Origin of the sequence: Vibrio sp. Vb1018 (assembly GCF_033338775.1) — a bacterium.
Lineage (GTDB): Bacteria > Pseudomonadota > Gammaproteobacteria > Enterobacterales > Vibrionaceae > Vibrio > Vibrio alginolyticus.
Genome location: NZ_JAWOTI010000006.1, coordinates 1 through 57,671, shown reverse-complemented (window position 1 = coordinate 57,671; position 57,671 = coordinate 1). Strand labels below are relative to the sequence as shown.

The 57,671-nt window shown below is 44.5% G+C and carries 51 protein-coding genes and 1 tRNA gene (1 of these 52 running past the window's edge); 17 read left to right on the top strand and 35 right to left on the bottom strand.

Annotated elements, in window-relative coordinates:
* The 3 genes from R7Z10_RS08615 to R7Z10_RS08605 all read right to left on the bottom strand — a co-directional run.
* A protein-coding gene (locus R7Z10_RS08615) for an efflux RND transporter permease subunit (RefSeq protein WP_005378264.1) crosses the window boundary here: on the bottom strand, positions 1-1,447 show its 5' portion. Its footprint begins 1,715 nt before the window's first position; 1,447 of the gene's 3,162 nt are visible here — the first part of the coding sequence; its start codon is at positions 1,445-1,447; its stop codon lies off the left edge, out of view.
* A gap of 2 nt (positions 1,448-1,449) precedes the next feature.
* The gene (locus R7Z10_RS08610) at positions 1,450-2,589 is read right to left on the bottom strand and encodes an efflux RND transporter periplasmic adaptor subunit (protein WP_318104629.1); all 1,140 of its coding nucleotides are present in this window, start codon (positions 2,587-2,589) and stop codon (positions 1,450-1,452) included.
* A gap of 466 nt (positions 2,590-3,055) precedes the next feature.
* The gene (locus R7Z10_RS08605) at positions 3,056-4,693 is read right to left on the bottom strand and encodes a methyl-accepting chemotaxis protein (RefSeq protein ID WP_262641014.1); all 1,638 of its coding nucleotides are present in this window, start codon (positions 4,691-4,693) and stop codon (positions 3,056-3,058) included.
* 774 nt (positions 4,694-5,467) lie between these two features.
* On the opposite strand from R7Z10_RS08605, the gene R7Z10_RS08600 reads away from it, so the two are divergent.
* Positions 5,468-6,457, top strand: a complete 990-nt coding sequence (locus tag R7Z10_RS08600) for a Solitary outer membrane autotransporter beta-barrel domain (protein WP_054729603.1) — start codon at positions 5,468-5,470, stop codon at positions 6,455-6,457.
* Between the two features lie 5 nt (positions 6,458-6,462).
* On the opposite strand, the gene R7Z10_RS08595 is transcribed toward R7Z10_RS08600, so the two are convergent.
* Positions 6,463-6,711, bottom strand: coding sequence for a hypothetical protein (locus R7Z10_RS08595; protein ID WP_005378271.1), 249 nt, complete (start codon positions 6,709-6,711; stop codon positions 6,463-6,465).
* An 816-nt stretch (positions 6,712-7,527) separates the two neighbouring features.
* On the opposite strand from R7Z10_RS08595, the gene R7Z10_RS08590 reads away from it, so the two are divergent.
* The 3 genes from R7Z10_RS08590 (at position 7,528) to R7Z10_RS08580 (ending at position 10,332) form a co-directional block, all read left to right on the top strand.
* The gene (locus tag R7Z10_RS08590) at positions 7,528-8,859 is read left to right on the top strand and encodes a cytochrome ubiquinol oxidase subunit I (RefSeq protein ID WP_318104627.1); all 1,332 of its coding nucleotides are present in this window, start codon (positions 7,528-7,530) and stop codon (positions 8,857-8,859) included.
* A 2-nt stretch (positions 8,860-8,861) separates the two neighbouring features.
* Positions 8,862-9,854, top strand: a complete 993-nt coding sequence (locus R7Z10_RS08585) for a cytochrome d ubiquinol oxidase subunit II (RefSeq protein ID WP_017820054.1) — start codon at positions 8,862-8,864, stop codon at positions 9,852-9,854.
* Positions 9,855-10,203: 349 nt separating this feature from the next.
* A complete protein-coding gene (locus R7Z10_RS08580) occupies positions 10,204-10,332 on the top strand; it encodes a hypothetical protein (RefSeq protein ID WP_005378275.1) in 129 nt (42 codons plus the stop codon).
* Positions 10,333-10,827: 495 nt separating this feature from the next.
* Here the strand turns inward: R7Z10_RS08580 and R7Z10_RS08575 are convergent, their stop codons facing one another.
* Entirely contained in the window at positions 10,828-11,724 is an 897-nt protein-coding gene (locus R7Z10_RS08575) for a hypothetical protein (protein ID WP_213899672.1), read from the bottom strand.
* A gap of 294 nt (positions 11,725-12,018) precedes the next feature.
* On the opposite strand from R7Z10_RS08575, the gene R7Z10_RS08570 reads away from it, so the two are divergent.
* Together R7Z10_RS08570 and R7Z10_RS08565 are read left to right on the top strand one after the other, a co-directional pair.
* Entirely contained in the window at positions 12,019-12,573 is a 555-nt protein-coding gene (locus R7Z10_RS08570) for a recombinase family protein (RefSeq protein WP_031781197.1), read from the top strand.
* 190 nt (positions 12,574-12,763) lie between these two features.
* The gene (locus R7Z10_RS08565; RefSeq protein WP_240703677.1) at positions 12,764-13,702 is read left to right on the top strand and encodes a hypothetical protein; all 939 of its coding nucleotides are present in this window, start codon (positions 12,764-12,766) and stop codon (positions 13,700-13,702) included.
* A gap of 127 nt (positions 13,703-13,829) precedes the next feature.
* Here the strand turns inward: R7Z10_RS08565 and R7Z10_RS08560 are convergent, their stop codons facing one another.
* From R7Z10_RS08560 to R7Z10_RS08545, 4 genes are all read right to left on the bottom strand, one after another.
* Positions 13,830-15,533: a site-specific integrase gene (locus R7Z10_RS08560; protein ID WP_318104626.1), complete on the bottom strand. Its 1,704-nt coding sequence runs from the start codon at positions 15,531-15,533 to the stop codon at positions 13,830-13,832.
* A gap of 93 nt (positions 15,534-15,626) precedes the next feature.
* Positions 15,627-15,714, bottom strand: a tRNA-Ser gene (locus R7Z10_RS08555).
* A 144-nt stretch (positions 15,715-15,858) separates the two neighbouring features.
* A complete protein-coding gene (locus R7Z10_RS08550; RefSeq protein ID WP_005378276.1) occupies positions 15,859-16,308 on the bottom strand; it encodes an L-alanine exporter AlaE in 450 nt (149 codons plus the stop codon).
* Positions 16,309-16,810: 502 nt separating this feature from the next.
* Entirely contained in the window at positions 16,811-19,231 is a 2,421-nt protein-coding gene (locus tag R7Z10_RS08545) for a hybrid sensor histidine kinase/response regulator (RefSeq protein ID WP_054576387.1), read from the bottom strand.
* 51 nt (positions 19,232-19,282) lie between these two features.
* On the opposite strand from R7Z10_RS08545, the gene R7Z10_RS08540 reads away from it, so the two are divergent.
* Positions 19,283-19,894 carry a YecA family protein gene (locus R7Z10_RS08540; RefSeq protein WP_005378278.1) on the top strand — a complete coding sequence of 204 codons (612 nt, stop codon included), beginning with the start codon at positions 19,283-19,285 and terminating at the stop codon, positions 19,892-19,894.
* Positions 19,895-19,967: 73 nt separating this feature from the next.
* Here R7Z10_RS08540 and R7Z10_RS08535 read toward each other — a convergent pair whose 3' ends face one another.
* The 21 genes from R7Z10_RS08535 to aspS all read right to left on the bottom strand — a co-directional run bounded on the left by R7Z10_RS08535 (position 19,968) and on the right by aspS (position 38,976).
* Positions 19,968-21,134 (bottom strand): glutathionylspermidine synthase family protein, encoded by a 1,167-nt coding sequence (locus R7Z10_RS08535; RefSeq protein ID WP_005378279.1) that lies wholly within the window; start codon positions 21,132-21,134, stop codon positions 19,968-19,970.
* An 8-nt stretch (positions 21,135-21,142) separates the two neighbouring features.
* A complete protein-coding gene (locus tag R7Z10_RS08530; RefSeq protein ID WP_318104624.1) occupies positions 21,143-21,712 on the bottom strand; it encodes a DUF1190 domain-containing protein in 570 nt (189 codons plus the stop codon).
* An 8-nt stretch (positions 21,713-21,720) separates the two neighbouring features.
* Positions 21,721-22,137, bottom strand: coding sequence for a DUF350 domain-containing protein (locus R7Z10_RS08525; RefSeq protein ID WP_005378281.1), 417 nt, complete (start codon positions 22,135-22,137; stop codon positions 21,721-21,723).
* Positions 22,137-23,180 carry a potassium channel family protein gene (locus tag R7Z10_RS08520; RefSeq protein WP_238852469.1) on the bottom strand — a complete coding sequence of 348 codons (1,044 nt, stop codon included), beginning with the start codon at positions 23,178-23,180 and terminating at the stop codon, positions 22,137-22,139. Before R7Z10_RS08520 ends, R7Z10_RS08525 begins: the two co-directional genes overlap by 1 nt.
* Before the next feature lie 118 nt (positions 23,181-23,298).
* Entirely contained in the window at positions 23,299-24,360 is a 1,062-nt protein-coding gene (gene nadA, locus R7Z10_RS08515; protein WP_158173767.1) for a quinolinate synthase NadA, read from the bottom strand.
* 251 nt (positions 24,361-24,611) lie between these two features.
* Positions 24,612-25,364: a tol-pal system protein YbgF gene (gene ybgF / locus R7Z10_RS08510; RefSeq protein WP_005378285.1), complete on the bottom strand. Its 753-nt coding sequence runs from the start codon at positions 25,362-25,364 to the stop codon at positions 24,612-24,614.
* A 15-nt stretch (positions 25,365-25,379) separates the two neighbouring features.
* Positions 25,380-25,904 (bottom strand): peptidoglycan-associated lipoprotein Pal, encoded by a 525-nt coding sequence (pal, locus tag R7Z10_RS08505; protein ID WP_005378293.1) that lies wholly within the window; start codon positions 25,902-25,904, stop codon positions 25,380-25,382.
* A gap of 30 nt (positions 25,905-25,934) precedes the next feature.
* The gene (tolB, locus tag R7Z10_RS08500; RefSeq protein ID WP_005387925.1) at positions 25,935-27,287 is read right to left on the bottom strand and encodes a Tol-Pal system beta propeller repeat protein TolB; all 1,353 of its coding nucleotides are present in this window, start codon (positions 27,285-27,287) and stop codon (positions 25,935-25,937) included.
* Positions 27,288-27,299: 12 nt separating this feature from the next.
* On the bottom strand, positions 27,300-28,367 hold the full coding sequence (gene tolA / locus R7Z10_RS08495) for a cell envelope integrity protein TolA (RefSeq protein ID WP_042522108.1): 1,068 nt from the start codon (positions 28,365-28,367) through the stop codon (positions 27,300-27,302).
* Positions 28,368-28,380: 13 nt separating this feature from the next.
* A complete protein-coding gene (locus R7Z10_RS08490; RefSeq protein ID WP_005378298.1) occupies positions 28,381-28,824 on the bottom strand; it encodes an ExbD/TolR family protein in 444 nt (147 codons plus the stop codon).
* A gap of 3 nt (positions 28,825-28,827) precedes the next feature.
* Entirely contained in the window at positions 28,828-29,526 is a 699-nt protein-coding gene (gene tolQ, locus R7Z10_RS08485) for a protein TolQ (RefSeq protein WP_005378301.1), read from the bottom strand.
* Positions 29,516-29,935 carry a tol-pal system-associated acyl-CoA thioesterase gene (gene ybgC, locus R7Z10_RS08480; RefSeq protein ID WP_318104621.1) on the bottom strand — a complete coding sequence of 140 codons (420 nt, stop codon included), beginning with the start codon at positions 29,933-29,935 and terminating at the stop codon, positions 29,516-29,518. The genes tolQ and ybgC overlap by 11 nt, the downstream gene beginning before the upstream one ends.
* Positions 29,936-30,107: 172 nt before the next feature.
* Positions 30,108-30,410 carry a cyd operon protein YbgE gene (gene ybgE / locus R7Z10_RS08475; protein WP_005378304.1) on the bottom strand — a complete coding sequence of 101 codons (303 nt, stop codon included), beginning with the start codon at positions 30,408-30,410 and terminating at the stop codon, positions 30,108-30,110.
* Entirely contained in the window at positions 30,403-30,510 is a 108-nt protein-coding gene (gene cydX / locus R7Z10_RS08470) for a cytochrome bd-I oxidase subunit CydX (RefSeq protein WP_000270284.1), read from the bottom strand. The genes ybgE and cydX overlap by 8 nt, the downstream gene beginning before the upstream one ends.
* A gap of 12 nt (positions 30,511-30,522) precedes the next feature.
* Positions 30,523-31,659: a cytochrome d ubiquinol oxidase subunit II gene (gene cydB / locus R7Z10_RS08465; RefSeq protein ID WP_006742909.1), complete on the bottom strand. Its 1,137-nt coding sequence runs from the start codon at positions 31,657-31,659 to the stop codon at positions 30,523-30,525.
* A gap of 17 nt (positions 31,660-31,676) precedes the next feature.
* Complete coding sequence (cydA, locus tag R7Z10_RS08460) at positions 31,677-33,263, bottom strand: cytochrome ubiquinol oxidase subunit I (RefSeq protein ID WP_005378311.1); 1,587 nt, start codon at positions 33,261-33,263, stop codon at positions 31,677-31,679.
* 461 nt (positions 33,264-33,724) lie between these two features.
* Entirely contained in the window at positions 33,725-34,729 is a 1,005-nt protein-coding gene (gene ruvB / locus R7Z10_RS08455; RefSeq protein ID WP_005378312.1) for a Holliday junction branch migration DNA helicase RuvB, read from the bottom strand.
* Positions 34,730-35,015: 286 nt separating this feature from the next.
* Positions 35,016-35,627, bottom strand: coding sequence for a Holliday junction branch migration protein RuvA (gene ruvA, locus R7Z10_RS08450; RefSeq protein WP_318104619.1), 612 nt, complete (start codon positions 35,625-35,627; stop codon positions 35,016-35,018).
* Between the two features lie 67 nt (positions 35,628-35,694).
* The gene (gene ruvC, locus R7Z10_RS08445) at positions 35,695-36,216 is read right to left on the bottom strand and encodes a crossover junction endodeoxyribonuclease RuvC (protein ID WP_005387909.1); all 522 of its coding nucleotides are present in this window, start codon (positions 36,214-36,216) and stop codon (positions 35,695-35,697) included.
* Between the two features lie 92 nt (positions 36,217-36,308).
* Positions 36,309-37,055 (bottom strand): YebC/PmpR family DNA-binding transcriptional regulator, encoded by a 747-nt coding sequence (locus R7Z10_RS08440; protein ID WP_005378402.1) that lies wholly within the window; start codon positions 37,053-37,055, stop codon positions 36,309-36,311.
* Positions 37,056-37,197: 142 nt separating this feature from the next.
* The gene (aspS, locus tag R7Z10_RS08435; protein ID WP_005378401.1) at positions 37,198-38,976 is read right to left on the bottom strand and encodes an aspartate--tRNA ligase; all 1,779 of its coding nucleotides are present in this window, start codon (positions 38,974-38,976) and stop codon (positions 37,198-37,200) included.
* Between the two features lie 273 nt (positions 38,977-39,249).
* On the opposite strand from aspS, the gene R7Z10_RS08430 reads away from it, so the two are divergent.
* From R7Z10_RS08430 to R7Z10_RS08400, 7 genes are all read left to right on the top strand, one after another.
* Positions 39,250-40,116 (top strand): DUF72 domain-containing protein, encoded by an 867-nt coding sequence (locus tag R7Z10_RS08430; protein WP_318104616.1) that lies wholly within the window; start codon positions 39,250-39,252, stop codon positions 40,114-40,116.
* Positions 40,117-40,209: 93 nt separating this feature from the next.
* A complete protein-coding gene (cmoA, locus tag R7Z10_RS08425) occupies positions 40,210-40,947 on the top strand; it encodes a carboxy-S-adenosyl-L-methionine synthase CmoA (RefSeq protein WP_017635063.1) in 738 nt (245 codons plus the stop codon).
* 81 nt (positions 40,948-41,028) lie between these two features.
* Positions 41,029-42,000, top strand: a complete 972-nt coding sequence (gene cmoB / locus R7Z10_RS08420) for a tRNA 5-methoxyuridine(34)/uridine 5-oxyacetic acid(34) synthase CmoB (RefSeq protein ID WP_005387902.1) — start codon at positions 41,029-41,031, stop codon at positions 41,998-42,000.
* Positions 42,001-42,276: 276 nt separating this feature from the next.
* The gene (locus R7Z10_RS08415) at positions 42,277-43,023 is read left to right on the top strand and encodes an ATP-dependent zinc protease (protein ID WP_005378391.1); all 747 of its coding nucleotides are present in this window, start codon (positions 42,277-42,279) and stop codon (positions 43,021-43,023) included.
* A gap of 11 nt (positions 43,024-43,034) precedes the next feature.
* Positions 43,035-44,540 (top strand): inactive transglutaminase family protein, encoded by a 1,506-nt coding sequence (locus R7Z10_RS08410; RefSeq protein WP_005378389.1) that lies wholly within the window; start codon positions 43,035-43,037, stop codon positions 44,538-44,540.
* A 3-nt stretch (positions 44,541-44,543) separates the two neighbouring features.
* The gene (locus R7Z10_RS08405; RefSeq protein WP_005378387.1) at positions 44,544-45,512 is read left to right on the top strand and encodes an alpha-L-glutamate ligase-like protein; all 969 of its coding nucleotides are present in this window, start codon (positions 44,544-44,546) and stop codon (positions 45,510-45,512) included.
* A 227-nt stretch (positions 45,513-45,739) separates the two neighbouring features.
* Positions 45,740-45,892: a hypothetical protein gene (locus R7Z10_RS08400; RefSeq protein ID WP_005378381.1), complete on the top strand. Its 153-nt coding sequence runs from the start codon at positions 45,740-45,742 to the stop codon at positions 45,890-45,892.
* 143 nt (positions 45,893-46,035) lie between these two features.
* Here the strand turns inward: R7Z10_RS08400 and mukB are convergent, their stop codons facing one another.
* Genes mukB through cmoM form a run of 4 tightly spaced genes read right to left on the bottom strand, consistent with a single transcriptional unit; the run spans position 46,036 to position 53,339 of the window.
* Positions 46,036-50,499: a chromosome partition protein MukB gene (gene mukB, locus R7Z10_RS08395; RefSeq protein WP_064376628.1), complete on the bottom strand. Its 4,464-nt coding sequence runs from the start codon at positions 50,497-50,499 to the stop codon at positions 46,036-46,038.
* A 2-nt stretch (positions 50,500-50,501) separates the two neighbouring features.
* Positions 50,502-51,227: a chromosome partition protein MukE gene (gene mukE / locus R7Z10_RS08390; protein ID WP_064376612.1), complete on the bottom strand. Its 726-nt coding sequence runs from the start codon at positions 51,225-51,227 to the stop codon at positions 50,502-50,504.
* Complete coding sequence (gene mukF / locus R7Z10_RS08385) at positions 51,208-52,545, bottom strand: chromosome partition protein MukF (RefSeq protein WP_017634722.1); 1,338 nt, start codon at positions 52,543-52,545, stop codon at positions 51,208-51,210. The genes mukE and mukF overlap by 20 nt, the downstream gene beginning before the upstream one ends.
* Positions 52,546-52,547: 2 nt before the next feature.
* Positions 52,548-53,339 (bottom strand): tRNA uridine 5-oxyacetic acid(34) methyltransferase CmoM, encoded by a 792-nt coding sequence (gene cmoM, locus R7Z10_RS08380; RefSeq protein WP_025998624.1) that lies wholly within the window; start codon positions 53,337-53,339, stop codon positions 52,548-52,550.
* 114 nt (positions 53,340-53,453) lie between these two features.
* Between cmoM and elyC the strand changes: the two genes are divergently transcribed.
* Positions 53,454-54,239 carry an envelope biogenesis factor ElyC gene (gene elyC / locus R7Z10_RS08375; protein WP_005387893.1) on the top strand — a complete coding sequence of 262 codons (786 nt, stop codon included), beginning with the start codon at positions 53,454-53,456 and terminating at the stop codon, positions 54,237-54,239.
* Positions 54,240-54,311: 72 nt separating this feature from the next.
* Here elyC and torR read toward each other — a convergent pair whose 3' ends face one another.
* Complete coding sequence (gene torR / locus R7Z10_RS08370) at positions 54,312-55,022, bottom strand: two-component system response regulator TorR (protein ID WP_005378370.1); 711 nt, start codon at positions 55,020-55,022, stop codon at positions 54,312-54,314.
* 266 nt (positions 55,023-55,288) lie between these two features.
* Between torR and torD the strand changes: the two genes are divergently transcribed.
* Together torD and purR are read left to right on the top strand one after the other, a co-directional pair.
* Entirely contained in the window at positions 55,289-55,936 is a 648-nt protein-coding gene (gene torD / locus R7Z10_RS08365) for a molecular chaperone TorD (protein ID WP_005378369.1), read from the top strand.
* A 468-nt stretch (positions 55,937-56,404) separates the two neighbouring features.
* On the top strand, positions 56,405-57,409 hold the full coding sequence (gene purR / locus R7Z10_RS08360) for an HTH-type transcriptional repressor PurR (protein WP_005378368.1): 1,005 nt from the start codon (positions 56,405-56,407) through the stop codon (positions 57,407-57,409).
* Positions 57,410-57,671 lie beyond the last annotated feature (262 nt).

Genomic DNA, 57,671 nt, shown 5'->3' with positions numbered 1-57,671 from the left:
AAACGGAAAGCGTCATAGCCGCCACAATAGTTATCGAGAACTGACGGTAAATAACCCCGGTAGAACCAGACATAAACGCCATAGGGACGAATACCGCTGAAAGCGTCAACCCCACACCAATCAGGGCACCAGTGATCTGCCCCATCGATTTTTTGGTCGCTTCTTTGGGCTCTAAACCATCTTCATGCATCACACGCTCGACGTTTTCCACCACAACGATGGCATCATCCACCAGCAAACCGATAGCCAGAACCATCGCGAACATGGTTAACGTGTTTACGCTAAATCCAGTCGCGTACAAAATAGCGAAGGTTCCGAGCAATACGACAGGCACTGCGATCGTTGGAATGATCGTCGCACGGAAGTTCTGCAAGAACAGGTACATGATTAAGAACACAAGAAGAATGGCTTCTAATAGCGTTTTAACCACTTCTTGAATCGAGGCTTTGACGAATGGCGTTGTTTCAAATGGGTAAGCAATCTGCAACCCTTCTGGGAACGTTGCACTCAGTTGTTCTAAGCGCTCTTTTACCGCATTGGCTGTCTCAAGCGCGTTTGCGCCAGTCCCTAATGAAATACCTAACCCCGATGCTGGGAAGCCATTATATTGACCTCGAATATCATAACTTTCTGCACCACGTTCAACGCGAGCTACATCTTTCAAATAAACATTCGAACCACTAGCGTCAGACTTAAGAATAATGTCTTGGAACTCTTCTACACTGCTCAAACGACTTGCAGAAGAAATCGTAGCATTCAACAACTGACCCTCCTGCGCAGGTGCCGCACCAAGTTGACCTGAAGAAACTTGCGCGTTCTGTTCACTGATTGCATTTGCTACGTCGATCGCGGTCAAGTTGAACTGCGTAAGCTTAAAAGGATCCAGCCAAACTCGCATCGCATACTGCGCACCAAACGCCTGCACTTGTCCTACGCCAGTTACACGACTTATCGGGTCTTGAATATTCGTTACAACAAAGTCGCCGATATCGTTTTCTGTAAAGTCTGGATCTTCAGAATAAACTGCGACAACCATGAGAAATGCCGTATTGGATTTATTTACGACAATACCTTGGTTTTGTACCTCCATCGGTAATGAAGTCAATGCCAATTGCAGTTTGTTCTGCACCTGTACTTGCGCGATATCAGGGTCAGCTTCGCTATCAAACGTCAGGGTAATTGTCGCATTACCAAATGCATCACTGCTCGATGATAGGTAGCGAAGGTAATCTAATCCTGTCATGTTTTGCTCGATAACCTGCGTTACCGAGTCTTCAACGGTTTTTGCAGATGCACCTGGATAGCGAGCACTGATGGTGATCGTCGTCGGTGAAATCGTTGGGTATTGCGAGACGGGTAAATTGAATAATGACATTACCCCCGCCAACATCGTTAGAATCGCGAGAACCCAAGCAAATACCGGACGATCGATAAAAAATCGTGCCATGATTACTCCTGTTCACCGTTTTGGATAGTTACCGAACTACCTGGCCCTACCTTTTGTAAACCGGCGGTAATGACTTTATCACCCGCGTTCAAACCATCAATAATGCGCCATTGGCTATTGATCGCTTCGGCAGTCTTCACTGGTTTCGCTTCCACTTTGTTCTCGCCATTAACCGTCATCACTGTCGCTTTACCTGTCGCATCACGAGATACCGTATTTTGTGGTATTAGAATCGCATCAGGGTCGACACCAGTAATGACCGTCGCACGAACAAACATTCCAGGTAGCAACAAACCGTCAGGGTTTGGGAATTCGGCACGAAGCGTCACGCTGCCCGTACTTTCGTTCACATTGACCTCAGTAAATTTCATTGTGCCTTTGTGTTCGTAAGTGCTGCCATCTTCAAGCATCAATGTAACTTGCGCAGAGTCATCTTCTTGCATATGGCCTTGGGAGAGTGATGCTTTCAAACGCAGCAGTTGCGCGGATGATTGCACAATATCAACATTGATAGGGTCAAGCTGCTGAATGGTCGCTAATTTGGCAGCTTGGTTAGCCGTAACCAACGCACCCGCTGTCACACTCGATTTACCGATCACCCCGCTAATCGGAGCTTTGACTTGCGTATAATCTAAGTTGATTTTTGCTGTGTTGATCTTGGCTTTTGCGACTAGGACCTGCGCTTTCGCTTCTTTGTATGCCGCTTCTGCTTCATCCAAGTCTTGTTGGCTGATGGATTTTTTGGTGATCAAGGTTCTGTAACGCTTCACCGTGGCATAGGTCGACTCTGCCGCAGCTTGCGCACGGATTAATTCCGCTTCAGCGCTCAGCAAATCCGCCTGAAATGACGAATCATCAATTTGATATAGCGACTGTCCTTGTTCAACAAATCCACCTTCAACAAACTTTCGTTCCGAAATAATGCCAGTAACTTGCGGACGAACTTCTGCTTCTTTGAATGCTCGGCTACGACCCGGCAGCTCTACTGTCAATGCTTGGCGCGTTGGCTGCACTGTTAACACTTCTACTTCGGTTGCGGGCGCAGGACCACCACCTTGGCTCGATCCTTCTTCGCTAGGTTGACATCCAACCACAAAAAGGCTCGACGCAATCAGCAGAGATAGCGTGGTTTTACGTCTCATGAATTTTTCTCTCTTATCTACCGACAAGCCTTCAAGATTCCTTATTAAAAGCTTCTAGAATGACTTAATAATGACTAACGGATGTATATCCAGAACAAATTAATTAGGATGATAAATACCCAGTGTTGTACATACAACAAAATTTACAGTTCTATACGCTTACGAAAAACGTTTATGGTAAAGGTGTTATGAAGTTCTCAAATTTGAAGATTTTGGGTTGGAAATCACATTTTCCTGTGTGCAATTGCAATGGTTAAAAAGCAGCAAAAGTGATGATAAAAGCATCATCACGCTGTACAGAGTTTGTTACCGCTGTCTAGGGTTATTTGCCCACTCTGGTATACGAACTAAAGTGAGAAAGGAATGTAAATATAGTCGAAATTTCACAAGTCAGGTTCGCCACTTATCTAAAAAATAACCCGCTAAGAAGCGGGTTATTTCGTCAGTGAGATTGCTGTTCTCAAGCTTATACTTTGAACTGACTGACCTGATGATCTAAACGTTGAGTTTGCTCTGACAACATGGCTAAAGAAGCTTGCGCTTGGTTTACGATTTCCACAATTGAAGTGCTACTGTCTGCAATGCCTTGTACGTTGCTATTTACTTCGTCACTTACTGTACTTTGCTGGCTCGCAGCCGTTGCAATGTGTGTATTCATCTCGTTCATACGTGAAATCGCGTTCAAGATTTCAGAAAGGGATTCACTCGCTCGGCCAGCGGACTTGATCGTTTCATCACTGCTATTTTGGCTACCGCGCATCACTTCTACAGCTTGTCCTGCACCAGATTGTAGCTTTTCAATCATGGTTTGGATTTCTCCCGTACTCTGTTGCGTACGACTGGCTAAAGAACGAACCTCGTCCGCTACCACAGCAAAGCCTCGCCCTTGCTCTCCAGCGCGAGCCGCTTCAATGGCTGCGTTAAGCGCTAATAAGTTTGTTTGCTCGGCAATACCACGAATTACATCCAGTACGGACGCAATGTTACTCACATCATGATCCAATGTGTTAATGACGTGGCTTGCGCTTTCGATTTCACTTGCGAGGCTACGAATTGAGCTAACCGTTTGATCCAAAATAACATTGGTATTGGTAAGTTCATCATTCGCTGTTTGGCTCGCAACCGCAGCTTCGTTAGCGCTATCGCTTACATTTCTGCTGGTGACTTGCATTTCATGCACTGCCGCCGCTACCGCCTCGCTATCTTTTTGCTGAGAAACGGTCGAGTTCGCGATGGTCGTGGTCAACGAGCTAAGATTTGCCATTTCGTTACGTAAGGTATTTGAGCTTTCAATTACCTGAGCGACTGTCATTTGAATTTTGGACACAAACTGGTTAAATGCGTCTGCTAAATTGCCAATTTCGTCTTGTGTTTTTACATCGATTCGCTGACTTAGATCACCTTCACCGGACGCAATTTCTGTCATCGCATTTTTAATATCATTGATAGGCTTCACAACCGTTTGCAACAACAAAAAAGCCATCGCGATAGCGGCAAAAATAACAATCACAATGCCAGCCTCAAGAATGAGTTCTGCTCTTGTTGCAGCCGCTGATATTTCGTCCTTCAATTGGTTTTGCTTTTCTTCTATTGCATCTTTTACAACGTTAAGCTGCGCTCTAACCTCGATAAATTGGTCTTCAAAGGTATGTTTGTGCTCATTATAGTAACCACGCCATTGAGATTGAGGTAAACGTAGCATCGCTTCATAACTTACTAACCATTTTTCACCCAAAGAGACAAGCGTTCGAACTTCATTACCATGTGTAGAAGGCATCACACCGGCTTGTGATAGCTCAATCATTTGTTCCATACGTGGCAGTGCTTTGTAGGCGTTGTCTTTGTATTCACCGATGTGATGATCAATATCGTTTTGAGTATCAGAAAGTGCAACACCTTGGATTGCAGATGTTGCTTGGTAAAGATCGCGATAAGCATCCTCAATCGTTAATAAGTTCGGCACGATCTGTTCGTTGAGTGTCTCACTCAATTCAGATTGCTTCCAACTTGTCATAACGTTTAATACAGAGCTCACAATAAACAATCCAATAATCAATGACAGCGGAATCACTATCTTCTGCTTGATCGTTAAGTTCTGGAACATGAATAGACTCTCTTTATTTATGGTATACAAACTGCCGGAAATTATATCAAACAAATAGAGTATACTATTAGGTAAAAGAGGCTATTCAACATGAAATCTAATGACTTTTTGACAAGGGTTCTAATTTCAACAATTAGTTGATTTTATACAAAATTTAACAAAGAGATCTTTTCAAAAGATGCAAATTAAAATGCTCTTTCAAAACGAAAAATATGTAACAGAAAGTGAATTAAAAGGGACCACATTTTGAAGAATAGATCGACTCAATGATTTACTGAGAACACATACAAAACACAGTTCTTGGATTGAGCACCACCGCGGAATATGCAAAGGTCCGAACATTTCTTCTAAAGCTCAAAAAAACCATTGTTTATCTCACGTATTTAGGGTTACTCCGTGAGGATATTAGTCGTGATGTTGGCAGACAGGATGCTTACAAGTTTTCGAAGTTAACCAGTAGCACAGTGAACGATTCAGATTTTCTTGAGCGCCAAGGCAATAAAAAAGTTTGCTATTTTCCTCTCAATAGACGCATTAAAGAAAATAATGCAACCTAGTCACAAAGTCTTGCTACATCTTCAGAAAAGAATGATGTTGCTAAACAAATCTGGTGCAGCATACACATTGAAGCTAAACTCGTTTAAGGAACTTTTTCATATCAATATGAGAAAACATAGATTTCTCAAAGTTACACCGACCATTCAACGATTAAACTAATGTTAGCGTACCGGTACGTCCAAAAACTCCATGCATGAACCATTTGAAAGAGCCAAAATGTTCCAACCCAACTTCGCCTCAGTGGAGTGGCGAGTCGTTTCGCTCGCTCTCCTACTCTCTCTTCCTAACACAGCTCAAGCGGATCCACTAGATAAGGAAATTAGCAACCTTCTCCAACAACGTTTTTCTATCGCGGTTTTGCTGTCCGACACTGACGCAATTGCGTTTGGTATTGGCGACTTTGATCCGAATGCATTATTTGATACCGCCAACCCAGAGTTCGGGACTGATGAATCGATCAATGAACGGAGAAGCAAATCCGTATATGTTCTCCCTTACACGACTAACTTTAATATAGAGGGCAGCGAGGACTTACATGAGCTGTCGTTTAAGGCATTTACGATACAAACAGAGAATGATCTCAAACTATTCGGCACAAGTAAGGATCTTCTCAAGGAAAGGACATACGGTGCATCGATTGGTTATGGGTATCTATACAAAGCAAGTGAAAACGTCACCCTTAGCACCAGAACGACGACTCACCTTATGCGTTATGAAAACTCATTCTCTACCGATAATAAACTTTCCTCCATCATTGGAAGAATCCTAGACGGCCGTGCCGTTAACGTTTCAGCATGGGCGGCAATAGTTCAACCATCCATTAAAGCCAAATACACGTCTCCCACAAGTTGGGGGAAATGGCATGCCAGTTCGACATTGAATTCATTCATTGGGCACAGCTGGGGAAGCGCAAATAACGGCAATATAGGCAACCCTAAAGGTTGGTACCTATCTAATGAAATCACCGGTTACTACAATATTTATCACGGTGAGCAGGCTTTATTTACCGGGATTAAAAGAGTCGACCTTTCGCATGATTTAAGCGATGAACTGGGAAGTCCGCATTACTACGAAGCTTCTATAGGATGGCTATTTTATGCACCAAAGCCCTTTGATTGGTTGGACAATTTCGGCATAGGCGTTAACTTCAACTACGGCTCGACTCTCAGAGGCGGCAGCATTCAGCTTTACTACAACAAACAATAAAGCCGTCAATACAGGAACCAGTTGGTAGCATATATAACAAGAAGAACTAGAAGACACAAAAGGAATGGCAGAGTTAGCGTCTTCGCAAACTTTTTCATGAGACTTGGGTTATCAAACACCACACCTTCCGCTTCTCTTACCCTTCGCTCTTCGTCAAAATGCCATTTAATGGCTAAGTAGGCTCCTATCCCTAATACAATAAGCTTAAAAGCTCCAGCAAAGTAAGGAAAGAAATTAGCCCAACTGTCATTCATTATCCATCTCCATCAAATTCAATATCAGCTTTGCGGTGGCAGAATCCAAAATTCATGTAGAATGCCCCCCTCAAAGTCAGACTCTCTGGCTAGCGCCAGTCTACTGCTCGAGATAGCTGTCCACAACTCTCTTTACCATATCGGCATCTATTAATTATTTAATAAATAATAAGAAAGACACTAGCACACTTGCTGAAAAGTAAGTGTCAGTTTGGATTGAAACTCATCAGGAATCGAAAATGGTCCGCAGTCGACTTGTTGATCTAGTGAAAGCCGAATTACCTAGCGCCAAATCGTTCGCTAGTATAAAAATGTAGCCTATCGCACTTCTGGTCGAGTGCTAACGAACTTATGATGCATATGTCATTAGCAGTGCAATTTTAAGTTTATCAATTAGCTAAAGTTTCCCACCTTAACTGCCAGTAAGTTTGCTGTGTTTGAGATGATCTCGACATGACTAGTGTATAAATAGTATGGAGGTTCAAAGTGAAGGCAAGGCAATTTTCCTTACTAAAAATATTGTTTTTGTAATTTTATTTCAGGATTATCGAAACCATCATAAGGATAATTCGAACTAATCTTAATCCATGCTCCTTCAGTTACATTTGCTTTCTTTTACTCACTTCTCGCGACTATTAGTGGCATTTTGAGACAATTTCCTACACTCCTTTCTTTCCCTTAGTTGATATAAATCATGGTTAGAAGAAAACAGAATCACCTGTATTTCTCGATACATGAATCCAAACTGCCCGACTTTTCGTAACTAAATTACAAATAGACACGATTTTTAGTATGGCACGTTTTTGAGGAACCAAGATGTTAGATACCCTCATGCTGTCGCGGATCCAGTTCGCGGCCAATATCAGCTTTCACATTCTCTTCCCGACCATCACCATCGCGTTGGCATGGATGTTGGTGTTTTTCAAGTGGCGATATAACCGCACCCAAGCCCCCGTATGGCTCGATGTTTATTACTTCTGGGTCAAGATATTCGCTCTTACTTTCGCCTTAGGTGTGGTATCCGGCATTACGATGAGTTTCCAGTTTGGTACCAACTGGCCAGGCTTTATGGAACGAGTCGGTAACGTAGCAGGACCATTGCTCGGATACGAAGTGATGACCGCCTTCTTTATGGAAGCCACCTTCCTTGGCGTGATGCTTTTTGGACGAGGACGAGTGCCGGAATGGGTTCATACTCTCGCCACCGTTCTGGTTGCTGTTGGGACAAGTATGTCCGCGTTTTGGATTCTAGTGCTTAACAGCTGGATGCACACACCAAGTGGCTATGAAGTGATTGACGGAATTGTACATGTAACCAGTTGGAAGGAAGTTATTTTCAATCCTTCTTTACCTTACCGTCTTCTGCACACGCTATTAGCATCGGCGCTGACTGCCAGCTTCTTGATTGCGGGTATCTCAGCTTATCAAATAATGAAAAAGCCAGATCACCGCTCAGCCAAACTTGGCCTAAAAGTCGCGCTGTTCGCGGCGGCTGGATTCATCCCAATTCAAATCTTTGTCGGTGACCTTCACGGGTTAAACACGCTTGAACATCAACCTGCAAAAATCGCAGCGATGGAAGGCGTGTGGGAGACCGAGCAAGGCGCGCCTCTTCTTCTGTTTGCGATGCCAAATGAAGAAACTCGCAGCAATGATTTTGAAGTGGGCATCCCAAAGCTGGCGAGTTTGATTCTTACGCATGACTTAGATGGGGAAATCCAAGGACTTAACGAGTTTGCACCTGACCACCCGCCAGTGAAGCCCTTGTTCTTTGGTTTCCGCGTGATGGTTGGTGTTGGTGTCCTTATGTTGCTTGTTAGCTGGTATGGCGCGGTGAAGCTAGCACTTAAAAAAGCGCTACCTAAACCTTACCTGTACACGGTATTAGCCATGACGTTCTCTGGTTGGATAGCCACACTGGCGGGTTGGTATGTTACTGAGATTGGTCGACAACCTTGGTTGGTCAGCGGTGTATTGCGAACATCCGAAGCCGTCACCACGGTTGCGAGCAGTAGCGTGATGACTTCGCTCATTATGTACTTAGCCATTTATGCTGCATTGCTGGTTGCGTACATCCATACCCTATTCTATTTGGCGCGCAAAGACGTTGCAGCCCATGAAGTCCCACTGACACAACAAGAGGCCTAATCATGCTCGACTATCTACCAGAAATTTATCTTCTGCTGCTTGGCTTCTCGGTCTTTATGTATGCCGTGCTCGACGGCTACGATCTTGGCGTCGGTATCCTTTTACCGAGTGATAATGAAGCGCAACGTGACCGAATGATAGCGTCTATCGGCCCTTTCTGGGATGCGAATGAAACGTGGTTGGTGTTAGCCGTCGGTATTCTGCTGATTGCCTTTCCTACTGCTCATAGCTTGATTTTGACGGAACTTTATATGCCGACCGCGATTATGCTTATCGCACTGATCATGCGTGGCGTGGCGTTCGACTTCCGAGCCAAAGCGAACTCGGATCATAAACCTCACTGGGATTGGTGCTTCAGAATTGGCTCGTTAGTCACCGCGCTAACCCAAGGCTACATGGTGGGTCGTTACATCATGGGGTTTGAGCAATCAACCGAAGCATTTGGCTTTGCTTGGTTAAGCGCACTTTGTGTAGCGGCGGCGTACGTTTACATCGGTGGCGCATGGTTAGTACTAAAAACGGAAGGTGATTTGCAAATACGCTCGGCCCGTTGGTCTCGCCGTGCTGGTTGGTTAGCAGCCTTAGGAATCTTGGTGGTTAGCGTTGTAAACCCAATTGTAAATCAACAAGTTGCCTTGCGTTGGTTCAGCTTCCCAGAAATCTTGTTGCTTGCCCCAGTTCCGTTAATTGTATTGGCAACCATCTTCCTAGTTGATCGCTATTTGCGTCAGGTTCCAATGGTGAATGATCTGGGTGTGCGCTGGCCTTTCTTTGGTGTCACTGTCATTTTCGCGTTGAGCTTTCTCGGGCTTGCGTATAGCTTCTTCCCAGAAGTTGTGCCGGGATTAATGACCGCACAACAAGCTGCCTCCTCGCCTGCGACGTTAATAATCGTGGGCTACGGTGTGATGATTGTTATGCCGGTGATATTGCTTTACACCTTTGTGGTATACCGGATCTTCAAAGGCAAAGCGACAGAACTTAGCTACAAGTAGGAAAGGGAATTCCTCAACAAAGCGCCGCTGCTCATGCGGCGTTTTTTTGCAGTACTCAACGACTAAAGTATCTACCCAAGGCGACTGAGTGGGAACGCTGAGAGAATGTAGCGGCAGCCAGTAGTTTGTTCCTAACTAGAACGAGATAACCGTTTCTCAACTATAGCGATACAGGCACAAAAACAGAAAGAATATTTGATGTTACAAAAGGTAGACCGCCACTTTAAAACGCTTTGAGTATTTTTTGCGCTCAATGAGGTGCAAGTATACTTATGCTTTTTATGACTTGTGAACACTCAATTGCATGTTATGTTGCTGTTGAAATCGTACATGAAATAAGGACAAGAACATGAAGATAAGATGCAAAACGACGCAAAGCATTGAAAAATTTAACCCTGATGACCTCAATCTAAACACAGATCTCTTTGGTATGATTGCTGTTGTATTCGTGTTCATGGCTGTCTTGCTTAGCATCTAGTAGCACTACGTTCATTCTTGTGGCCGTATTCATACCTCATGTGATATGGGTGCTAAATTCTAGATTAAAGCGGATGTGCTAACCCGCACCAATCAGATTATGGCTGCCTCTGTATAGCATCTTCAATTTTGGCGTTGTATAGAGGTGAGATGTGAATAGTTGGCTTGTAGATAGAATGGCGCTTGCACCTTGAGCACTCTTGTGTACTTTCAATGACGCATTACTTTAGTGTAGATACGAAAAAAGGCCTGATAAATCAGACCTTTTAGAATGTGGCGGTGAGTGAGAGATTCGAACTCTCGATTGCTAGCTACCAAGTTTAAAACAATTAAAATCAACAAGTTAACAATACACCACTTTAAGAATTTGTACCAGTTTTTTGTACCATCCCTTATCAAGTTGAAGGGGCACACTTGGTAACTCGACCCCTTATAATACAGGCTATATTCTACTACTCATCCAACCATGGATTTCCATTACATCGCCTATTAATGGCTAGTTAAATAGATTTCTCCATCTTGCAGGCCTATACCAAACAGTTCTGTAGTCTATCTGGTCTACATCGGGATAATAGATGGAGTAGCTATCTCCTCGATACAATCGGTTATGTGGGTAGATTAACACTGTACTCTTCATGTCATTATCAAAGAGCAAAACACTCAGATAATCAATGAAGGAAAGAGCTGAGCGAAGGTTGTCAATTTCACTTTGTACTTCTGCTTCATACTTGTCTTGAAGCTCATCTAGGTTTTGAGATGAGATAGCGCTAATATCTAAATCATAGTCTTGTAGTTCTGATGAACTTGAACTTACACTTACCTTGACATTTATCGAGTACGCCACTCTATATGTAACTGTTGCATGACCCTCAACCTCAACACTTTCAACCACTTCAGTTTCATACAAAATGAATGGCTCATCTATTCCTAATGTTACAGAAGGGTTGATGACTGGGATATTGTATGTCACATAATCTGCTGCACCAGCGCTACTGAACTTCCTCGAAAAGGCACCATCTACAATCGCTCCAACAGCTTTAAATTCAAGGTATTCTAGATTTTCTCTATCTAGTATTTTGTTGTACCGAAAGGTTATATAAGTATTTTCTAATTTGTCATCACCTGCGTTTTCTATACCTATAGTATATGGAGCAATCACTAAACCACTCTCTACCTCATCTTTCTTGACCCCAAATACAATTTGTTGACGCCTGTTAGGTAACAACTCAGCTTGACCTAGAAATACATGAATGTCTGCTTTCTTCAAAGAGCCCGATTCAACAGCAATAGACCTGCTCTGGCTTAACGCTGCCAAACTGAGAACTGTTGATATCACTATCCCTAAAGCAGATATGACTATTCCTGCAACTGCTAGTTTTCCACTAAATTTCACAATATTTCCTTTAATACTCAATTTGATCCACATTATTTATTAAAACACTAATTTTTATAGAAATTAATACTGTATAGAGTTTTAAGAAAGAGAATTTCAATAACTGCATATTGTTAAACTCTCAGGCACAACGAAACTGTCAGCCTAACTAGTTATGGTTAGCTAACCGTGTAGTTGTTAGGTATACCCAAACGACTACGGTCAAACCTTGATCAAACAGTACCCAATAGGGTTGAATTTGCATTGTGACCACAATAAAATTTCTAACATCTTAGAGTTAAACGGGTACACCTAATGGCACACATAGCTTATCTGCGTGTTTCGACCACAGACCAAAATACAGACCGTCAACTTACAGATTCTGGTATCACCTTTGATAAGAGCTTTACAGATAAATGCAGTGGTGGCTCAACTAAACGACCAGCATTAGAAGCTCTTAAAGACTACGTTCGAGAAGGAGATACAATCCACGTTCATAGCATCGACCGCCTAGCTCGTAATTTGGTTGATTTGAAGCAACTAATAAACGACTGGACTAGCCAAGGTGTTAGCGTGAGATTCCACAAGGAAAACCTAAGCTTTAATGCTGGTGGAAGTGATCATATGTCTGAGCTCATGCTGAACATGCTAGGAGCTGTAGCTCAATTCGAGTTAGCAATGATTCAGGAAAGACGTCAGGAAGGCATTGAGAAAGCTAAAGCAGCAGGGAAATATAAAGGTAGACCAACTAACACAACTAACCACCAGCGTATCGCTGAGCTACGTTCACAAGGTTTTTCCTTGAGAAAGATTGCCTCCGAAATAGGAGTCTCCTTATCCACAGTCCAAAGAGCCTTAGCAAAGACTTAGTACACCGTAATTACCAAAAAAATGAAGTTTTATAAATCCCGTTTTGTGTGTGCGTAACGGTACGCCGCAATCGTATTCGATATGTATTACTCCGAACCCTCCCCCTCCTAGGGTTCCAATCAAACCAAAAAGAGAAACATTAATAATTAATCATATACCTACAGGTACATAACACACTATGAACCAATTCATGGCAGATAGCAGATTTGCGTATTTAGACCCTCGAACTCTCATACTCGATCCCGCGATGCAAGCCCGTGACGTTGAACTCATAAAAGACAAACGAGAACGTTCAGCGCAAGAGATTAAGCAAGAGAGCCAAAGTAAGGAGATTCTTGAAGACCTTCGTAATGGACAGCCTATAAGGCAACCTATCACTGTTTTTGTGATTGATGACAAGTATTACGTAGTGGATGGTTTTCACCGCACTGGAGCTTGTCTGAAGTACCTTGAAGAAAAACCCGATGCTGAATTGATGATTAACTCGTTGATCATAGAAAACCGTACCTACGCTGAGGCATTCTCAGCAGCGCAAGATGTCAACCAAGCACATGGGGTTGGAGTTACTAAAGATGAAGCAACGCAAGCTAAGTTTCGCAAGCTAATTGTTAACCGAGAGTTTGACCTAAGCGTCTCTCAAATAGAGGAGCTTGTTGGGTGTAGCCGTGGTCAGGCTGGACACATCGCTAACGGCTTAAAAGCTTGCAAAGAAGCATTAGGGAATGACATCGAGATGAACGACTTAGAGAGCTTTGTTGAAAACCTCAAGTTTGGCTTGGAGTCACGTTATTACCTACCCCAAAGCTGTTGGGACTCTAAGGGTTTCCCGAAGATTAGACGACTCTCAGATGCTTTTAAGGGTAAGGAGTATGTGCCTGACAAAGATGATGAACAGTGGGAGCAAAAGCAAATTAAAGACGTCTCAAAGAGCATCAGCCGCCTCGTTGAGTTCTTTGGAGAGGACATCTTCAGGGAAGGCTTAAGGAAGTTCACTAGGGGCTCTCAACTAGGTATCTCGATATCTCAACGGAGTAAGTGGCTGGAAAAAGCTGGGACTATCGAAGGAAGTATTCAAGATAAAAATAGTGGAAATAAAGCCCCTAACGTAACAGAAAACTACGAGTTATAGAAATGACATTGTGAGCTCGTAAGCCTTATACCACAAGGCCTACGGGCTAATTCAAACCAAAGTGTACACGTGTGTACAGTGGGGAGACTTTAGGTGTACACAACAGTGTAAAGACATTAACGAAAAACTACCAAAGACGTGGGACAGCCAGCCTAGGCAAACAGTCTATTGCTTTCTTCTTAGCCTTCATATCAACCGTACCGTATGCTGCTCCGATATTAGCCGGAGCGTGACCAGTGATAGCATCACTAACAGAATCAACTACTCCTAGACCACGCAAAGCTGTTCTCAAAGAGTGCCTAAACGAGTGTGATGGCTGCTTGGTTATGCCTAACCTCTTGACCTGTTTACTCCACCACTTACCAATAGCACCAGACCTTTTACCGTGTTTGTTTGGCTTGTGCTCAGGGAATAGAAACTCTCCACAGGACGCCACATAATCCAAAAAACCTAAATCAATGAGATGATCATGAATCGGCACTTGTCGAACTGACTTAACGTTTTTTACGTTCTGCTCTTCACCCTCACGAACATAAATAAAGTGAATACCTTCGTCTGATCGTTGTATATCTGAACTTCTAAGTTGAACCATTTCTTCAATCCGAGAACCCGTATATCTGCATAGAAGAGGCACCCAATAACAAGCCATGCCATAAGGCTTACTAGCAGTAACATCAGTGAATATATCTAGCTTAAATAGCTGATTGATCTCGCTAGGCGTAAACCCTTTAGCTTCAGCTACCGCAGACTTATTCTGTACTTTAGGAAGTGTTACGCCTTTGTATGGGTTGACGTTTATCAAACCAAGCTCAACAGCATAGCCAAATACAGGAGAAGTCTTTCTGAGAATAGTCTTAACGGTTGAAGGAGCGATTGTTTCAAGCCCTTTTGTTTTAACAAGCTCAAGCTGCTCAGGTACTGATTTGTTTCTAATCTCTTTGGCTTTAGACTTAGGCAATTGTAACAGGGTATCTTTGTATTTTGAGATATGACCTCTCGTTACATCAGCAACGTCTAGATCCCCTATTATCTCTATAAGACGCTCTATCTGAGACTCAACCTCTGCCAAGGATTGAGAAGCTTTGCCATTAATAGATGCAGACTCAAGGTAACGCTTCAATAGGCTCGAAATGGAGTCCTGAGATGGTTTCAAAACCCTAGACGGTATCTTATCAGGCTTAGACACTGAAAGGGGCTCACTAGCGATTGGAGTGGTCACTGGCTCATACCCAAAGTCTCGCTTGTGACGAGCAAAACAGAGAGACTCAACTCGACGGGCGTAATCGTAAAAAGCGTAAACCAAACGTCTATATGAAGCGCTTGTCTCACATACAACTAAACCTTCTATGTTTAGCTGTTCTTCAATGAAATCTTTCAAGCCTTCCAAAAGCTCTTGATATTCCTCTTCAGTAGCTTTTGACGCATCTAGACCACTAAACTCAAATGTGTCAGATAAGCCGAATACGTGGAGACGCTTATCGCCCTCAACGCCATACCATTCATATCGAAGATAGCAATCATAGTTACCATTACCATCAACCTCATCTTTGACACGCAGATACCAACGCTCGGCAATGATCGCGCAATCACGGACATTAAGCTCAATATCAGATGAATTAGATAGCTTTAAATTAGCGAAGTCGATTTGCTTGAGCGCATCATCAAGATGCTGAGGAAATCGCTGCTTTGCTTCAGAAAGGTTTTTCGTTTGAAGAGATTTCTTGAAGACTGTCTTACCGATTATAGGAACCAGCTTTTTTGGGACAGCCATTCTAAAGTAGTAAACACCAGTCTGAGGATGCTTATAAGGACTTGCCATGATGTTCGACATTGTACCTACTCTTTGTACCAGTAGGCAGCTTACATTAAAACACCAAACCCCTGTATTATAAGAAGTTCTTACACTACAAGGGCTTATAGAATGTGGCGGTGAGTGAGAGATTCGAACTCTCGATACGTTGCCGTATACACACTTTCCAGGCGTGCTCCTTCAGCCACTCGGACAACTCACCGAATCAAATTTTGGTTAGCATCATTGGCTAACGAGGCGCTAATTTAATGATTATGTGCCTGATGGTCAAGGCTAAACATAAAAAAAAGCGCCCTTTTCGAATCGATTGCTCACTAAGTAACTAAATTGAGCAAAACTGGGGCATTTACATGCTTTGAGAATAACCGGGAACACGGAACCAACGGCGGCACATATCCAAGAAGTACCCATACAACACACCCATGCCACAAGAAATAACAGCGTTACTTGCCACTGCGGTCACAATTTGATCTGTAGACGCGCCAACCGCGAATAAGATACCCGCATAAACTGGAGATTGAAATAGTACATAAGCGACCAGATCAGAGATGTTTTTCATAAAGGAAGACGGTGACACCTTACTACCTTGATGCAGCACCCAATCACGAAAAACCCCATACGGCCAAGCAATAGCGATATTCACTGGAATCGATAGCGTACGCGATGCTAGAGATTGCTCAAATGTCATCCCTGAAATCAAAATCTCGACAATCATCCCTGTGATAAAGCAAAAAACAACCATAGCAAAGGTATCCGCTGCGGCGTGACGAATACAAAATGGTCCACGAGACTTCATTTACAAAACCCTTAAAATCAAACACTGCAATTAATAAAAATAATAAAACTATTAACCACTAAAAAGACATCAAGCCAGCTAATGATGCAATTAGAACACACAAAAACTAGCTTATGGTTCTGTATTTAAAATTAAGTTGTAAATTTATAACCAACTTTTAAAGTAAAAGTAGTTTTTTTCACCAATGGCGAGTAAAAACGCCTAAAATTACGTAAAAATGGTACAAAAACACGGATTTCACTTACATAAAAAGGGGTTACGATAATTATTTTGGCGTAAAGTTAGAACAAAACTCGGACTGTAAACAGTCACTCCTATAGCTTATGCTACCAAGCTGCGAAAATTCAGAGTATTACCGATATAATCACAGTAGAAGGTCTTGCTGCTTTACTCGTAAAAGTAAAACTGCAAGCCTGTTCATTGCAGGTTAGAAGAGTTTGTCACGAAGCTGGATGACGTATGAATAGTAAGAACAATTCACAGTTGCGCCATATTGATTCAGTTATGGTGAGGCCAGCAAAATCGTTAATGTATCGATATCATCTTGGTCTGGGGATTGCTGACGCTTTAAGTTACTTCTTATCCGTTCGGCGACTGAAGAAACGTCGTCACTGAGTTCAAGGGGAGCCTCCGCAATGATCGCTGAAATAGCCTCAAGTGCTTCATTAAGATGTCCATTATCTAGAGCGACATAGAAGTTGAGTAACCACTTTTCAGCATTAAAGCTATCTGCTGCATTTCCATCAAAGTCCGATTGGTACTGATATAACTGTGTCGCATGAAGATACAGTGCATCATTTAATTCAGACTCCACTATTGGTTTCGCTATTATGTGGTCTGCTCCTACATTAATCATACGCTCTTGTGTTTCTTTGAACACATCCGCTGTACAGCCAAAAATCAGTACCGACTTAGCAGGTGAACTCATTGCTCGAATGGCTGATATGGCCCCAACGCCATCTAGAACAGGCATATGATTATCCATCAGTATCAAATCAAATGGTTTGCTCGCAACCTCATCGACTGCAAGCTGACCATTTTCGACACTTGTGCACTCAAAGCCCTTGGCTCGGAGGAAAGTTTCCATAATGATCGCATTTGTTCGGTTGTCTTCAACAATGAGTGCTTTCAACCCTTTACAGTTCAATTTATGTGTATTGATTGACTCTACTTTACCCGGCTTGCAAGGTGTAAGGGCAATTTCGACAGTAAAAGTCGTTCCAGCGTCCTCCTGACTCTCTACAACCACTTGCCCACCCATATGTTCCGCGATTTCTTTGACTATTGCTAAACCAAGCCCTGTACCACCAAACCGTCTAGTCGTTGATGACTCCGCTTGCTCAAAAGGACGAAAAATGCGTTTTTGTGCCTCTTTTGAAATACCAATTCCTGTATCTTTTACCTTTAGTATCAGCTTGGTGCCTGCCTTACTCGATTTCTCGGCTAGCTCTACCTCTACGATGCCACGATCGGTGAACTTAACAGCGTTATTGAGTAGATTGAACAGTACTTGACGCAAACGGGCTTTGTCATTGTTGTACCAACGACCCGTTGGTAAATGCGAGACGACTCTAAAGCGAAGACCTTTTTCTGCACATAGAGTTTGATAAACACTCTTGATACTGCCGATAATCGACTCAATTGGGAAAGGCTTATTTTCAAACTCAACATGCCCTTGTTCAATTTTTGAGTAATCTAAAATCTCATTGAGTAATGTCATCATGTGATCACCTGAATCATAAAGTGTTCTCAGGTGCTTACGCTGCTCATCGGTAAGTGGTGTTTTTAACAGTATCTGGGCAGTTCCTAGTACACCGTTCATTGGTGTGCGAATCTCGTGGGACAATGTGGCTAAGAATGCCGTTTTAGCGTTTGTCGAAGCCTGAGCTTTTATTCTCTCCTGCTCTAAATAGATCGTCTTTTCATTGAACTTCTCGATAAGCTGTCCGATTTCGTCATCGCTATCGTAGTCAATATCTATGATCCCACCAGTTTTCGAGTCATCAATCTTAGCGGCAATGCGAACAATTGGTTCAACAATATAGCGATTCAGTAAGTAGTAACCGACCAAGACACACAAGAGCAAAAATGGAATGATCCTCCCCTCAACGCTCATCACTTGTTCAAACACTTGATCGGCGACTTTAGCTTTTGCGTTGACAACTTCCATGCGCCAATCGAACTCTCCGAAATCAAGCTCGCTGACATAAATTTCGTCCGTCAGTTGAAAGTTGTGTTCAATAATCACGTTTGAGTCAGCATCGCGAACCACTACCCCCAAAGAATGCTGGTTCGTGTGCTCTCGAATAAACTGAAAAAGTGCATCAAGTGATAGGTCTACCGTTACAACTCCAGCGAATCGACCGTTTTGGTAGTACGGAGAAGACGCGGTAATCATCTGGACCTGAGTAAAGGTATCGATGTAAACCGTAGACCAACTAACAGAACCTACCGGAGCATCGGCGGCAGCGACATACCAGGCTTCATTATCATAACCGCCAGATTCGGGGTTATTGTAGGAGTGAATTTGGTCAATACCACTATCACTGTTTTTATTGAAGAATAGACTTTTATATCTCCATTGTTCTGCTTTTAGTTCGGGTTTAGGCCATACGCCACCACTAACAAGCATCTTGTCACTCAATTGAAGTATATGTGGAATTATTGTGTTGAGAGATTGAATATTTTCAGTCCCTTGGGCTAGCCCTACTAAGCTACTCAATACACCTGTAGAACTGAGGAGGGGCTCTTTGATCTCAAGAGCCAGGAGTTGGGTACGTAACTCTAGGTTTTGCTCTAGCTTTTGTCTAACTGGTGGCTCAACAACCAAATAGGCGACAGAGCCGATAGTGGCGATAAAGAAGCACAGGTAAAGTGTTAGGGCGAGAATGCTTTTTTTTCTAAGTGATGAGCGAATTTCCATAGATGTGTGAATCATTCCCTAATATCGATTTATCACTAATTGATTGGTAAGATGAGCGCAATCAACCAGCCCATTAACAAATGGTATTCTATTTTGAAACTACAAGACATCCTTTCTCTCCCAGAACTTGACGGTAAACTACTAAACCTCGCAAAAACTCAAGGCTTTGTAACAGCGATGGCTGCAGCGCCAAACGTATTAATGCCTCAAGAGTGGTTGCCATTCTTATGGGGTGGAGAAGAAACAGCGCCATTTACTGACGGTGAGCAACTAGAGCAATACATTGACGAGATTGTACAAATGTGGAACCAAACTCGTCCCGCTCTCCTAGAAGGCACTTGGCAGTGGCCTGCAGGGTGCGCGCTAGATGAGCAAGACATTGTAACAAGTCAGGCTCGCGATTTCTGTGAAGGTGTATTACAAGGCTGGCAACTTGCGCGTGATGACTGGGAAACGTTGATGCCTGAGGATAGCGAAGATAATGCCCTACTCGGTGGTGTTTTACTTTCTCTTACTATGCTTTACGACCCAGAAACAACCATTGAAACATTGGCCGAACAAGGTATGGAAGGCTTAGAGCAGTTTGAGGAAATCTTCAATGCAATGCCAGTGATGTTATGTGGTCTTACCCAGCGCGGTGTTGCATTAGCTGAAGAACAATAGACGCAACGCTGTCGACCATCAAGATTGAACGGCTGAATAGACAAAAAGCTCTCCAAATGGAGAGCTTTTTTGATCATGTTAAAATTACATGTGGAATATACCGCGCCATATCTTGAGTCACTAAGCTACTGTCTTCCCTAATCGAAATACCGGCAGCTCTATCATTGACCAACCAACTGCCAATTAACGTATGGTTTTGCCCAAACTTAGGTAGTGGATGGTATTGCTGGACGATATTGAATTTAGATTCATAAGGCCCTGACGTTTTAACAAAACGTTTTCCATCGATGACGATCTCGATGTTCGCGCCCTCTCGAGAAAATAGTGGCTTGATGACATAATCTCTCATAGTGTTCGCTTTTGAATCGTTAGCAAAATAAGCGGGCAAAAGGTTCGGGTGATTAGGAAAGCGCTCCCACAATAACGGTAAAAGTGCTTTATTGGATAGAATCGACTTCCACATCGGTTCTAACCAGTTTACGTTCGCAGTCGCTAAGTACTTCGCATATTCCTCTTCAAACATAAACTCCCAAGGGTAAAGCTTAAACATCCAACGAATCGCTCTGTCGTCAGCATCCACAAACAGACCATCTTCCGTCACTCCAATATCTTCGACATGCACGAATGCCGTTGCTAACCCTGCCTCTCGCGCGCAATCCTCTAAATACTGGACAGTCCCTTTATCTTCTTCAGTGTACTTGCAGCAGCTAAAGTGAAGTGTTTGTCCTGGTTGGTATTTTGCTATTTCGGCAAAGCGCTCGATCAAAAAGTCTTGAAGAATATTGAATTGATCCGCGCTCTGGTGAACTCGACCTTTATTTACAACATCTTCTAGCCACACCCACTGCCAAAAGCCAGTTTCAAACAAGCTGGTTGGCGTATCCGCATTGTTTTCCAGTAATTTTGCTGGCGAGGTCCCGTTGTACGCGAAATCCAGCCGCGAATAAAGCGAAGGTTCGCTTCGTCTCCATGAAGAAGCGACCTGCTCCCACATAGATTCAGGGATCGCACATTGCGTCAGCAACCGCTCACTCCGAACGACTTCATCCACAATAGCCAGGCACATCTGATGCAGCTCTTCAGTGGGCGCTTCTATATCGCGCTCAATTTGCTCCAGCGTGAATTGATAGTAAGCACTCTCATCCCAATACGGTTGGTCATACATGGTATGGAAACCAAAACCAAACTGGCGTGCTAATTCACGCCAGTTTTCGCGCTCTTGTATTTCTCGTCGAAACATAGTTCTTTTTAACCGCCTCGACTGACCGACACCGCTTTACCAAACCCGCCTCGAGACATCGCCCTGCCAATGGTGCCGCCACCACGTTTATTAAGGCTATTCGTCGCAACTTTGGTCGGCTGATTTCGGTAGGAGCCAAAGAATTGTCCTGCTCCATTATAGAATTTGGATTTATAACGGTACATCGGCTCTGAGTAATAGCTCTTGTTATAACCTTTCAACCCGCTTAATGAGCGACTGTAAAAAAAACCGCCAAAGTTAGGTACATAAGCTCGGGAACTGGAACTGTAGTAACAATCATCCTCGTAGAAATCATTCTCGCATTCGAACTCGCTGCGGTAGCGAGGGGCATTTTGTTCGGCACGAGCTAAAGCTTCTTGGTATGCAATGTCACACTGTTCACTAAACTCAGGCGAGTTAGATTTACACTCATCAGCATCAGAAAAAATGTACCCTTCTATTTTTGACTCGTACGTAGCAAAGAAGAAAATACCACCAAAGGCAGCAAAGGGAAGAATTTTCCCAAGCTTTAAGCTTTTGTCCATGGAAGAACGTTTAACGTTAGAACTCCGCTTCATCGTTCCTCCTAGTAAGTCATGCAAGCGGCATTCAATACGCCGACCGAAACAGAAACTGCGGCTAATACAATACCGGCTGGCAGTTCATCTTTTTCGATACGCTCTGCCACTTTCGGAAGTAAAATAAAGCGTACAATTGCAAATGCGATAATTTGAGCAAGCATTGCAACAACGCCCCACACCATAAAATCGACGATATTGACCGAGTTTTTTGCCGCCCCCGAAATCGCGAGACAGTAACCAAGGAAGGCCCCACTTAGCGCAATCGCTGCTGCTGTATTTTGTTTTTCTTTGATCAGATGCCACTCATCGTATGGCGTCAACTTGACGTAGATGAACTTAAACGCCAATACAAAAATAATAGAAACAGAGAAATAGAGTAAAAAGTTTGGGAAGCCTGCTAACAGGCCAGCAATCATGTGCATTATTGTTCCTTGTTCATTTCTTTCCAGGCAAAATCTTCAATACGTTCATCTGCAATGTAAAACAGCTTGGTACTCGCGGGTACTTCAGCATCTAAATCTGGGTTGAGTTGAATACCATCGCCAATATCAAAAGCAATCAGCGTGGCATGATGGCGTCTTTTGAGAAAAACGAAGAGATTCTCAATAGTGGTGGCAGACTGCTCCTCAGGATAAATAACTGAGTATTGAGTCATACCTCGTGTTGAAGCCAAAAGCTCCTGATGAAGCGCACTTGAGCCCGGGTCAACCGCCGCTTTTGCCAACATTTCTGCGCCAACAGCAGGTATGCATTCCGCTTTCGGGCAATGCTGACTTAGAAGTCGGCCTAGCGCTTCATCTTTAAAGTAAGCGACCAAATGAGCGGAAGGGTTTACAGATGCGCAGTACAGAGCGGCTGACAAGGTAATGTCGTCCGAGAGATTATCCACAATAATGCAAGCGGCTTCGGCAATATTGGCGTTTTTCATCTCTTGCGAATCGGTATAACTGGTCACTTTGATAAAACTGATTTCGCCAGGTAACGGGTTCTCTATTTCTGAACGGCTGCATAAAACAATCGGGCGCTTTCCCTCTTCTTCATGTTGTAACATGCGAATAAGGTGCATCGTTCTCGATCCATTCCAGCCCAACAATACAATATGGTTTTCCACTCTTACTCTCCGTTTTCCTAAAATACCCGCTCGCCAATAGTCCATCGCTGCTCCAGCGACACGCCCCAATAATGCGGCGAATAAGCTCAAACCGCCGGGGATTACAAATAGTACGACAACCCATTTACCCAAATCTGTTACAGGAGAATGGTCGCCATAACCCACCGTACTCGCCGTAACCATGAGGTAATAGATAAAGTTAGCGAAACTGTCTGTTAATGCGGTTTCACCAGCGAGAACCAGCAGCCACCATGAAAGGCTCACATATAAGCCACTAAAGATGAGAAGGCTTCGGTTGCTCAATTTAAGAAGGTGGGAACTAAGCCACTTTTTAACTACTAACCACACCGCCATAAATTTATGACCTCGATATTCATTGATTGCATCAATAGTAACTCATTGATAGTAAGACACAAAAAAACCAGCCATATTCGGCTGGTTTTTGAGATTTACTTTCAGTTACGCCTACTTTTTAAGCATTACCTTTCACTTGCATATTTAGCTGCTCAGCAAAACCTAGCATGCGGTTAAGCGGTATAAGGGATTTAACACGCAGTTCTTCGTCAACAAAAATCTCGTGCTCTTCACCACCTTCACTAAGCGCTTTCTCAATTGCTTTCAAACCGTTCATTGCCATCCAAGGACAGTGTGCACAGCTGCGACATGTTGCGCCTGCACCTGCGGTTGGCGCTTCGATAAGTTCTTTCTCTGGCACAAGTTGCTGCATTTTAAAGAAAATGCCTTTGTCTGTCGCAACGATCATTTGTTTGTGAGGAAGCTCTTTCGCTGCTTTGATCAGCTGACTCGTTGATCCAACGGCATCGGCAAGTTCTACGACGCTTGCTGGTGACTCAGGGTGAACCAAAATAGCCGCATCTGGATACACGCTCTTCATTTTTCGTAGCGCATCAGCAGAGAACTCATCATGAACCACACACTCACCCTGCCAAAGCAGCATATCTGCGCCAGTTTTGTTAGCGATGTACGATCCTAGGTGACGGTCTGGTCCCCAAATAATTGGCTTATCTTCAGCGTCTAAGTGTTCCACGATTTCAAGCGCAATACTCGATGTAACGACCCAGTCGGCACGGGCTTTAACCGCTGCTGAGGTGTTTGCGTAAACTACAACCGTATGATCAGGGTGAGCATCACAAAACTCGCTGAACTTATCCGCAGGACAGCCAAGGTCGAGCGAACATTCCGCTTCCAACGTTGGCATTAGAATGCGCTTTTCTGGTGTCAGAATTTTTGCCGACTCGCCCATAAAGCGAACACCACCAATAATCAATGTACTTGCAGGGTGACGATTACCAAACTTCGCCATTTCCAACGAGTCACCAACAAACCCGCCAGTGTCTTCAGCTAGGGCTTGAATCTCAGGGTCGGTATAATAGTGTGCGATAAGTACCGCATCTTTTTCTTTGAGTAACTTTTTAATACGCTCAATGTAAGATGCTTTTTCTTCTTCGCTTAATGGAACTGGTTTCGGTGGGAATGGGTAAACAGTGTCGATTTTATCTAATATATGGCTCATTGCTCTTGCTCTACGCAACTTCCTTTAATCCGAGTATTGTAACCTCGTTAATTTTCAAAAACCAACTTGTCGCGGGGATTTCTAGCGGTCTAGCCGTATATCTTTGTTACAGGTAGCATTTCCGAGTAGCGAAATTCGGTGCAACACAAGGTCAGAGGCTCTGCATCATTGCTATCGACTTAGCCGTTCTGCACCAACAAAAAATGGAAAAGAAAAAGGAAGCCGAGGCTTCCTTTTCAAAACATAACGTCTTACAGCTTAGAGCTGGCAAGTTTTGCAGATGCACTACCTGGGTATTCATCAACCACTTGTTGGTAGTACTTTTTCGCTTGAGCTGCATTGTTATTACGCTCAGCGATTTCGCCTAACTTAAGCAACGCATCGGCTCGCTTGTTGGAGTCTTTATAAGACACAACAGCGGCAAAACTTTTCACTGCATCCTCATCCTGCTTTTTAGCGAAGTACAACTGACCTAACCAGTAGTGAGAATTCGCTGAATATGTAGAATCAGGATAATCTTTCTGGAACTGCTGGAACGCTGCAATTGCGCCAGTGTAATCACGCTTTTTGAGAATGAGGTCAACTGCATTCTGATATGCCGTTTGCTCATCAACATTTGGAGTGTACTGGCCACCTGTTTTCACAGGTTGTGCTTCTTGTGCAGGTGTGGATTTTATCTCTCCACGAACACGATCCAGCTCGACAAACAACTCACGTTGACGTTGCAACATTTGTTTCATTTCGTAGCTATTTCGCTCTAATTGACCACGCAATTCACTGATCTCTTGTGACATTTGGTCAATTTGCTGTTGCATTTGGAGCTGAACGCGATTGCGATTTTGTAGCAAACGTTCTAGACGTTCTACTTCCGTTTCAGATGAACGGCTCTTAGAGACAGATGATGTGCTGTTGAGATCGGATACTGGAGCTGGTGCAGCGAACGCAAAGTTCGCTGCACTTGCCAGTAACGTAAGCGCAACAGCGCGCTTAGTGTTACTGAACATGAGGATTACCTCGAATTAGTATACTAGAACCGCGCGACGGTTCTTAGCGTAAACTTCATCTGATTGACCTAGAAGAAGTGGCTTCTCTTCACCGTAGCTAACGATTGAGATTTGGTCAGCTTGAACACCTAGTGCTTGTAGGTAGTTCGCTACTGCTTGTGCACGACGCTCACCTAGAGCAATGTTGTACTCAGGTGTACCGCGCTCATCAGCGTGACCTTCGATAGTTACGTTAAGTGCTGGGTTCTTGCTTAGGTAAGAAGCGTGAGCCGCTAGCATCTCTTCGTAATCTGCTGCAATTGTTGAGTTGTCAAAAGCAAAGTAGATTGTTTGAGTTTCACGTAGCGCTTGCTCTTTTAGCTCTTGCTCTGTCAACTGACCGCTTTGATCAATTGGCGTAGCTACTGTTGTTTCCACTGCGCCATTGTTGTTTGTTGCTGCACCAGTGTTAGAAGCAGCGTCGTCGCTTGAACTACACGCTGTAACAGCCATTACAGGAAGCGCGATTAGTAGCCCTTTTAGAACCTTGTTCAGTTGCATCTTATTTTCCTTTATTAATCAAACTTATTACTACAAAAACGGTGACCATGCAGGCGCTCGAACACGCCCATTTGTTGCCGGTAATCTAGCTTTGAATCGACCATCAATTGACACCATCGATAGTACGTTTTTCTTGTTGTAAATCGAGCTATACACAACCATGCCACCGTTTGGGGCAATACTAGGAGACTCATCAAGCAAGGTCTTAGTTAAGACTTGAAGAGCACCAGTTTCCAAATCTTGTTTCGCCAAATTAAATCCTGCGTTGCTGCGGTTCACCATAACTAGGAATCGCCCATCAGGAGTAATCTGACCACCCAAATTTTGGCTGCCTTGCCAAGTCAAACGGTCAATAGAACCGCTGCCCAAATTTACTTGATAAATCTGTGGTTTACCACCCCTATCCGATGTGAAAATCAACGATTTTCCATCCGGATGCCAGAACGGTTCCGTATTATTTGATCTGCCACGCGTAATTTGCGTCAGCTTACGAGTGTTAAGGTCAAACGTATAAACATGAAGCGAGCCTGTTTTAGAAAGAACAATCGCTAACTTATTGCCATCTGGCGAAAATCTTGGCGCACCATTGTGACGTGGGTATGAAGTAATTTTCTCACGTTCACCGGTGTAGATGTTCATGATGAAGATTTCTGCTTGGCCATTTTGGAAGCTAACATACGCAAGCTTTTTACCATCTGGTGACCACGCTGGTGACATTAATGGTTGCTTAGAACGTAAAACCAGACGCTCATTATAGCCATCGTAATCAGCGACTCGAAGTTGGTAAGGGAAACGGTCTTTATCGTTCACTACCACATATGCGATACGAGTCATGAAAGCGCCACGGTCGCCAGTTAACTGTTCATACACCAAATCAGAGATACGGTGAGCGTACTCACGCATACGAGGCCCTTGAACAGTGGCTACTTTATTGAACAGCACATGATCTTTTGACAGAACCAATTCACCGTCACTACCAAGCGCCTTACTCTTCCCACCTGTTAACTGACCACGCACAATATCAACAAGTTGATAGTTGATAACGTAGTCACCTTGGTCGTTTTGCTTGATTGAACCAGTCAATAGCGCATCCACACCTAAATTGGTCCAAGCATCAAAATTAACTTCTGATTCACTGAACGGTGTTTGTGGCATTTTGCTCGTTGGAACTGGGCTGAATTTACCACTACGTTGTAAATCCGAGGCGATAACAGCAGAAACATCCGTTGGAAGCGCTTGTGTGCCCTCCCACTTAAACGGAACAACAGCAATTGGTCGTGCTGAATCAATACCATCGGTAATGACCAACTCTAATGCGGCATTCGCCACATTTGTCATACTGCTAAACAGTACAAACATTCCTAGTAAAAGGCGTCTAATCACGTCTTATTCCTTTTAGTCCAAAGCAACAGTTATGTTGATGTCTTTTAGTCTTTCATTGACCGCTGATTCTGAAGATTTAGGGAACGTCCCTACCTGAGCTATTGCTCGCTTCGCCGCAGCACATACTCGAGTATCGCCACTCAAAACGGTAACACCAGAGACCATCATATCAGTTCCTGTCGGAATCAATTTGATGTTTACCCTACACTCCTTTCCCAGCAAGTAGTCATCCTTAATCAGCTTTTGCTGAATATTTTGAGTATAGATGGATGACATACGAGAAAGTTCGTCGTCAATAAATTGATTGCGCGCAGCACTGTTTTTACTGACCTCATCCTCGAGACCCGCAAAAATATCATCTAACGCGGCTTCTTGAGCTTTACGCTCACGCTCGGCACGCTCAGCTGCTTCTCTCGCTTTACGCTCTCGCTCCGCTGCCTCTTTTGCCGCTTTCTCTTTTGCAATGCGCTCTTGTTCAGCTTTTTCAGCAGCTTCACGCTCACGACGTGCTTTTTCTTCCGCTTCTTTTGCTGCTTTTTCACGAGCCAAACGTTCTTGCTCAGCTTTTGCTATAGCCGCTTCTTTTGCTAAACGCTCCTGCTCAGCTTTACGCACGGCTTCTTCTTTTTCCTTGCGCTCTTTTTCTAGCTTAGCAGCTCGCTCTTTTTCTTTGCGAACACGTTCTTCTTCCTGCTTGCGCTCTTGCTCTTTTTTCTTACGTGCAGCTTCTGCTTCTCGCGCCGCTTGAGCATCTTTCGCTTGCTGCTCTTTCAACTTGCGAATTTGCTCTTCTTCAGCTTTGCGGTTTTTTTCTAGCTGCTCTGCTTCGCGTCTCAGTTTATCAAGACGCTCTTGTTCTTTTTTCGCTGCCTTTTCGCGTTGCTGGCGAATTTCTTTCGCTTGTTGCTGCACAAGTTTTGGATCGATGACAACAGCTTGAACCATTTGCCCTGTAGGCTCTGGTTTAGACATGTTGAAGTCCGTCCCCCAAAGCAGGGCTGCAACTAGAATTGCATGCAAACCAACCGATATTGCTATCGGTTTGGCGTATTGGTTGGGTTTCTTCTTGTGATCTTTCATAGATAATTGATGTCTATTCCCTGATATCGGTCATTAGACCTACCTTAGGGATACCAGCTCGACTTAGTTCATCTAGCAATAGAACAACATCGGCATATGGTGTTGCCGCGTCGCCACCTACCGCAACTGGTGAATCCGGCTTAACCTCTCGCTCCGCTTTCACTCGCACAATAACATCTTGCAACGACAAACCTCGCTGAACTTCTTCATCATTTACGCTTAGGCCTAAATTACCCTCGCTATCAATTTCGATGATAATAAAGCTACTGTCAGTCTCGCCAGCAAGGTCTTGCATAGATTCTGCGGTCGATGTTTTCGGAAGATCAACGTCGACGCCTTGAGTCACAAATGGAGCGGTCGCCATAAAAATGATCAACAGTACGAGCATTACGTCGATATACGGAACAACGTTGATCTCCGCTGTCATTTTTCGCTTTTTAGGTTGATAACCCGCCATGCTTTATTCCTTATCCGCGCTGTCTCGGCCAGCCATCGCTTGACGATGAAGGATGCTGTGGAATTCTTCAGAAAATGTTGCGTAAGTGTGCTCTAGTTTACTCACTTTATTACTTAGGCGGTTGTACGCCATTACTGCCGGAATAGCCGCAAATAGCCCCATCGCTGTCGCGATAAGTGCCTCGGCGATACCCGGTGCAACCATAGACAACGTAGCTTGCTTTACTTCACCCAGCGCAATAAAGGCGTGCATGATGCCCCAAACGGTACCAAATAGGCCGATATAAGGGCTTATAGAACCGACTGTTGCCAAAAACGGTAAGCTTGTTTCTAGCTCATCTACTTCACGAGAAACAGCAACGCGCATTGCGCGGCCAGTGCCTTCCATGATGTAAGCTGGTGAATTTGCGTTGCTCTTACGTAGGCGAGCAAACTCTGTAAAACCTGCGTAGAAGATTTCTTCTGTGCCTTCAATTTCGTCTTTACGCGCTTTTACTTTTTGGTAAAGCTGAGAAAGATCAGTACCCGACCAAAATTTGTCTTCAAACTGCTCTGCATTTTTTGAAGCTTGAGAAAGCACTTTGCTGCGCTTGATGATCATTGCCCATGACACAATTGACATGCCAAGCAACGTCAGCATCACAAGCTTTACCAACAGACTGGCCTGAAGAAAGAGATCTAAAATGGAAATATCAGCAGTCACTATTTGTTAGCTCCGAATTTATAAAGGTTGGAATAGCTATTGGTTTCATTTTCTTATTATCGATACATGCTACCTTAACCGAGGCCTTGCACAATATCTTGCCTTGATCATTGACCAACTCTTGACAGAATTGCAGAGAAGCACGTTTTATTTCTGACACTCGGGTTACGACTGTCAGATGCTCGTCCAGCCTAGCCCCTTGGTTGAAATCGATATCTATGTGTCGGACAACAAAGCCGATATTTTGTTCCAGTAACACATGTTGAGAAATGCCTTTAGCACGTAACATCTCTGTCCGTGCGCGCTCAAAGAATTTTAGATAATTAGAATGATATACAACACCGCCCGCATCAGTGTCTTCATAGTACACGGTGATCGGCCAGTGAAAGAGATTTGATGTGCCTTGCAAGGGAGTACCAATATATTCAATTCTTTAAAGTAATTACTATAACTGAAGCGACAGCAATTGGTACCGAGCTAAGGAAATATTTTTGAAATTTGTAGAAAAAATAAAAGCTAGGCGAGATACCTAGCTTTTATTCGATGATTTAGTAACCGACTTTATTACAGCATATTTCAGCCTAAATGAAATAAAGTGCCGTTAGATAAATTAAGATAGCTAACGAGAAATAAGGACTAAACAAAACTTGCCAGTACCAGTTTCTTGGCTTGAAGCCCACCCCATACACCATACTTGAACATACAGACCAAATCAGTGCTGGTGCGATGATTGAGTTAAAACCACCAATTGCTTGATGGTAAGCTTCAGGGTCCCACATCACCAATCCTACGTGCATAAAGCCAAGGATGAGAGATAAGACTCGTAGCAGAGTCTTATCCATTGGTGCGTGAAGTTTCGCTACCTTATCAGCGAGGTTACTCACTGTCTTTATCCATCATTTCTGAGTGCTCTAGCCAAAGAGCGTTGATGATACCGAATGCACAAGCAAGTAGTACACCTAGAATCCATGCGAAATACCACATAGTAAATGCTCCTTAGTAAAGTGAGTTTTTGTTGTCTTCAATGTACTGGTCATCAAGGCGACCAAACATCTTGTAGTAAGTCCAAGATGTGTAACCAAGGATGATTGGCACCATAACAAACGCAACGCCTGTCATTAGGTTCAGAGTCAGCTCAGATGACGTTGCATCCCACATTGTTAAGCTGTGGCTTGGCATTAAGTCTGAAGGCATGATGAATGGGAACATCGCAAAACCTGCAGTAAAGATAACACCAGCAACACCCAAGCTTGAAGTAATGAACGAAATCGCACATTTTTCAAGACGAGATGCCAATACAGCGAGAAGCGGCATTGCAACACCTAATACAGGAGCAGCCCATAGTAGTGGGTAGTTTTCAAAGTTCTTCATCCACGCACCAGCTTCACGGATAACCTCTTTGTTTAGAGGGTTAGAAGCAGCGTTAGTGTCGATACCGCCAACAATGACGTAGCCATCGATATTTTGGATCCAGAAACCAGCCGCTACAAACGCAGCAACCGTCAGTAAACCAGCCAACTGAGCAACGTTGCGCGCACGCACATGCACTTCGCCTGTTGTTTTCATTTGTAGCCAAGTAGAACCTTGCATCAAAATCATGAACAAGCTTACTAGACCACACAACAGTGCAAATGGGTTTAGTAGACCAAAGAATGAGCCATGGTATGTTGGCATCAAGAACTCACTCAATTGGAATGGTACACCTTGTAGAAGGTTGCCAAACGCTACACCAAAGATGATTGGCGGAACAAAACCACTGATTGAGATACAGATATCCCAGGTATTGCGCCATTTTGGATCTTCGATTTTAGAGCGGTAGTCTAGGCCCAGAGGACGAAGCCATAGCGCTGCTAATGTCAAAATCATCGCTAAGTAGAAGCCTGAAAATGACGTTGCGTAAACCAAAGGCCAAGCTGCGAACAGTGCACCACCAGCAGTGATAAGCCAAACTTGGTTACCATCCCAGTGAGGAGCAATTGAGTTAATCATGACACGGCGTTGCGTGTCGTTTTTACCGATGATAGGTACAAGCGCGCCTACACCCATATCGAAGCCGTCTGTTACTGCAAAACCAACTAGTAGAACACCGATTAGTACCCACCAGATGAGTCGCAAGATTTCGTAATCAAACATCTTGTTATCTCCTTACCTTACGCTTCTACTTGGCGACTAACTTTGTCTTCAACAGAGTCAGCATTTTGCTCGAAGTGGTAGCGACCCGTTTTCAGGCTACTTGGGCCTTTACGAGCGAATTTCAACATTAGGTAAACTTCTGCAATCAGGAATACCGTGTATAGCGCCAGAATTGCGAAGAGTGAAGTCCAGATTTCACCTGCAGTTAGTGCAGAAGCTGCAACATGCACTGGTAAAATTTCACCTACAGCCCAAGGTTGACGGCCGTACTCAGCGACGAACCAACCCGCTTCAATTGCAATCCAAGGTAGTGGAATGCTAAATAGTGCAGCTTTTAGAATCCATTGTTTCTGTTCAATCTTCTGACGACACGTTTGGATAAACGCCGCACCAAAGACAAACAACATGATGAAGCCACAAGCAACCATGATACGGAATGACCAGAATAGCGGCCATACTGTTGGGATTGAGTCGTCCGCAGCAGCTTGGATTTGCTCTTCTGTTGCATCAACAACATTGTCTGTGTAGCGTTTTAGAAGTAGACCGTAACCTAGGTCACCTTTCACTTCATCAAACGCAGTCATGTTTTCTTCTGACTTGTCGCCCGCACGAAGCTTCTCTAGAAGTTCATAAGCGTACATGCCGTCACGAATACGATCGACGTGTTCATCACGTAAATCACGAAGACCTGTTACTTGCTCATCAAAAGAGCGTGTCGCGATAATACCCATTACGTAAGGGATCTTAATTGCGTAATCGGTATGCATCGTTTCCTGATTAGGAACACCAAATAACGTAAATGCGGCAGGTGCAGGTTCAGTGTGCCACTCTGCTTCAATTGCAGCGAGTTTCACTTTTTGAACTTCACCAAGCTCGTAGCCAGATTCGTCACCAAGAACGATGGTAGATAAGATAGCTGCAATACCGAAAGAAGCAGCAATAGCAAACGAACGACGAGCAAACGCAATGTCACGACCTTTTAATAGGTAGTATGAACTGATGCCTAGAATAAACATTGCGCCACAAGTGTAACCAGAAGCAACCGTATGCACGAACTTAACCTGAGCAACTGGGTTTAGTACAACCTCAGAGAAGCTCACCATTTCCATTCGCATGGTTTCGAAGTTGAAATCTGCGCCTACTGGGTTTTGCATCCAGCCGTTTGCGATAAGAATCCAAAGAGCAGAGAAGTTAGAGCCTAGTGCCACAAGCCAGGTAACCGCTAAGTGTTGGCGTTTAGATAGACGATCCCACCCGAAGAAGAATAGACCAACAAAAGTTGACTCCAGGAAGAATGCGACAAGTGCTTCGATCGCTAGCGGTGCACCGAAGATATCACCTACATAGTGGGAGTAGTAAGACCAGTTCGTACCAAACTGGAACTCCATGGTAAGGCCTGTCGCCACACCAAGTGCAAAGTTAATACCGAATAGCTTACCCCAGAACTTGGTCATGTCCTTATAGATTTGCTTGTTCGTCATTACGTACATCGATTCCATAATGGCCAGAAGGAAGGCCATACCAAGGGTCAATGGTACGAATAGGAAGTGATACATCGCTGTCAGTGCAAACTGCAACCGCGATAGATCAACTACGTCAATCATGGTAACTCCTATGTGTCGGCTGAATGACACTCTCTACATATTGCAATCCATATTCAGGTGTTATTTACACTTGAAAAATGTTGAATTATCACAACTCATTGTTGCAAAAATGTGCTTCATTGGTTAGTTAATTGTTAAGCATCAGCTAATATAGCTGGGGCTAATATTACTTGTAAAAACAGATTGTTTCAAAAGGTTTATAGCCGTAACGCGCTTTGATATACATCAATGTTTATGCGCGGAATTTGCACAAAAATCCATCACATTGATCTAGATCAACCAGTATTGGATACGGATGTTAAGAGAGAGTAATCAGGAGAGAAATTAACCAGTTGCAAGCAAACATCGAGTTAACAATCAATGCTTTTTACTTACTAAACCAGTATGAGAAAAAATTCAAAAAATGTGAGTTTGGTCAACTTTAATGAAGCGCTGGGCAACAACGGCCCAGCGAGGGAATCTTATTTTTCAATTCCGAAATGCAAATACGCACGATCTGTCGCGATTCTTCCACGCGGAGTGCGTTGTAAATAACCTTGCTGAATAAGATAAGGTTCAAGAACGTCTTCAATAGTGTCCTTTTCTTCACCTATCGCCGCTGCCATGTTGTCGAGCCCGACCGGACCACCACCAAATTTTTCCATAATCGCGAGTAGTAGCTTACGGTCCATGTAATCGAAGCCTTCGGCGTCCACATCAAGCATATTCAACGCCTTATCGGCAACATCGGCACAAATGTGACCATTGCCTTTTACTTCCGCATAATCACGAACACGACGTAGCAAACGGTTAGCAATACGTGGTGTGCCACGCGCACGTCTTGCCACTTCCAATGCACCTTCAGGTTCCATTGATAAACCTAAACAATCCGCGCTTCGCTGCACGATATCTTGGAGGTCTTTTATCTTATAAAACTCAAGGCGCTGAGTAATACCAAAGCGGTCGCGCAATGGTGACGTTAAAGAGCCCGCTCGGGTCGTCGCACCAATTAACGTAAATGGTGGTAAATCGATCTTAATAGAACGAGCGGCCGGACCTTCACCGATCATAATATCCAGTTGATAATCTTCCATCGCCGGATACAGCACCTCTTCAACCATCGGGCTCAAGCGGTGAATCTCATCGATGAACAACACATCGTTTTCTTCGAGGTTGGTTAACAGCGCGGCCAAATCGCCTGCTTTCTCAAGTACAGGGCCTGAAGTAGTGCGAATGTTCACTTCCATTTCATTGGCAACGATGTTCGCAAGTGTGGTTTTACCCAAACCTGGGGGACCAAAAATCAAAAGGTGATCAAGTGCTTCGCTACGTAACTGAGCAGCTTTAATGAAGATCTCCATTTGGTCACGGACATGGTCCTGACCTTGGTAATCCGCTAATTTTTTTGGCCGAATAGCACGATCAATGACATCTTCATCACGAAAGGCAGGGTTTTCTGGCGCGATTAAACGATCGGCTTCAATCATCTTTTTACCTTGAAAAATGGTTACCTGAGAGAATAATGCCGCTCGTTTAACAGCAAGTGGCATATTTCTATATCTCGTCATCCTGTACAGCGACGAAGGAGCGTGATACAGGATCTTCTATCCGAGCGATTTATGGTCAAATTGTTTCATTAACCGCTCAGCGTGCTGCTATTAGATTCCCAGTCTCGCCAGGCTCGCTGGAATGACACAAAAAACATCGTTAAGCGATTGGCATTAACCTTAGAGAATGAGTTATCTTGAACAAATGTTCACTGTGCAACCAGCGTTACACCATTGATTTTAGAGCTTCACGGATCATTTGCTCACTGCTCATGTCCGGTTTAGCGATCTGAGATACCACTTTCGACGCTTGAGTCGGCTTGTAACCTAGAGCTAGAAGCGCACTGATTGCTTCTTCTTCCGCGTTGTTGGATGTCGCACTAGAATCCGCAGGAGCAGCATCCGTAAATGGTGTAAATAGATCGCCAGCGCCCCACCCTTTCAAGCGGTCTTTCATTTCAACAACCAATCTCTCTGCGGTTTTCTTGCCAACGCCTGGAAGCTTAACCAGCGTAGAAACGTCTTCATGTTCCACACAAGTAACAAATTGCGTTGCTGTCATACCAGAGAGAATACCAAGACCGAGTTTAGGACCAACGCCATTGGCTTTGATCACTTCACGGAAAAGTGCTCGTTCTTTTACCGTGTTGAAACCGTATAGCAATTGCGCATCTTCACGGACAACAAAGTGAGTATAAATAATGGCTTCTTCGCCAACATTTGGCAGTTCGTAAAAACAGCTCATTGGCATCTGGACTTCATAGCCAATGCCATTAACTTCAATTAATACTTCAGGTGGTTGTTTTTCAATCAGTGTGCCACGAAGACGTCCAATCACTATAAATACTCTTTGGAAATGAATTTGCGACAGGATAATAAAGAACTGGATAGACATCCAGTTAATTTTAACGGTAGCGCCCTTTTCTGGCACTGGTTGCTTTGCCCGCTAACGCAACGAGAGTCTTGTTAGTATTGGCATGACAAATCGCCACACCTAAAGCATCGGCTGCATCCGCTTGAGGCTTGGCGGGCAATTTAAGCATCTGCTGAACCATATGCTGAACTTGCGCTTTGTCCGCGCCACCAGTGCCGACGACAGCTTGCTTAATAAGACGAGCCGCGTATTCAAATACCGGCAACTCCGCATTCACCGCAGCAACAATTGCACTGCCACGAGCTTGGCCAAGTTTTAGCGCTGAATCCGCGTTTTTGGCCATAAACACTTGCTCGATCGCGAAAACGTCCGGTTGAAACTGGGTAATGATTTCCGTGACGCCTGCATAAATCTGTTTAAGCCGACCCGGAAGTTCTTTTTCTGAAGTACGAATGCAGCCACTACCAAGGTATTGCAAGTGGCGTCCATTTTGACGAATGACCCCATAGCCGGTAATGCGCGAACCTGGGTCAATGCCCAAAATAATTGACATGAATGTTCCTAAAAATGAGGCCTAATTCGGCCTCAGTCTTTTTATTATTACTTGCTAACTTCGGAGCAAATACCGCTCCCGACACCTTGAGTTTAATCTAGCGTAGCAGCAACGTCGTCAGAGATATCACCATTGTGATAAACCTCTTGAACGTCGTCCAGATCTTCCAAAGCGTCAATCAAACGAAGTAGTTTTGGCGCAGTGTCCGCGTCCAAATCTGCTTTCGTAGATGGGATCAGAGACACCTCAGCGTTCTCTGCCTCAAACCCTGCGGCATCAAGAGCATCTTTTACGAGTCCAAAATCGCCTGGGGCCGTGTAGACATCAATCGAGCCATCTTCTGCCGTTTCAATGTCATCAGCACCACTTTCTAATGCTACTTCCATTACCGCATCCTCATCTAAACCTGGGCCATATGAAATCACGCCTTTCTTGTCGAAAAGATAGTTGACGCTACCATCCGTCCCCAGATTACCGCCTGACTTTGAGAATGCATGGCGTACGCCAGATACCGTACGATTTCGGTTATCCGTCATACATTCGACCATGACCGCCGTACCACCTGGACCATAACCTTCATAGATCACGGTTTCCATGTTGTCGTCGCCTTCACCACCAGCACCTCGGCTGACAGCGCGATTGACAGTGTCACGTGTCATGTTGTTAGACAGTGCTTTATCAATTGCGGCTCGCAAACGTGGGTTATTTTCTGGCTCACCGCCCCCCTCTTTTGCCGCAACAACGATTTCACGGATTAATTTAGTAAAGATTTTGCCGCGCTTCGCATCTTGCGCTGCTTTACGGTGACGAATATTCGCCCATTTACTATGACCAGCCATAATTCACCTTTTAATGTATTTTGACGCTTAATAACAAAACATGTTCTAAAAGCGTTGCTTGGGAAATTGCTTTGGAAGTTTCTTGGGTTTATTTAAACAAAAACTCCCGCAGTTGCGGGAGTTTTCTTCAAATGTTGTGCGCTTATTCTGCGTCTTTTTCTTTCGCTGCAGTTACTGCGATGGCTAGCTCTTCTAGCGCTGCTGGGTTCGCAATACTTGGTGCGTCTGTTAGTAGACACGCAGCTGCTGTTGTTTTAGGGAACGCGATAACATCACGGATGTTCTCTGTACCACATAGCAGCATTACTAGACGGTCTAGACCAAATGCAAGACCAGCATGTGGAGGCGTACCGAATTTCAGCGCATCAAGCAGGAAGCCGAACTTAAGCTGTTGCTCTTCAGGTGTGATACCTAGAATATCAAATACGGCTTCTTGCATATCTGCGTTGTGGATACGAACAGAGCCGCCGCCCACTTCGTAGCCATTTAGAACCATATCGTAAGCGTTAGAATTTGCCGCAGCAGGGTTTGCTTTTAGCTCTTCTGCAGTCACACCTAGAGGCGATGTGAATGGGTGGTGCATCGCGTGTAGGTTGCCTTCGTCATCTTCTTCGAACATTGGGAAGTCAACAACCCATAGTGGAGCCCATGCAGACTCATCCGTTAGCTCTAGGTCTTTACCTAGTTTCAAACGTAGCGCACCCATTGCTTCTGCAACGATGCCCGCTTTATCAGCGCCAAATAGGATAATGTCACCAGATTCCGCTTGAGTACGATCTAGAATGCCGTTGATCACGTCTTCATTTAGGAACTTAGCGACTGGAGATTGGATACCTTCCATGCCCGCTGCACGGTCGTTAACCTTCATCCAAGCTAGACCTTTCGCACCGTAGATGCCAACGAATTCACCGTAGCCATCAATTTGCTTACGAGTCAAAGATGCACCACCTGGAACGCGAATAACGGCAACGCGGCCTTTTTCGTCGTTTGCTGGACCTGAGAATACTTTGAACTCAACATCTTTCACTAGGTCAGCAACGTCTACTAGTTCCAGTGGGTTACGTAGGTCTGGCTTGTCCGAACCGAAACGACGAATCGCTTCGCTGAACGGCATTACTGGGAATTCACCTAGGTCAACATTTAGTAGCTCTTGCCACATTTCACGAACCATTTTCTCAGTCGTTGCACGAACTTGGTCAGCCGTCATGAATGACGTTTCGATATCGATCTGAGTGAATTCTGGTTGACGGTCAGCACGCAAGTCTTCATCACGGAAACACTTAACGATTTGGTAGTAACGGTCAAAACCAGACATCATTAGAAGTTGTTTGAATAGCTGTGGAGACTGAGGAAGCGCGTAGAAGCTGCCTTTGTGAACACGGCTAGGTACTAGGTAGTCACGAGCGCCTTCTGGAGTCGCTTTTGTTAGGACTGGTGTTTCGATGTCTAGGAAGCCGTTGTCATCTAGGAAACGACGAACAAAGCTAGACGCTTTAGCACGTAGCTTGATGCGGTCGCTCATTTCAGGACGACGTAGATCTAGGTAACGGTACTTCAGGCGCTGCTCTTCAGAGTTCTTTTGGTTGAAGTCTAGAGGCAGAACATCAGAACGGTTGATGATTTCAAGACCTTTCGCAAGGATCTCAACTTCACCTGTTGCCATGTCTTTGTTTGCTTGGCTCTCTGGGCGAACGCGCACTTCACCCGTTAGTTTGATACAGAATTCATTACGAAGTGTGTTCGCCACTTCATACGCATCCGCCATATCTGGATCAACAACTACCTGAACGATACCTTCGCGATCTCGCATATCAATAAAAATAAGACCGCCTAAATCACGACGACGGTTAACCCAGCCGCAAAGTTCTACAGTTTGTCCTGCAAGGGACTTGTTCAGGTGACCACAGTAATGGGTACGCATAATGAAATTCCCAATCTCTCAAATGTTGTTAACTACGCTCTGTCAGCCTCATTGCTAAGCAGAGTAAAGATTCAGTTATACGCTGAATGTCCACGAAAATCGACTACTCAACATACAATTACGTGTGTTTTATCATTCACTGGTGCTTTTTAGTACAACAAATGTTCAAAAGCGCACCAAAGCGAAAAAATTGGGGAGGATTATAGCGTGAAATTACCTATTTCAGCAAAACTCTCGTAAAGTATTCACACGAGTAGCAAGCAGTAAAGAATAATGGATAACTTACCTCTTCGACTTGGATTGACGATGTGGTCGCACAATCAATGGCAACAAAGTTTTTACGGCAGCGGGACAAAGCCCGCTGAACGTTTAGAAAGGTATGCGCAAGTGTTTCATACCGTGGAAGGCAACACAACATTTTATGCCACACCGACGCTCAATACAGTGCAAAACTGGAGAGCCGCAACCCACGATGATTTTCGCTTTACTTTCAAACTTCCTAAAGCCATCACTCATGAGCAAATGCTAAGAGGTTGCAGCGAACAACTGAGAGACTTCATGAAAGTCATGGAGCCTTTGCATGACCGTGTAGGCCAATGGACAATTCAATTACCAGCCGCATTTGGTCCTGAGCACCTTGATCGACTGAAAAAGTTCTGTGCGAGCTTTCCACCTAACTTCCCTCTCGGTGTTGAGGTTCGCCATATGGCATTTTTCTCCAAAGGCGAAGAAGAGCGAGCACTTAACCAATGGTTAGTAGAGAATAATATTGACCGCATTATTATGGATAGCCGCCCAGTCTTTGCCGCTAAGCCCGACAATGAGGCGATTATTGATGCACAAATGAAAAAACCACGAGTCCCTGTTCACGCCATTGCTACCGCTGCACACCCTTTGATTCGCTTTATTGGTCATCCAGAAGAACAGCAAAATTACGAGTTTTTTAAACCATGGCTCAACAAGTTGCCACAATGGATTGCCGAAGGTAAACAGCCATATGTCATGATCCATACCGCAGACAATATAATTGCGCCAGAGTTGGCTGCAAACCTGTATAAAGACATACAAAAACGTATCACGCTCCCTGAGTTAGCGCCTTTCCCAGCTGACGATGGCAACTCGCAGTTACAGATGTTCTAACGCAACACATGACAGAGGCGCGAAATTCCCATAAAATACGCGCCTTTTTTGGTGCCTGACATTTTCAGGCGGCTTGTATGCAGAGACTTAGTTATGAACCCTAAGAGCAATCCAGATACTATTTTTTCGGCTCCAATCGATAAAATTGGGGATTTCACGTTCGATGAACGCGTAGCGGAAGTATTTCCTGACATGATTCAACGATCGGTACCGGGTTACAGCAATATCATTTCTGCAATCGGTATGCTGGCAGAGCGTTTTGTAAAACCTCACTCAAACATCTATGACCTTGGCTGTTCTTTGGGTGCTGCAACATTGTCTATGCGTCGCCATATCAAACAAGAAGGTTGCCAAATCATCGCAGTGGACAACTCTCCTGCGATGGTTGAGCGTTGTAAACTTCACGTCAACGCTTACCGCAGTGACACTCCTGTGGATGTAGTAGAAGCAGACATTCGCAATATCGAAATTGAAAACGCGTCAGTGGTGGTGTTGAACTTCACTTTGCAATTCCTCTCTCCAGAAGATCGTTACTCCTTGCTCGAGAAAATTTACGCAGGCCTGCGTCCAGGCGGCATTTTGATTCTATCGGAGAAGTTCGTCTTCGAAGATGAAGTTTCGAACGAACTGTTAATTGACCTTCACCACGACTTTAAACGTGCGAATGGTTATAGCGAACTAGAAATCAGCCAAAAGCGTAGCGCGATAGAAAACGTAATGCGCCCAGATTCAAAGAAAGAACATAAAGAGCGTTTCGCTAAAATTGGCTTTTCTAGCTACGACGTTTGGTTCCAATGCTTTAACTTCGGCTCCATGTTCGCGATTAAATAGACCATGCATACCAAGCCTGAACCATACCGATTTCGGCTTTCGTTAATAATTTATACCCATCAACTCAGCGATTGACTAACTATGTTTAACTTTGCAAATTTCTACCAATTGATTGCCCAAGACACTCGTCTTCAACCTTGGCTTAATGTGCTTCCGCAACAGCTAACGGATTGGCAAAATGCAGAGCACGGTGACTTTGGTCGCTGGTTGAAAGCCCTGAACAAAATCCCAGCGGGTAGACCGGACAACATCGACATTGTTGATTCTGTCACGATTTCAAACAATGAGCCGATGCCTCAAGGGGAACTTAAAAAGCTAGAAAGCTTACTTCGTACATTCCATCCTTGGCGGAAAGGCCCATACCACGTACACGGCATCCATATTGATACTGAGTGGCGCAGTGATTGGAAATGGGACCGCGTGCTTCCGCATATTTCACCATTAAAGAATCGCAGCGTACTCGATGTAGGTTGTGGTAACGGCTACCACATGTGGCGCATGCTAGGCGAAGGTGCACGCTTAACTGTCGGTATCGATCCATCTCACCTGTTTCTAATTCAGTTCGAAGCAATTCGTAAACTAATGGGCGATGACCAACGTGCACACCTACTGCCATTGGGCATTGAACAACTACCTAAGTTAGAAGCGTTCGATACGGTATTCAGCATGGGCGTGCTTTACCATCGCCGCTCGCCTCTCGATCATTTAGTGCAACTAAAAGATCAATTGGTATCTGGAGGTGAACTCGTATTGGAAACACTCGTGATTGAAGGTGATGAGAATGCAGTACTGGTCCCGACTTCTCGTTACGCGCAAATGCGTAATGTCTATTTCTTCCCTTCAGCAAAAGCCCTAAAAGTGTGGCTAGAATTGGTCGGTTTTGAAGATGTTCGTATCGTTGATGAAAACATCACATCCGTAGATGAACAACGTACCACAGATTGGATGACGCATAACTCTCTACCTGACTACTTAGATCCGAACGACCCAAGCAAAACTGTAGAAGGCTATCCTGCCCCTCGCCGCGCGGTTCTTGTCGCTCGCAAATCATAATTCGCTGAGATTCCTGACATTGTCTTAACTCATTTTACGAGTTAAGACATTACCCTCTTTCCTCGTAATGAGCGAGTTTGTTTTTTGAATCCATTTTTCACGTCAAAATATAAGCACGCTCTAAATAAGGATGCGCTTTTATGCCCTTGATTTTTGGCTTTTCATCACTATTCCTCAAACAATAAGTAATAGAGAAACATTCTTACTTGTGAGGCTTTATCGATATAAGCTAAACTCCTAAAAAATAAACAACTTAATCCAATCCCAAGGTTTTCAATGTTATTACGATTGACCCCGATTGTTGCCATCGCCTTACTATCTGGATGCTCACTAACCAAAGGCGAACAGTACCACCAAGAAACGTTAGCGGCGATTCAAAATTCAGAAGCGAATGTCAATAATCGCATTACCAACCTAGAGCTACAGCTCAGCAACCAATCGGACTATATCGACAGCCTTGAAGAACAAGTCGATAAACTACAGGTTGAACTTCTTACATTTCGCGATGAAGCAATGGCAGAAGTAAAAAAACCGAAAGAGCCGATTATTGTCCAATCTCCCGCTCCTGTGGAACCAACCCCAACTCACGATATTGTCCTTGGCTCTATCGAAAAGGTCACTGTAGAGTCGATTAAGCAAACTTTTGATGCACGTATCGACACTGGTGCCGCGACGTCGTCTTTAAATGCCGTTGATATTGAAGAGTTCGAAAGAAATGGTAAAAAATGGGTCCGATTCCACTTAGCAGACACCAGTAAATCCGAAGAAGAGAAAAGTACTTGGATCGAAGCTCCTGTCATTCGCTACGTCAAAATCCGCCAGGTTACCAGTGAAGAGTTAGAACGCCGCGCTGTGGTAGAACTTTGGGTGCGCGTTGGAAAAATTCATGAAAAAGCGCAATTTACGTTGGCAGATCGCTCACATATGAACCATCCTATTTTACTGGGTAGAGAATTTATGCGCGACATAGCACTTGTCGATGTAAGTCGTACCTATATCCAAACGGACGAAGATAAAAAATAATAAGGTAGATTATGACGTCAAAAATACCGTTTTACCTTTCTATCATCTTATTGGTGATTGCGGGCATTGCTCTGAGTGTTTTCAGGCATGAAAACTACGGCGTGCCTTGGACGCCAGGCGAAACTCGTCAGGTATGGGATGTAGAAGCTCGTATTGAGTTCAATGCTAACGGCAACGAAGTAAAAGCGTCACTTGCAGCACCTCATACACAAAGTGGTTACACACTTATCGGTGAATCTGCTTCCTCATCAGGTTATGGCGTTTCCTACATCAATGACGATTCAGGCCGTCGTGCAGAATGGTCAATTCGCCAAGCTCAAGGGCCACAAACCATATACTACAAAGCCCAGTTCTTAGTAGACCCTCAGGCTAAAGTCACTCCTTTACCGCCAACGGAAGACATTACGCCACCAACGCTATCAGCACCACAAGCAGCAGCGGCAAATGCCCTTATCGAACGTGCGATGAGTCGCTCTGCCGATAATGTGACGTTTACTCGTGAGCTTATCAAAGCGCTTAATGACCCAGATAGCCAAAACTCGTCGCTACTACTGAACGATTTCAGCCGTACTGATGCACTGCATAATATTTTGCTTACCGCAGGTATACAAAGCAAAACCGTCGGTGTTATCGAACTAGAAGATGGTCGTCGACGCCAAACAATTCAACCAATGGTTCAGGTTTGGTCAGGTAAAGATTGGGTACTGTTTTCACCAAAATCCGAACAAAAAGCAGTGAAACCCAACTTGTTAGTGTGGGATGAATCAAACGTATCCTTACTTGACCTTGTTGGTGGTAAAAATAGCCAAGTGCATTTCTCGATGATTAAGCAAGAAATGACACCACAACAAGCTACAAACAACAAAATAGAAGCAGATGGATTACTGAATATTTCAATTCATAGCTTACCTTTGGAAGAGCAAGCGATGTTCAAAACCATCATGCTCATCCCTATCGGTGCTCTGATCGTTGTGTTCTTGCGTGTGATTATCGGCCTGAAAACATCCGGTACCTTCATGCCTGTGTTGATTGCCGTTGCTTTTGTTCAAACTCAACTATTAACGGGTATTGTCGGTTTCTTGCTAATTGTAGGTACAGGCCTGATTATTCGAAGCTATTTGTCTAGGTTGAACTTATTGCTGGTAGCAAGGATATCTGCGGTCATTATTACCGTTATTATGATCATCTCGGTGTTCACCGTTGTTGCGTTTAAAATGGGCTTAACAGAAGGCCTAACAATTACCTTCTTCCCTATGATCATCTTGTCTTGGACGATTGAACGTATGTCAATCCTATGGGAAGAAGAAGGTGCGAAGGAAGTTGCTCTGCAAGGTGGTGGTTCATTGCTGACAGCGGTATTAGTTTACCTTGCAATGACGAACTCATACATTCAACACTTAACCTTTAACTTCATTGGTCTACAGTTGATTGTTCTGGCCGGTATTCTATTACTAGGTACTTACACAGGTTACCGCCTCACTGAGCTACGACGCTTCAAACCACTAGCGGAGGACTAAACGATGTTCGAAAGTTTTACTTCGCCGTCTAAGCTTCGCCATAAAGGCATTATGGGGATGAACAAGCGTAACCACAGCTATATTGGCCGTTACAATGATCGTTCTAAATACCCACTTGTCGATGACAAGCTAAAGACCAAAATTATTGCACAGGCAGCAGGAGCAACAGTTCCTGCCCTGATCGGTGTCATTCATAACCAAGCTGAAGTTAAGACTATCCACAAAATGGTTGAGAACTGGCCTGGTTTTGTAATCAAACCTGCACAAGGTAGTGGCGGTAAAGGCATTCTGGTTGTTACGTCTCACAAAAACGGGGTATATACCAAACCCTCCGGCTCTACAATTGGTAGGGATGAGGTCGAGCGTCACATTAGTAATGCGCTTGCTGGCCTTTTCTCTCTTGGTGGTAAAAATGACGTTGCTGTGGTTGAAAACTTAATCAAGTTTGATGACTGTTTTGATGGCTTCAGTTATGAAGGCGTACCAGATGTTCGGATCATCGTATTTAAAGGTTATCCAGTTATGGCGATGATGCGCTGTTCTACAGCGGCTTCCGACGGCAAAGCAAACCTTCACCAAGGTGCCGTAGGAGTAGGCATTGACATCGCGACAGGTAAAGCCGTCAGAGCGGTGCAGTTCGATCATCCAGTTACTCATCACCCTGATACAGGTAAAGACCTTTCGACCCTTCAAGTACCGCATTGGGAGCGCTTGCTGGAGCTTGCGTCAAGTGCCTGGGAAATGACAGGTTTGGGATACATGGGTACGGATATGGTGCTGGATAAAGATGAAGGACCTATGGTTTTAGAGCTTAACGCTCGCCCTGGTCTGGCAATCCAAATCGCTAATGGTGCAGGCTTGCTTCCTCGTTTGAAACACATAGAGAGCCTTGGTACACCTGCTGAGTATCCAAAACCGATTGAACGCGTCGCTTACGCGGCAGAGCAGTTCGGTGTGAAGCCGTTGTTCTAACCCTCCGACATAATGTTCGTTATTACTCGCCAGTAATTGTCATGATTACTGGCGTTTTTGTTCCCGCATCCAAAAACCTTGCACTTGCTCTCCTTATTAAACACATCCTTCTCATATATAAGTTGAATCAATGATCGAGCTAACAAAATCAACATAGATCGTTTCTTTTCTACTTTGCCTTTTGAGTATGATGAGAGCTCCCCTTACTCAACTTGAGAGGTTGGGAAATGCTAATAAAAGAAACAAATAATGATGAACCAGAGCTTGAAGAACAAGAGAGCTTAGACCAACACCTACAACGCTTGTCTGAGCTTTCTGTCCAAGCACTTGAAGAGCTTGCTGAAATGATCGAAGTCAGGGACGATATTCCAGAGGAATAAACGTCGCTTCCTCATTAAGTTCCGCTAATAAGCCGAGACTGCCGTCCTACAGTCTCGGCTTATCTTATGTAGTTCGAAGCCTGCCTCGCAAACAGATACAAAAACGCCCGCGTTCATTGCGGGCGTTTTGTTAGATTCGAAGTTTACGATTCAAACTCTTCAATCATCTCTTGTGCTTCAGTCTTAGGCTTATCCGTTTGACCAAAACCACGCAGACCAACCACGTGTACGTGTTCGTGATCTTTAAACACCTTACGCACCAGTTTGTAGGTCGTACCTTTCTCTGGGCTGATGTTTTCAGGCGCCGCGATAAGAAGCTGCATATCCAGACGGTCACATAATTCGAACAATGTCGCGATCGATTTCGCATCCAGACGCGCTGCTTCATCCAAGAAAAGCAAACGACAAGGCACAATGTCTTTGCTGCGTAGACGACGAGACTCTTCTTCCCAGCTTTGCACGACCATCAGAAGGATTGACTGACCGGTACCGATCGCTTCGCCTGTTGATAGTGCGCCAGACTCAGCCTGTAGCCAACCATCTGTACCACGGTTCACTTCTACACTTAGCTCTAGGTAGTTACGGTAATCCAGTAGCTCTTCACCCAGAACCTGAGGAGAACGTTGACCCATATCGATATGTGGGTTCACACGTTGGAACAGCTTCGCCATTGCTTCGGAGAAAGTAAAGCGAGTCGATTCAAACAGGTCTTTGTGCTGCTCTTGCTGTGTCGCTAGACCGTTCAGTAGCACTTCGTGACTTTCGCGGATCTTCACGTTTAGACGTACGCCCTTCACCTGACCAAACGAGATGTTCGACAGGCCTTGGTTCAGCATACGAATACGGTTTTGCTCACGCTGAATCGTCTTCTTAATGATGCTCGCTACTGACTCAGAGCTGATCGCTAAGCGGTTTTCACGTTGGGTTAGCTCTTCCGTTAGACGCGCTAGCTCAACTTCCATCTCTTCGATCGCTTCAACTGGATCATCAGTACGGATGATATCCTGACGAATGCGCTCGCGAAGATGTTGGTAAACCGCGATGTAGAACAGAACTTTACGCTCTGGACGTGCATTGTCTTCTGATAGACGCAGCGCATCACGCAGGTCGTCATTGTTCGCAACCGCGAGACGCAGCGCACCCAATGATTTATCCGACATTGAACGCAGTTCATCCGCTGACATATAAGCCAGTTCACGCTTGTGTAGACGACGCTCAACATCGTTCTCACGCGCCAGACGAAGTACTGAACACCAGCCAGCTTTCGCTGCAACCACGAACGTACGTAGCTCAACGTATTCTTTCTGAACTTTCTTCAGACGTTTCGCCAAGCCTTTCATCTCTAGTTCAGTAGAGGTGATCGTGCGCTCGTATTCGCTCTTACGACTGCGAGACGTGTGTAGACGCTCGTGCAGTTCGTCACGACGACGCATTGCACGTTCTTCCGCACCTTCGTCCGCATTAACACCAAACTCTTGAAGTTCTTGTTTGAACTCTTGAACCGTTTCCAGTTTCGCTTGGTGTGAACTCTTCAATGATGCCAATACTTGGTTGTATTGGTTCATTTGACCCTGCGATTGCTTCAACTCTTCACGAGAGCGAGTACGCATTTGTTCAGCTTGAACCAGTTTAGCTTTTAGCTGCTCACTCAGTTCGCTACTCTTGTTCAGTAGGTCTACTGAATCTGAGTAAGCGAAGTAGTGACGACGTTCAACGAGATCCGAGAGTGCAAAGATTTGCTTCTTAAGATCTTGTAGCCGCTCGTCTGCCGCTTTGTATTCTGCTTCTAGTGCATCGAATTGCTCTGGGTCAGCATCAAGCGCAGACGCAATATTCTCTAATTGCGTGACGGCTTTTGCATGGTTGTTTAAGAAGTTTTTTGCCTCTGCAAGCTGAGCGATTTTCTCTTCTAGCTCATCAAAACGCGCTTGCAATGACTCATCTTCAACAAGCACCATGTGTGACGCTAGCTTGTCCAGAGAAGACAACGCTTGCTTGCTGGTTTGAAGCTGAGAACGTTGTTGTTGCTCTTTCGCATCCAGATCCGCCAACACGCGAGCAATTTGGTTACGCTTATCACGAATAGTTGCCAGTGCTTGTTCTGGATCGGCGTCAAAAGCAACCTGAATGTGGTTAGACACAAATAGGTTAAACGCTTGGTACAAGCGCTGCATTTTCTGAGAATCAAACGCCGCTTTTGCGTGTTTCTCTACCACTTCTTCTCGTTCGTTACGCAGCAACTCTAGACGCTGCTCACGTGCCGCGCGGCCAAACAATGGGATCTCAGGCAAGCGAGAGTAACGCATTTGGCGATCGTTCATACGAACGCAAACCGCGCCCTCTAACTCTTCTGCATCGAACGAGCTGTCATCAAAGGCATCGATGTCACCTTCAATGATGTACAAGTCTTCTGGACAGTCGTCTAGCTCTACCAGTTTCTCTTCGATGCCTGACAAGTCAGAAACAACGATAGCGTGACGAGCCGGACCGTACATCGCACTGAAGTAAGGCGCGTCATCAATCGTGATGTCATCGTAGATCTCAGACAGCAATACACCGCCCAGCGTATCTGCCAAACCTTTCAGGCGAGGGTCGTTTGAACCACCAGGAGAAGCTAGGCGCTCAATCTCAGCGTCTAGCTGGCTACGGCGCTCAGCGAGCTTATCTTTAGCTAAAGACAGCTCCCTTTCTTGTTCAAGGACAACTTGCATGTGGTTCATTACCGCATGGCGATCCTCAAGCTCTTCACCGCTCTGCTCTCTCAGTTTCTCTAGCGCATCGTTCGCCGCAATCCAAGCTGGTGCTATTGCTTCAAGCTTACTGATTTCTGCCACCGCGTTTTGCTCTAGACGGCGCTGTTCACCACGCTGATCACGAACTTCTTCTTGAGCTATCTCTAGTGATTCGATTTGCGTCGCATGACGTTCACGTTCTTGTTCAAACGTAATCTCATCGGTTAGTTCAACGTGATATTGCTTTTTGTATTCAGCAACCAGTTCACGTGCTTGACGCTGCTGGTTAAGGCTGCGTTCGAGATCACGGTGTTGTGCTCGCCATTGCTGTTCGTTTTGTGCGATTTGTTGTGACTCACGCGCTTTCGCAATTGCGGTTTTCGCATGTTCAGACGCGTCTTTGCGCTCAACTTGACCAACGATGCTTTGTACCAGTTTAAGCGCGGTTTCAAACTGCTCTGCCGCTGCAGAAGACATGTCCAGTTTGTGCTTAACCGATAGCAACGCATTGGTGCTTTCTGATTCTTTACTCTTAAGCTCAGAGACAAGCGCTTGAGCCGATTCCGCCGTTAGGCTGTCATCGCCAAGTAGCTGCTTCGCTTTCTCCAGCGCTTGAACTGCTTGTTGATATTGAAGGGCGCGAGTTTGCTGAACGTCAAGAGCTTGCTGGTAATCAGCAAGTTGCGTCTTAAGGCTATCCACCTCTTCTTCTGCAACGGTAGCTTGCTCTTCAGCCATCATCACGCGTTCTTGCGCTTCTTCGACTACCATCATTTGTTCTTCAAGACGCTCGCTCAGCTCTTCAAGATCTTCTTGGTAGCGTTCGATCTTCTCTTGCTGACGCAGCGCGTTTTGCACAAGTTGCAAGTGATCAGAAGCCGCTTGGTAGTCTTGCTCTAAAGAAGATTCTGACTCGATCAGCAGTTCCAGCTCTTCTTGAACGCGGTTAAGCAGATTGTTTTGCTCAATCAAGGTCTCGCGAGAACCAAATAACTCTGAACGCAAAGACAATGTCTGTTCTAGTTTTTTACGGCGCTCGTTGGCATGGCGCATATAGTCCGCCGCCACGTAGTTGGTCGACTCTGTAATCAAGTGTTTGAACAAGTCACGGTCTGCTTGCGTGGTTTTGATCGCTTCTAGCGTCATGCGGTTTTCACGCAGTGCCGATTCCATATCTTGGAACGCTTTCTTCACGCCACCGTTTTGTGGCAAAAGGTAGTCACGTAGCGAGCGTGTAATCGCACTTGAGATACCACCGTAAAGCGATGCTTCAATCAGGCGGTAGAATTTAGAACGGTCACCAGAGTTACGCAGTTTCTTCGGAATCACACCGAATTCAAACATTTGCGCGTGGTAATCCACGATAGAAGAGAACGCTTTGAACTGAACACCTTCAAATTCCGCGATCGATTCTTTTACTTCGTTGATTTGACGTACACGAGCTTGAGTCGCAGATACGCTTTCAACCAAGATATCCGTTGGTTTCACATGGCTTGGAAGACCTTGGATAACAAACGGTTTGATGTCTACCTTCTTATCACGACCCGCAACTTGCTGCAGTTTTACTGCAAACAACAGGCGTTGGTTACGTGAGTTCACCACGTCTAGCGCCGCATAACATGCGCCCGGCTGTAGCTTACCGTACAAACCTTTGTCGCGAGACGATTGGCTGCTGCCTGCTTCTGTCGTGTTACGGAAGTGCAGCAGCGTTTGGTCAGGAATCAATGCGGTGATGAACGCCGCCATTGTGGTTGATTTACCTGCACCGTTACCACCTGATAGCGTGGTGACCAGACCATCGATGTCAAACGTACGGGCAAAGAAGCCGTTCCAGTTGACCATGGTCAGCGATTGGTATTTACCGCGTTCAATCATGCTCATACTTCACCCTCTTCTGTTGTTTCTTCTTGGGCTTGATCGTCTTGATCTTCTTCAGACAATAAGCTGCCTTGGCTTGGCTCTTTGGTGTGCACTACTGCTTCACCATCACGGATCAGACGCAGCTGCGCTTCACGCATGTCATCGCCAATACGTACATCGGCACCAAAGCGGAATACCGCTTCACTGATGCTGAATTTACCGGTTTCACCGATGTTGATGATCATGCCTAGGCGACGCAGACGACGAAGTGACGTACGTACTTTTTCAAACAGCTTTTCTTTATCGAGGTCAGAACCAGTCGCACGGTTCGTCACTAGCTTCATCAGCTTGTTTTCATCTGCTAGAGCAAGCAGTTCGTCGTACAGCTCTTGGTTAGTGAAGATGCCTTCGTGCGCAAGACGCTCTGGGCTTAGATAAAGGAAACACAGTACCTTACCCACCAGCATATCCAGTTCAGAAAGAACACTACGGCCAATCAGAGACGTTGAACGTGGACGAAGGTAGAAGAAACCTTCTGGCGCTTTCACCAATTCGGTGTTGTAGCGTTGGTAGAAAGAAGAAAGCTCAAGTTCGAAATCCGACAACAACGCGTGATTGTCTAGATCTTCACTTGAGATATGACGCCCTGCTCGAAGCATGCTGTCTAGCGCTGGGAACAGAGGGTTAGAAATTGCTTTTGCCAGATTCTCTGACATGTATTCATTAGTATCGGTCGATGACATTCGCTTGTACCTTTGCCCCAAATTCGTTGATTGCTTTCCAGTCTGGTTGAATCGCTTGGTAATCCGATTCTGAATACCCTAGACGTACCGCCTGATCAACGATAATGCGAGCTAAATCAAAATGATGAGTGTAAGGGTGCTGTGCAAGGTAATCTCGCAGTACCACACTCAAATCGATTGGTGTGCCTTGATCTTTATGCGCTTTTAGCATGTCACCAATTCGTTCAGACAACTCATCATTGACTTGTTGAAACTCTTCGTATTCTACTTCCATCGGAACTTGACCCGTGACCTCGTCATCACGCAGTACTAGGGCCTCATCACGAAGGTCGGAAAGCCTCTCCGCATCTGCATAAGTCAGATACCAAGGCGCATCGAAGTAATCTTTGACAGATTGACGCAGACGCGAGCTAAACGCACGATTCTTATCCATATCGATTGCAGTACGGATAAACTTGTGCACGTGTCGGTCGTAACCAATCCAAAGGTCGATAGCTTGCTGGCCCCAGCTTGTGATTCGGTCCAGCTTCATTTGCAGACCAAACAAGGCTTCTTCGATAAACTCCAGCTCAGGGTCACCGTAAACAATTTCTTGAATATCGAGGATCTGAGTTTGCAGTTCATCACTGGCGGCTTGCAGCGTATCTTGAAGTTCACGCAACGTGCTTGATGTTTCTGACAGAAGTGCTTCACAGTTGTTGATCGCTTCGCGCCAGTCTTTGTTAAGCAGGTCAGCAATCTGTTGTTTCACTGACTGTTGCTGCTCATCCATAACACGTTGGTTGAGGTCAATTTGATCGAAAATTTCGCCTACAGAATATTTTAAAACACCGTATACGTTTTTCTTCCAGTGACCCGGTGTGCCACCTTTTTGTGCTGCCTCAATCGCTTTCGCCATTTCATCCGCTACCATGGATAGCTGGATAGATAGACGCAGTTTTGAGAACTCACGATGACGCACGTAGTAGTCGGTTATTCCTATCGCTAATGGCGACAAGCGGTAAATGCTCGCTCCGTCAGTAATTTCACTGACAAAACGGCTCATAAGACGCTGCTTAACCATCTCGTTGATCGCATTGTTCGCACGAAAAGCGGAGGCTTCGCCGGTCTCATCAAATAGTCGAGTGACGATGGCAAATGCATCATGCAGTTCACCTTCACCCAGTTCTTCATCGAACCTTTCATTACTCAGTACGGCAATGGCTATCAAAAATGCCAATCGCTCTGTGGTCAGGTTCAACGAGAAATCGTGCTGCTTAACCCAGCCAACCAGCTCATCGATTGGTTGCTCTGCAGCATTGAGAGTCATCTCACTCATTGTTATTCCTGTTTATCGTTCTTTTTAGCCCACACATGAATGTAGCGGCCTAATGAGAGGTATGGCTCTTGTCGACAAAGTTGTTTTTCTAGCGCCAACACATCTTCAAACTCGTAATCACCCATGTATTCCATATTGCCTATGTAATCACTAAATGAGCGAATACCAGATTTGCCACAAATATTAAAACCTGAATTTTCTATCCACTGGTAGACTTCTTCAGGTTTTAAGCCTTTTTGCGGCTGTAGTTTAAATCTTTTTCGGTGAGGCATGCCGTCTAATATATGAGGAATGTTGCCACAAACTACGTTTTTATAGACTAAACCGTGGTGGTTGTAGAACATGACTGATGCGATGCCTCCCGGTTTTACTTGTTCTAGAACTGTTTCAAGTGCGGCCTTAGGATCAACCAGCCACTCCATCACAGCGTGGAACATAACCAGATCGACCTGTACATCCATATGTTCACCGATGGATTGGACAGGCGAATGAATCAGGCGATACTGCTCAAGCAAACCGTTTTTTTCAATATCCTGCTTAGCCAACTGCAGCATTTCCGAAGATAGATCACATAAAGCGATTCGATGTCCGAGCTTAGCAAGCTTTTGCGACATTTGTGCCAAACCACCACCAGCGTCCAACACTTCTAGGGGTTGCTGGTCAGCATCTAATTCACTTAGAATCTGTAGAAAATCTTCCCACACAATGATTTGGCGGATCTCCCCTTTATCGGAGCCGTAAATATTTTTTGCAAATTTGTGGGCGATATCGTCGAAATTGCGGTCTTCTGTCACTTCTGCTGAGTTATCATAACGGATTGTGCCGCTATTCTGGCACAAGGAAAGCAGGAATAAAGAGGGATACCCTCATTTTTATTATCAATTGATGTTTTTTCGGACTATTTATGTATGTTTGAGCTGAAAAAAGTAGTGTCAGCCATGCTTATGCCCCTTCCGGCATTGCTGCTGATAGGCTTGTTGGGTCTTGCTCTCATTAGTTTTACTACAAAACGTAAAACTGGCTGCTTCGTTGTTCTATTCTCTTTTGTTGGCATTTTTCTTGTTGCCTTCCAACCTGTTTCAACCAAGCTTCTTATGCCGTTAGAGCGAGAGCATAAAGCCTTTTTGCCAGTTTCTGGCACCATCGACTACGTGATGGTTTTAGGGAATGGTCATGTTATCGATGACGAAATTCCACCCACCTCGCAGTTAAGCCGTGCAGCATTAATGCGCTTAACTGAGGGCATTCGTATTTTAAGAATGTATCCAGGCGCGAAATTAATCTTATCCGGCTATGCTGGTGGATCTGAAATTAGCCACGCGCGAATGATGGCGAACGTTGCCCTTGCGTTGGGCGTCGCGAAATCCGATATCATTTTATTAGAGGATGCAAAGGATACATGGGAAGAGGCACGTCAAGCGGCTGCATTCGTTCAGCAAAAGGAGATTGTGTTAGTCACCTCTGCAAGCCACATGAGCCGTGCATTGTATGAGTTCAACGCAGCAGGCATTAAACCAATCCCAGCCCCGACCAACTTCTTAGCTATTAGCGAGATAAGTCAACCTTGGGATAAATACTCACCTAAAGCGCGTTACTTAGAACAAACAGAGCTTTATTGGCATGAGTACTTGGGCAGTATTTGGCAAAGGTTGCGTGATACTGTCGGCCAAACACCAATGGTTGAAGCAAACTAGTATTATCTTGAAGCCACAAAAAAGGAGAGCCGAAGCTCTCCTTTTTCTTTTTACGATTTAGTTATGTTCCAACTAGTCACCAGCAAACATATAGCCTTCGCCGTGTACCGTTACAAAAATCTGTGGGTTCTTAGGATCGAACTCCATTTTTGCGCGCATACGTCGAATAAGAACATCAATGGTGCGGTCATTCGGCGCATCCACTCGATGACTGATCATGTTCAAAATACGCTCACGACTTAACACTTGGTTAGGGTAAGACGATAATGCCACCAAAAGTTCATACTCTGCTTTAGTTAGTTTTACTGGCTCACCGTTGCGGCTAAGTGCGCGACGTTGAATGTCGAATGTCCACTCCCCAAAGCGCACAATGTGCTCTTCACTGGTTTCATTCGCTTTCGAGCTGCCACTACGCGCTGCTGAAATACGCCACAGCAAGTTTTTAACGCGAACTAACAGCTCTCTCAGTTCAAAAGGTTTTGTCACATAATCGTCAGCACCCATTTCTAGGCCTACGATTTTATCAATGCTATCCGTGCGTCCTGTTACTAATATGATACCAATATCCGATTGGCTACGTAACTCACGAGTAAGCATCAGGCCGTCTTCACCAGGCAAGTTAATATCCAGCATGATCAGGTCTACATCGCCCGCTTGCAAAACTTCACGCATTTCCGCGCCACTCTCTGCTTCGCTGACTTGGTAGCCCTCATTTTGGAAATATCCCGCAAGCTTACTACGAGTTACAACATCATCTTCTACGACTAATACGTGATAGCTCATTTACACCACTTTTCTGTCTTCTTATTATCCAAGACGTATTCTATTCATAACTAGTAACATTTCTAGTCATAGATACATTAAAACGCAAGATTTAGCGTTTTTATTGATTCAAAACAAGCTTGCCCATTGCTATTAATAAACGGTCATTTTTGACCATAAAACATAACAATTATAGTTACTGCTATTCATTTTAATTGATTACACTTAGGGGATATCCCTAATTGACTTTGTGATGCATGACTTGAAGCATCATTCAGGAGCCCAAAATGCAAGAAGTGAAAGCTTTTAATGAAAAACGCGCTGAAATTTACTGGTGGTTTTCGAGCTTGTTCGCAAAAGAACTAACAGAGAAAGAATTGGAAGCCTATCACAGTGTTGAAATTCGCAGTTTTCTCGCAGGTTTAGGTGAAAATGAGTCGCTGAAACCAGCTGTTGATAGCCTAGTTGATGCATTGAATCGGTTACAAGATCGTGAAGATGCACAACTAGAGCTTGCAGCTGACTTTTGTGAACTGTTTTTGAAGACAGAAAAATACGGCGCTCTTCCTTACGCATCCATGTACATTGGTGAATCAGGTTTACTGAATGACAAGCCAGCTGAGGAAATGGAAAAGTTGATGGCTGAATTTGGCGTTCAAGTAGACGAAAACCTAAAGGAACCTGCGGATCACTTAGCCGTTGAGCTCGACTTTCTCGGGAACATGATTATCCGCTCAAACGAGCTTGAACAAGAAAAACACATGGAAGAAGCCTTCGTTAAACAAAACGACTTTATCCAGCAACAATTGATGTCTTGGTTACCTCAGTTTTCAGACAAATGTAAAAAATTCGACGAATTTGGATTTTACTCGAGTGTCGCGAAACTATTAGTTGCATTTTGTAAACTAGACAGCGCCTACCTTCTTGGTGAATAATTGCCGCCTATTTTTAGGGAGCCTGCCTATCGGGCTTCCTGTATGCCTGAAAGTGACCAATTGTAAGTAACTTGGGTATAATATTCGTTTGCCTTAACTTAGCGCAAAGACGCTTGGTTATTTAGCAGTCAAAATGTGACTTCAAATACACAAATCTCTTGCTGAAAACATTGCTAGTCAGTCCACATAGGGCTAAAATGTGAGCGCAAACGATTAAATATGATTTATATGTAAACCGCTGAAATATAGCGGTTTTTGTGTTTTCTTAACAGGTTGATGGCAATTTCTCATCAGATAGAAAAAAGATAAAATTCATCGACCGATGCTGCTACGTACCCTTTTGTCGCACTTGGATCAACCGCTGCCGAGACACTTAGCGCCAATTTTATATTGCTAGGTGTGAAACCATTAGAGCATCAGGTACATCCAATACGACATATTTCAGTAGCTCGATACAGGACACCATTTATGGCCACGATAAAAGACGTTGCTCGCTTAGCCGGCGTTTCCACTACGACAGTTTCGCACGTTATCAATAAAACGCGTTTCGTTGCAGAAGCAACGCAAGAAAAAGTAATGAAAGCCGTTGACGAGCTGAATTACGCGCCAAGTGCCGTTGCACGCAGCCTAAAATGCAACTCAACTCGTACGATTGGCATGTTAGTAACTCAATCAACTAACCTATTTTTCTCAGAAGTGATTGATGGCGTTGAGAGCTACTGTTACCGCCAAGGCTATACTCTGATTTTATGTAACACAGGCGGGATTTACGAAAAACAACGCGATTACATTCGTATGCTGGCTGAAAAGCGCGTTGATGGCATCCTAGTGATGTGTTCTGACTTAACCGAAGAACTAAAAGAGATGCTTGACCGTCATGCGGACATTCCTAAAGTGGTCATGGATTGGGGCCCAGAGAGCTCACAAGCAGACAAGATCATGGATAACTCAGAAGAAGGTGGCTACATTGCAACCAAACATCTGATTGACAATGGTCATACGGATATCGCTTGTCTAAGCGGTCATTTTGAAAAGCTTGCTTGCCAAGAGCGCATTGCAGGTTTCCGTCGCGCAATGAGTGAAGCGAACCTAGCTGTAAATGAAGACTGGATCCTTGAAGGTAACTTTGAATGTGATACGGCCGTATTAGTTGCAGATAAAATTACCGCAATGGACAAGCGCCCGACGGCGGTATTCTGTTTTAACGACACAATGGCTCTCGGCCTAATGAGCCGCTTGCAACAAAACGGGATCAAAATTCCTGAAGATATTTCAGTGATCGGCTACGACAACATCGAGCTTGCGGAATACTTCTCTCCACCGCTAACGACTATCCACCAACCTAAACGTCGTGTTGGTAAAAATGCATTCGAAATTCTACTTGAGCGTATCAAAGATAAAGAACACGAAAAACGAATTTTCGAAATGCAACCTGAGCTTGTAATTCGAAATACTGTGAAAAAAATGAACTAAATTTCACTGTATTTAACACGGTTAAATAAGCGCTCTACAGGGGCGCTTATTTTTTTGGAAAAATTAAGCATTCTCTAATACTTCACACCACTCTAATAACAATTGACTAACGTTAACTCCCTGTTTTATATAAATGTAATATATATTAAGAACTCCTTTTCAAAGGCCAATTTGCACCTTTCCATGGCTTTGTTGCGTAATTCAGACGAGAAACCAAACCTCCTAAAGTTGAGCGACTTTTATACAATATACTGAGTTTCAG

What these genes read in the sequence shown, in the direction of transcription:
- R7Z10_RS08610 (WP_318104629.1), bottom strand. Translation starts at nt 2,589, where the DNA reads ATGAGACGTAAAACCACGCTATCTCTGCTGATTGCGTCGAGCCTTTTT.
- R7Z10_RS08605 (WP_262641014.1), bottom strand. Translation starts at nt 4,693, where the DNA reads ATGTTCCAGAACTTAACGATCAAGCAGAAGATAGTGATTCCGCTGTCA.
- R7Z10_RS08600 (WP_054729603.1), top strand. Translation starts at nt 5,468, where the DNA reads ATGTTCCAACCCAACTTCGCCTCAGTGGAGTGGCGAGTCGTTTCGCTC.
- R7Z10_RS08595 (WP_005378271.1), bottom strand. Translation starts at nt 6,711, where the DNA reads ATGAATGACAGTTGGGCTAATTTCTTTCCTTACTTTGCTGGAGCTTTT.
- R7Z10_RS08590 (WP_318104627.1), top strand. Translation starts at nt 7,528, where the DNA reads ATGTTAGATACCCTCATGCTGTCGCGGATCCAGTTCGCGGCCAATATC.
- R7Z10_RS08585 (WP_017820054.1), top strand. Translation starts at nt 8,862, where the DNA reads ATGCTCGACTATCTACCAGAAATTTATCTTCTGCTGCTTGGCTTCTCG.
- R7Z10_RS08580 (WP_005378275.1), top strand. Translation starts at nt 10,204, where the DNA reads ATGAAGATAAGATGCAAAACGACGCAAAGCATTGAAAAATTTAACCCT.
- R7Z10_RS08570 (WP_031781197.1), top strand. Translation starts at nt 12,019, where the DNA reads ATGGCACACATAGCTTATCTGCGTGTTTCGACCACAGACCAAAATACA.
- R7Z10_RS08565 (WP_240703677.1), top strand. Translation starts at nt 12,764, where the DNA reads ATGGCAGATAGCAGATTTGCGTATTTAGACCCTCGAACTCTCATACTC.
- R7Z10_RS08560 (WP_318104626.1), bottom strand. Translation starts at nt 15,533, where the DNA reads ATGTCGAACATCATGGCAAGTCCTTATAAGCATCCTCAGACTGGTGTT.
- R7Z10_RS08550 (WP_005378276.1), bottom strand. Translation starts at nt 16,308, where the DNA reads ATGAAGTCTCGTGGACCATTTTGTATTCGTCACGCCGCAGCGGATACC.
- R7Z10_RS08545 (WP_054576387.1), bottom strand. Translation starts at nt 19,231, where the DNA reads ATGGAAATTCGCTCATCACTTAGAAAAAAAAGCATTCTCGCCCTAACA.
- R7Z10_RS08540 (WP_005378278.1), top strand. Translation starts at nt 19,283, where the DNA reads ATGAGCGCAATCAACCAGCCCATTAACAAATGGTATTCTATTTTGAAA.
- R7Z10_RS08535 (WP_005378279.1), bottom strand. Translation starts at nt 21,134, where the DNA reads ATGTTTCGACGAGAAATACAAGAGCGCGAAAACTGGCGTGAATTAGCA.
- R7Z10_RS08530 (WP_318104624.1), bottom strand. Translation starts at nt 21,712, where the DNA reads ATGAAGCGGAGTTCTAACGTTAAACGTTCTTCCATGGACAAAAGCTTA.
- R7Z10_RS08525 (WP_005378281.1), bottom strand. Translation starts at nt 22,137, where the DNA reads ATGCACATGATTGCTGGCCTGTTAGCAGGCTTCCCAAACTTTTTACTC.
- R7Z10_RS08520 (WP_238852469.1), bottom strand. Translation starts at nt 23,180, where the DNA reads ATGGCGGTGTGGTTAGTAGTTAAAAAGTGGCTTAGTTCCCACCTTCTT.
- nadA (WP_158173767.1), bottom strand. Translation starts at nt 24,360, where the DNA reads ATGAGCCATATATTAGATAAAATCGACACTGTTTACCCATTCCCACCG.
- ybgF (WP_005378285.1), bottom strand. Translation starts at nt 25,364, where the DNA reads ATGTTCAGTAACACTAAGCGCGCTGTTGCGCTTACGTTACTGGCAAGT.
- pal (WP_005378293.1), bottom strand. Translation starts at nt 25,904, where the DNA reads ATGCAACTGAACAAGGTTCTAAAAGGGCTACTAATCGCGCTTCCTGTA.
- tolA (WP_042522108.1), bottom strand. Translation starts at nt 28,367, where the DNA reads ATGAAAGATCACAAGAAGAAACCCAACCAATACGCCAAACCGATAGCA.
- R7Z10_RS08490 (WP_005378298.1), bottom strand. Translation starts at nt 28,824, where the DNA reads ATGGCGGGTTATCAACCTAAAAAGCGAAAAATGACAGCGGAGATCAAC.
- cydX (WP_000270284.1), bottom strand. Translation starts at nt 30,510, where the DNA reads ATGTGGTATTTCGCATGGATTCTAGGTGTACTACTTGCTTGTGCATTC.
- cydB (WP_006742909.1), bottom strand. Translation starts at nt 31,659, where the DNA reads ATGTTTGATTACGAAATCTTGCGACTCATCTGGTGGGTACTAATCGGT.
- cydA (WP_005378311.1), bottom strand. Translation starts at nt 33,263, where the DNA reads ATGATTGACGTAGTTGATCTATCGCGGTTGCAGTTTGCACTGACAGCG.
- ruvB (WP_005378312.1), bottom strand. Translation starts at nt 34,729, where the DNA reads ATGATTGAAGCCGATCGTTTAATCGCGCCAGAAAACCCTGCCTTTCGT.
- ruvC (WP_005387909.1), bottom strand. Translation starts at nt 36,216, where the DNA reads ATGTCAATTATTTTGGGCATTGACCCAGGTTCGCGCATTACCGGCTAT.
- R7Z10_RS08440 (WP_005378402.1), bottom strand. Translation starts at nt 37,055, where the DNA reads ATGGCTGGTCATAGTAAATGGGCGAATATTCGTCACCGTAAAGCAGCG.
- aspS (WP_005378401.1), bottom strand. Translation starts at nt 38,976, where the DNA reads ATGCGTACCCATTACTGTGGTCACCTGAACAAGTCCCTTGCAGGACAA.
- R7Z10_RS08430 (WP_318104616.1), top strand. Translation starts at nt 39,250, where the DNA reads ATGGATAACTTACCTCTTCGACTTGGATTGACGATGTGGTCGCACAAT.
- cmoA (WP_017635063.1), top strand. Translation starts at nt 40,210, where the DNA reads ATGAACCCTAAGAGCAATCCAGATACTATTTTTTCGGCTCCAATCGAT.
- cmoB (WP_005387902.1), top strand. Translation starts at nt 41,029, where the DNA reads ATGTTTAACTTTGCAAATTTCTACCAATTGATTGCCCAAGACACTCGT.
- R7Z10_RS08415 (WP_005378391.1), top strand. Translation starts at nt 42,277, where the DNA reads ATGTTATTACGATTGACCCCGATTGTTGCCATCGCCTTACTATCTGGA.
- R7Z10_RS08410 (WP_005378389.1), top strand. Translation starts at nt 43,035, where the DNA reads ATGACGTCAAAAATACCGTTTTACCTTTCTATCATCTTATTGGTGATT.
- R7Z10_RS08405 (WP_005378387.1), top strand. Translation starts at nt 44,544, where the DNA reads ATGTTCGAAAGTTTTACTTCGCCGTCTAAGCTTCGCCATAAAGGCATT.
- R7Z10_RS08400 (WP_005378381.1), top strand. Translation starts at nt 45,740, where the DNA reads ATGCTAATAAAAGAAACAAATAATGATGAACCAGAGCTTGAAGAACAA.
- mukB (WP_064376628.1), bottom strand. Translation starts at nt 50,499, where the DNA reads ATGATTGAACGCGGTAAATACCAATCGCTGACCATGGTCAACTGGAAC.
- mukE (WP_064376612.1), bottom strand. Translation starts at nt 51,227, where the DNA reads ATGTCATCGACCGATACTAATGAATACATGTCAGAGAATCTGGCAAAA.
- mukF (WP_017634722.1), bottom strand. Translation starts at nt 52,545, where the DNA reads ATGAGTGAGATGACTCTCAATGCTGCAGAGCAACCAATCGATGAGCTG.
- elyC (WP_005387893.1), top strand. Translation starts at nt 53,454, where the DNA reads ATGTTTGAGCTGAAAAAAGTAGTGTCAGCCATGCTTATGCCCCTTCCG.
- torR (WP_005378370.1), bottom strand. Translation starts at nt 55,022, where the DNA reads ATGAGCTATCACGTATTAGTCGTAGAAGATGATGTTGTAACTCGTAGT.
- torD (WP_005378369.1), top strand. Translation starts at nt 55,289, where the DNA reads ATGCAAGAAGTGAAAGCTTTTAATGAAAAACGCGCTGAAATTTACTGG.
- purR (WP_005378368.1), top strand. Translation starts at nt 56,405, where the DNA reads ATGGCCACGATAAAAGACGTTGCTCGCTTAGCCGGCGTTTCCACTACG.